The 57,671-nt window shown below is 66.6% G+C and carries 25 protein-coding genes (2 of these 25 running past the window's edge); 14 read left to right on the top strand and 11 right to left on the bottom strand.

The genetic code is table 11. From position 1 onward, the window contains the following. The 9 genes from PQQ95_RS19665 to PQQ95_RS19705 form a co-directional block, all read right to left on the bottom strand. A protein-coding gene (locus PQQ95_RS19665) for an EpsG family protein (protein ID WP_408439481.1) crosses the window boundary here: on the bottom strand, positions 1-568 show its 5' portion. Its footprint begins 473 nt before the window's first position; only the first 568 of its 1,041 coding nucleotides appear in the window; it begins with the start codon at positions 566-568; its stop codon lies beyond the left edge, outside the window. A 64-nt stretch (positions 569-632) separates the two neighbouring features. Further along, positions 633-2,786, bottom strand: coding sequence for a glycosyltransferase (locus tag PQQ95_RS19670; RefSeq protein ID WP_408439483.1), 2,154 nt, complete (start codon positions 2,784-2,786; stop codon positions 633-635). After that, positions 2,783-5,047 carry a polysaccharide biosynthesis tyrosine autokinase gene (locus PQQ95_RS19675; RefSeq protein WP_408439485.1) on the bottom strand — a complete coding sequence of 755 codons (2,265 nt, stop codon included), beginning with the start codon at positions 5,045-5,047 and terminating at the stop codon, positions 2,783-2,785. The genes PQQ95_RS19670 and PQQ95_RS19675 overlap by 4 nt, the downstream gene beginning before the upstream one ends. After that, on the bottom strand, positions 5,044-5,538 hold the full coding sequence (locus PQQ95_RS19680) for an arsenate reductase/protein-tyrosine-phosphatase family protein (RefSeq protein WP_408439487.1): 495 nt from the start codon (positions 5,536-5,538) through the stop codon (positions 5,044-5,046). Before PQQ95_RS19680 ends, PQQ95_RS19675 begins: the two co-directional genes overlap by 4 nt. 62 nt (positions 5,539-5,600) lie before the next feature. Continuing rightward, positions 5,601-7,292: a hypothetical protein gene (locus PQQ95_RS19685; RefSeq protein ID WP_408439490.1), complete on the bottom strand. Its 1,692-nt coding sequence runs from the start codon at positions 7,290-7,292 to the stop codon at positions 5,601-5,603. 46 nt (positions 7,293-7,338) lie between these two features. Then, complete coding sequence (locus PQQ95_RS19690) at positions 7,339-8,463, bottom strand: polysaccharide biosynthesis/export family protein (RefSeq protein ID WP_408439585.1); 1,125 nt, start codon at positions 8,461-8,463, stop codon at positions 7,339-7,341. A 112-nt stretch (positions 8,464-8,575) separates the two neighbouring features. Beyond that, positions 8,576-9,958: an undecaprenyl-phosphate glucose phosphotransferase gene (locus tag PQQ95_RS19695; RefSeq protein ID WP_408439492.1), complete on the bottom strand. Its 1,383-nt coding sequence runs from the start codon at positions 9,956-9,958 to the stop codon at positions 8,576-8,578. Between the two features lie 51 nt (positions 9,959-10,009). Next, positions 10,010-10,972: a GlxA family transcriptional regulator gene (locus PQQ95_RS19700; protein ID WP_408439588.1), complete on the bottom strand. Its 963-nt coding sequence runs from the start codon at positions 10,970-10,972 to the stop codon at positions 10,010-10,012. 865 nt (positions 10,973-11,837) lie between these two features. After that, the gene (locus PQQ95_RS19705) at positions 11,838-12,833 is read right to left on the bottom strand and encodes a GlxA family transcriptional regulator (RefSeq protein ID WP_408439495.1); all 996 of its coding nucleotides are present in this window, start codon (positions 12,831-12,833) and stop codon (positions 11,838-11,840) included. 941 nt (positions 12,834-13,774) lie between these two features. Here PQQ95_RS19705 and PQQ95_RS19710 point away from each other — a divergent pair. Beyond that, positions 13,775-13,960, top strand: a complete 186-nt coding sequence (locus PQQ95_RS19710; protein WP_408439498.1) for a hypothetical protein — start codon at positions 13,775-13,777, stop codon at positions 13,958-13,960. A 67-nt stretch (positions 13,961-14,027) separates the two neighbouring features. Here PQQ95_RS19710 and PQQ95_RS19715 read toward each other — a convergent pair whose 3' ends face one another. Both PQQ95_RS19715 and PQQ95_RS19720 read right to left on the bottom strand, forming a co-directional pair. Then, positions 14,028-14,225: a hypothetical protein gene (locus tag PQQ95_RS19715; RefSeq protein ID WP_408439501.1), complete on the bottom strand. Its 198-nt coding sequence runs from the start codon at positions 14,223-14,225 to the stop codon at positions 14,028-14,030. 106 nt (positions 14,226-14,331) lie between these two features. Continuing rightward, positions 14,332-14,586: a hypothetical protein gene (locus PQQ95_RS19720; RefSeq protein ID WP_408439502.1), complete on the bottom strand. Its 255-nt coding sequence runs from the start codon at positions 14,584-14,586 to the stop codon at positions 14,332-14,334. Positions 14,587-15,080: 494 nt separating this feature from the next. On the opposite strand from PQQ95_RS19720, the gene PQQ95_RS19725 reads away from it, so the two are divergent. The 13 genes from PQQ95_RS19725 to PQQ95_RS19785 all read left to right on the top strand — a co-directional run. Continuing rightward, complete coding sequence (locus PQQ95_RS19725; protein ID WP_408439505.1) at positions 15,081-15,326, top strand: MbtH family protein; 246 nt, start codon at positions 15,081-15,083, stop codon at positions 15,324-15,326. 3 nt (positions 15,327-15,329) lie between these two features. Further along, positions 15,330-16,169, top strand: a complete 840-nt coding sequence (locus tag PQQ95_RS19730) for a thioesterase II family protein (protein ID WP_408439508.1) — start codon at positions 15,330-15,332, stop codon at positions 16,167-16,169. After that, positions 16,157-17,140 carry a TauD/TfdA family dioxygenase gene (locus PQQ95_RS19735; protein WP_408439511.1) on the top strand — a complete coding sequence of 328 codons (984 nt, stop codon included), beginning with the start codon at positions 16,157-16,159 and terminating at the stop codon, positions 17,138-17,140. The genes PQQ95_RS19730 and PQQ95_RS19735 overlap by 13 nt, the downstream gene beginning before the upstream one ends. 35 nt (positions 17,141-17,175) lie before the next feature. Continuing rightward, positions 17,176-28,389 (top strand): non-ribosomal peptide synthetase, encoded by an 11,214-nt coding sequence (locus tag PQQ95_RS19740; protein WP_408439514.1) that lies wholly within the window; start codon positions 17,176-17,178, stop codon positions 28,387-28,389. Between the two features lie 81 nt (positions 28,390-28,470). Continuing rightward, positions 28,471-34,440 carry a non-ribosomal peptide synthetase gene (locus tag PQQ95_RS19745; RefSeq protein ID WP_408439516.1) on the top strand — a complete coding sequence of 1,990 codons (5,970 nt, stop codon included), beginning with the start codon at positions 28,471-28,473 and terminating at the stop codon, positions 34,438-34,440. 123 nt (positions 34,441-34,563) lie between these two features. After that, on the top strand, positions 34,564-35,355 hold the full coding sequence (locus PQQ95_RS19750) for an ATP-binding cassette domain-containing protein (RefSeq protein WP_408439519.1): 792 nt from the start codon (positions 34,564-34,566) through the stop codon (positions 35,353-35,355). Then, a complete protein-coding gene (locus PQQ95_RS19755) occupies positions 35,352-36,395 on the top strand; it encodes an ABC transporter substrate-binding protein (protein ID WP_408439522.1) in 1,044 nt (347 codons plus the stop codon). Before PQQ95_RS19750 ends, PQQ95_RS19755 begins: the two co-directional genes overlap by 4 nt. 4 nt (positions 36,396-36,399) lie before the next feature. Then, a complete protein-coding gene (fhuB, locus tag PQQ95_RS19760; RefSeq protein ID WP_408439524.1) occupies positions 36,400-38,412 on the top strand; it encodes a Fe(3+)-hydroxamate ABC transporter permease FhuB in 2,013 nt (670 codons plus the stop codon). 360 nt (positions 38,413-38,772) lie between these two features. Continuing rightward, positions 38,773-40,983, top strand: coding sequence for a TonB-dependent siderophore receptor (locus tag PQQ95_RS19765; RefSeq protein WP_408439525.1), 2,211 nt, complete (start codon positions 38,773-38,775; stop codon positions 40,981-40,983). Between the two features lie 223 nt (positions 40,984-41,206). Continuing rightward, positions 41,207-42,637 (top strand): cupin domain-containing protein, encoded by a 1,431-nt coding sequence (locus tag PQQ95_RS19770; protein WP_408439527.1) that lies wholly within the window; start codon positions 41,207-41,209, stop codon positions 42,635-42,637. Between the two features lie 248 nt (positions 42,638-42,885). Continuing rightward, positions 42,886-43,950, top strand: coding sequence for a YqcI/YcgG family protein (locus PQQ95_RS19775; RefSeq protein ID WP_408439591.1), 1,065 nt, complete (start codon positions 42,886-42,888; stop codon positions 43,948-43,950). Positions 43,951-44,087: 137 nt separating this feature from the next. Continuing rightward, a complete protein-coding gene (locus PQQ95_RS19780) occupies positions 44,088-52,676 on the top strand; it encodes a non-ribosomal peptide synthetase (RefSeq protein ID WP_408439529.1) in 8,589 nt (2,862 codons plus the stop codon). Positions 52,677-52,684: 8 nt separating this feature from the next. Then, a protein-coding gene (locus PQQ95_RS19785) for a non-ribosomal peptide synthetase (protein WP_408439532.1) crosses the window boundary here: on the top strand, positions 52,685-57,671 show its 5' portion. The gene runs 3,338 nt beyond the window's last position; the window shows 4,987 of its 8,325 coding nt (coding positions 1-4,987); it begins with the start codon at positions 52,685-52,687; its stop codon lies off the right edge, out of view.

Here is a 57,671-nt window from a genome sequence, read left to right on the forward strand (position 1 = left end):
CAAACATCAGCGTGTGGCCGCGCCGGGTGGTCGCAATGAAAAGCAGGAACAGCAGCGCCGAAGAAAAATGCACACAGGTGCCGATCACCGCGTAAATGAAGTAGCGAAGTGGTTTCTGCTGGGGCGAAACGCGCGTCGCGAGCAGGAAGATCGCCGATGCGAGACCGAATCGCATCACGTTCATGGTCAGCTCGTAGAACATGCCCGGCACGAGCACGAGTCCACCGAACCAGATGCCGAAGCGGCTGCGGGAAATGGACCATAGCAACAGCAGCGCGGTGGTCATGGAAATGCTGTTGACGACGAAGCGCGGGTCGGGGTCGATAGCCCAGAGAAACTGCGCATACGCATTGAACAGCGGCTCGGCGCCATAGCCGTTGCCCTGGCCGAGGTCCGTGAATGCCTGGTAGTACGCCGCCGTGTCGGTGCCGCTATGGCCGCGCAACACGGCCAGCGCGACCATCGGCAACGCACACGTGAGAACGACGGCAGGATTGGTCCCGCCATAGGCGATGCACAGCGCCACGCCGAAGTAAAAGATCAGCAGGGGAATGAGGTAGTAAGTCATATCGCACGCCCGGCCAGTTGGTGCGTTGCGGCGATTGTGGGTACGTTGATGGTGGGAGCGTTCCTCATGTGAATCTCCGCGACACCACGCAGCGCCGAAAATACTTGACCGCGCTCAGCAGGGAGAAACACACCCATTCGACATTGCTGATGACTCTGCGTCGACGGAAGCGGAGGTAGTTGTCCTGTTCGCCTTTCTGGATTTTCCAGAGTTGAGCGCTCAGGCCGGTTCGCGCGCCGAACTGCGCCTTGTAGATGTACGAAAGCGGGCTCGAAAACAGGTAGGCCTCGCCGCCATCCACCAGAACGACTTCGAGCAGCATGAAATAGTCTTCGGCATGCCGTTTCGTCTCATCGAACCGTGCGCCGACATCCGCGCGCATCAGAATGCTCGATGGTGTGAAGCGGTTCGAGAACAGGACCCGCTGACGCGACACGCGGTGGGGCGCGCCGACGGACGGCCGTGGCTGCGACTCGGGCCGCTCGCCGGTGTCGAGAAACGCCACGGGATGGCCGGTGATCGTCGCCATGGGATGAGCACGCATCCATCCGTACTGGATCTCCATCTTTGCCGGGTGCCAGCTGTCATCCGAATCGAGAAACGCAATATAGGGCTGCGTCGCCACCGCCCATGCCGCATTACGTGCGGCGCCCGGTCCGGCATTGCGAGGCTGCAGAAGAACGCGAATCCAGTGGGCCGGATACCGCTGCGCCAGTTCGCCGAGCCGCTCACGTGTGCCATCCGTGCTGCAATCGTCGACGAGGATCAACTCCTGTGGGCGGCACGTCTGCAGGAATACTGACTGGATGGCGCGTTCGAGCGTATCGCGGCAGTTGAAACAGGGAATGATGACGCTGACCGGAATCTGTTCGGATAGCGGGGGAGGCGCATCATTGGCGTTCTGCTGAAGCTCCGCGACCGGCACTGGCTTGTGCCGTCCACGCACCAGGAAGTGACGGGCGCACAGCACGGACAACACAGCCCACACCACTTCGCCCGCGATCGATGCAATCGCCGCGCCGACAATGCCCGCGAGCAATACGCCAATAACGCCGGCAATCACGCTGAAGAGCAGCGCAGCAAACGCGCAACGGTTGCGCACGCGAATCAGATTGCGGGTCGTCATCACGGAGGAAGCGCTGACCGTCAGAAATCTGAATGGGGTGCTCAACGTCATGAGCACGACCACATTGACCGATTGCTCGTATTGCCGGCCGAATACCAGCGGAATCACGAACGGCGCGAGCCATGCCGCGATGCCGGCCAATGCGACGCCCGAGGCGAACATCCACTTGTTGCCGTCGCGGTACATCCGTTCGAGACGCTCGTCGCCCGACGCGGCCCACCGATGAAGGCGCGGCATCAGAAGCTTCTGGAACAGAACGGTGGGCAACAGATAAAGGGCAGTCAGGATCGTCACGGCGACGCTGTAGACGCCGACGTCCTGCGGTGCGCCGAGGTGCGAGACGATCACGAGCCCGCTTTGCCCATAGGCATAAAAAAGCAGGCTGGCCATGCCGAAAGGCATGGCGTTAAACCAGAGTTCATGAATCGACGGCGCCGGCAAACGCCCGCTCGCGCTTCGCGCCGCGGATTCCGGCCCGTGTCCGATCAGTTCCACCGCGCCACGGCGCAGCGCGGTGACCGAGCGCCAGGCGCCGAGCGTCACGAGTGCGCCAATGCAGCCAAAGCCGAATGCAATCGCCTCGCTGCTTGCCCCCAGCTGCCAGCAAGCCAGCACCAGCGCGAGACGTCCGGCATGCTGCAATGCCTGCCACATGGCAACCCGCCCGAACTTCTCTTCGAGCTGGAGTTTGGCCGAAGCCATTTCGATGGCGCCCTGGGCCAGCACTACGGGAAGCATCCACAGCAGCAGTTGTCTGGTGCGTGCGTCGGCCGTGCCGATCCATGCCCAGAGCACGGCGGCGGCAAGGCACACGAGCGCGCTGCGCGTGATGAAACGAACCGATGCTTCCATCCAGCGCTTTGCCGCCCAGCCTTCGGTGCCGTAGGCCTTCAGCCAGAAGGACGGCACTCCGAAGCCGACCGCCGGAGCAATGATCGTCACCACGGCGAGCGCGGCGGCGAACTGCCCGTACGCCGAAGGCGACAGGGATCGCGCGAGCGTCGCCTGAACGGCGAACGCCAGCCCGGCCGAGCCGAGCGCGCTGACGGACAGCAACGATGCCGCCCAGGCGTCGCGGCTTCGCTGCGTCATTGCGCCACCTCGTCCATCACAGGGCGTGCATCTTCGCCACGCGAGCGCCCATAGCGATAGCTTCCATAGGTGGTGCCGTAGCGGAAACGTCCTGCATGACGGTCGATTCCGTTGAGTACCACGCCCTTCACGTCGACGCCGACTTGCCGCAGGCGTCGTGCGCATTCTTCGAGTTCCGCCGGTTTCGTGATGGAGGCGCGCGCCACCAGGAACACGTTGCCGCTGGAATAGGGCGCGAGAATGGCCGCGTCAGGGACCGGCAGGAGCGGGGCGGTGTCGACGATCACCACGTCGTAACGCTCGGAAAGCGTCCGGAAAAGCCCGGGCACGCTCGGCTCGCTCAAATGGTCGGCCGCATTGGGCGGCATCGACCCGCTCGGGAGAAAGTCGAGCGTCGAGCGTTCGACCGGGCGGATGGACGTGTCGAGCTTGCGGACATCGGCGATCACGTCGGATAGCCCGACCGCCGAGTGGCAGCCATAGGCGCGGCTCAGTCCGCAACGTCTAAGGTCACCGTCGATCAATAGAACACGTTTGCCGGTGCGCGCGAGGACCGCGGCCACGTTCGACGCGATAAACGATTTGCCGATGTTGGGTGACGGCCCGGTGAACATCACGATCTTGTTGCCCGAATCGGACAGCGAAAACTGCAACGCCGTGCGAAGACTGCGCAAACTCTCGATCGCCGGGTCGGCCGGATCGACGAACGCCAGCGGGCGCCGCGCGGGCGTTTTGCGACGCAGGTAGCCCGCCACCCGGAAGCCGCGGCGGTTCGCCATCGGCACCACCGAGAACACGCTGAGATCGGTCTGTTCTTCGATCTCGTGCGAATCGGAAATCCCACGGAACAGCAGGTCGCGAATGAAAGCGGCGGCGGCCGCTGCAAACATGGCGAGCACGATCACGACGAGGCACAACACGGGGCGCCACAAGCGAATCGGCTGGTCGGGCAACAAGGCGTTATCGAGAACGCGGACGTTGCCGATCCGTCCCACCTCCAGAATCTGCAACTGTTCGATGTTGTTCAGCAAGCCGACGTAAAGGTCGTTGCTGATCTTGACGTCGCGTTGCGCCTTCACCACCTGACGTTGGGTCTCCGGCAGGCGGTCGATGCGCTGGCTAAAGCCGGCCGATTGCGACTGAAGCACCTTGATCTGGTGATCGATTGCGACCACCGTCGGATTCGTGGGCTCAAAGCGGGTCAGTGCATCCGCGCGTTTTTGCAGGAGGGTGCTGATCTGGGTTTCGTTGTCGGCCGATTGCTGCAGGATGGCACGTGCCTCACCGTCGAGATCCACCGATCCCAGCTTGCTCCGCACCACGGCATAGGCACTTTCCGCCGTATCGAGTTTCTGACGCAAGTCCGGAACCTGGCTGCGCAGGAACGACAGCGAACGCGCGGCCTGTTCCGCTTTGCGATCCTCGTTCTGGCCGACATAGTGGCGCGCGATATCGTTCAGGATCGCTGTGATCAGCACCGGATCGCTGCCACGCAGTTTCACTTGCAGAACATTGGAATCCTTGCCTAATTCAGTGATGGAAAGACTGCGTTGCAGCGTGTCGATCGTTTCCAGACGCGATTGCCGCGTGAGCTTGAAGCGGGCACCGGGCGCCGCGCGGATCGCACTCACCTGCAAGGTGATCGGGCCATCGTCGGTGACGAAGGTCTCGGTCCTGCCGATCCGGCCGACCACGTCCTGGTCGAGACCGGTCCCCGAAAGCCGGTAGGTGCCGGCATCCAGCACCGTCAAGCGGTAGCGTTCTCCCTCGAAAACCGTGGGCACGTCGAAGCGCGTGACGCTCGCGCTCTCGTCGCCCCACGTGTAGCCGCCCATGCCCAGAAAGCCCGGGTGGGACAACCCCTTGTTGGAGCGCGCGATGGCGCGGCCGATGAGCGGAAAACGGGCCGGCTCCGCCTCGATATCCAGGCGCAGGTTGTCGACCGCCGAGGCCACCACCAGCCGCGACTGAAGCACCTGCATTTCCGTATCGGCCGACGACTTGACGTCGAGCATCGACGAAAGATCCTGACCCAGCAGCGACGACGCGGTGGTTGCGGCCGAGCCTTCATCGACCTGCGTGATGATGTTGACCTGATATTGCGGATCCGACAGCAGTACCGCTGCGACGCCGAGAATCGATACGGCTCCGAAAATCCACAGCATCATGTGGCGATAGAGCATGAAGACATCGAGCATCGCCGCCAGGTTGAACTCTTTCTCGGCGGCGGCGACTTCCTGCGGTGCATACGGCGGGTTCACTGTGCACCTCCGTCCACGCAGACCGCATCCGGAACCATGCGCTCACCTGACGGTGCATTCAGGTTTTTCAGCCGACGTACCCAATAGTCGATCCCGTGGGTCAGCGCCTCGCGACACGCACGGAATGCGGAAATGGGCATGCCCATCGGGTCGTCGATATCCGCGTCGTCGAAGCCGCGGATCGAGAAGATGCGGCCGCGCATCAGCGGATAGAGCGACTGCAGGCTCCGTGTCTGCGCCGCGGTCATCGTCAGGATGAGCTCGGCGTCGTTCGCGAGCTGCCGGGTCAACTGCGTGGCGCGGTGCGCCTGAATGTCGATGCCCATTTCGGACAGCACCGCGACGGCCTCGGTCGCCGCCGGTTGTCCCACTTCGGCCGCCAGACCGGCGGAACCGACGCGCAGACCCTCGACGCGTTGCTGAAGAAGCGCCGCGGCCATCGGGCTGCGGCAAAGGTTTCCGTGGCAAACCATTAGAACGTTGGAAATCATCTGGTTTTTCTATCTAGGTGTTGAGACGTTGCTGACTCGGATGGGTGTTTGCGCACCCCACGTCATGACGAGCGCCATACCGCCAGTTCGCTGATCTCGAGCTTCCCCGTCCAGCCGATGAAGGTCGCCTTGAGGACAGCCTGAACGGCTCCGGCCGGAACGGCTGCCTGTGCGGACGGAAGTTCATTCGCCGGGCTCTGCGATTCACTGACGCTTAGCGGGACGCCCCCCGCGACGTAGAACTGGAACGTGAATGTCGTGCGGCCTGTTGTGCCATTCGTGCCATTCGTGCCCGCCGTGTTCACCGTGTTCACCGTGCAGGCGGCCAGGACGGTATCGCCCGGGTTCACCGGGAACGGTGTTCGCGTGGTCACGGAGAAGGGCGCGTTGTCCTGATCCGGCGAGGCCAGCCGCAACGCTTGCCTCGATCTGGGCGTTGCGCTGTTTCCCGAGCGCGCATCCGTATCCGTAGCGACGATTTCGCCGGCACTCCGCCCGGTTGCGGCGGATGACATGCTCCAATGCGTGAGTGCGCCCATGGGTGTTCCGGGGCTATCCAGCGTGAAGAGACTGTCGGCATTGATCACGCTTCCTCGCCACGGCAGCGCCTGAATTTTCTGGAAGCTCATTGCGCTCATTGACTCGACCGGCACCTCGTCGCCGATCAGCGCCGTCAACGCACCCTGTGGCGGAGACTCGAAACGCCACTCGACGCCGGACGCGGAGAACTTCGCCGTACCCGCTACCAGTTGGCGCGGCGCGTTGTCGAGATCCTTGCGCTTCCAGCGTCTCGGCAACACGATCGAGTCGCGAAATACAGTGCGAAGATGCTTGCCCGCGGCCGTCGCATTGACGAGCAGTCCGTCGATGCCCTCGATGTGGCAGTGATTGAACGCCACCGTGCCGAAACGCGCCTGCCGGCCGAAATACACCACGTCGCCATTGAAATCGAACGAGCAGGCGTCGAAGACGAAATCCATGCTGTCCGAGTTGATGTCGATGGCGCGCGCGGAGCCGGCAAACGTGCAATCGGAAAAGGTCATCCGTTCGCCGCTATTCACGCTTCTGCCCACACCCGGCGCTACGTAAATGCCGTCCTCACGGTTCTGTTCGAAGCGCGACGAAAACCACGCTGTCAGGTAGGTATTGATCGGATCGATCCGCAGCGCGCCGCGCCAGCCGGTGACCACGACATTGCGGCCGCCCGCGTCTCTCACGGCGCCCGAAAATCCCGCTTGCCGGTTACCCATCACGATGCCCCATCCTTCGGACTCCGCCTTGCCTGGGCCGAGTATCGAGATCGTGCCGCCGGTGCCGTCGAGAAACGGCGAACGGTTGCCCGGGAAACGCAAGTCGGTCGCGGGAAGGGTGGTTTCGTTTCTGCAGGTCAACCCGTTCCAGCCCACAGGCAACAGGGAGAAGTCGAGCAGGACGCCGCCCACCGAGCACAACTTGATCCAGGGCGCGGTGTCGATCGTCTCCGTGAGAACGTAGCGGCCGGCCGGAATCAGCAAGGAGGGCAAACAGGACGTATCGCGCGTACGCAGTGCGATATTGCGGACGTAGTCGATCGCGCGCTGGAACGTACCGGTGTCGTCGCTCGCGCCCTTGCCTTTGGCGGCGAAATCGCTGAGCCAGCGAAATCCGTTCGGAGGTTGATTCCCGCTGGATTCGCCCCATCCACGCGTGACCGCAGTGGCGCCCAGTATTGCCGCACCGGCCGAGAGGCCCATGGCGGAACGGCGATTCACCATGACGTCACCCGTGTGCGCCGGCTGCGGAGAAATCGCAATGTCATACTCATTTCGTCACCAAGCCGGCGGTAAGGCCCGCGTTGATGCCTGGAAGCAGAAGGCTCAACACACGGCTGAAACGAACCAGCCCGTTTCCGTCGACATAGACGATGTCCTTCGGTTGCAGCTCGAACCGGTTGGCGAGGATCATCGAGACGGGTGAGGCCGCGTCGAGGTGGAAGACGCGCGCGTCTTTGCCGAGTCCGCGGATCACATACAGCTGCGCCGCGTCCGCCGTCGCCGAATTGATGCTGCCCGCCTGGGAAAGCGCGTCGCTCAACGTCAACTGGCCGTTGCGTAACGGCAGCGCGGTAACCGGTTTGGTCACTTCACCCAGCACGAACACGCCGTTTTCTTCGCGGGCGGAAACGCGAATCAGATCGCCGGGGCGCAGCATGATGTTCGAAGGATTCAAACCGCGCTGCAGCATCCCCGTGAAGTTGATGTCGTATGAACGGCCGTTGCGAGTCAGCGTAATGCGGCTCTGATCCGCAGCCGGGCTGAAGCCGCCGGCATGACTGATCGCGTCGTACAGCGTGGTGGGGATATCGTTGATGGATTGCGCGCCCGCCGTACGGACTTCGCCGTCGACATACACCTGCTTCGCGCGAAACGACGCAATGCGCACCGTCACCTGAGGATCGTGGAATGATTTGCCCAGTTCCGCTGCTAGCTTGCGCTGGACTTCGTCGACTTTCATGCCCTCGACGCGAATATTCCCGACAAAGGGAAACCGCAGATAACCGGTGTCATCGACGATGAATCCCGGCGGCGGGTCGTAGGCGCGCGCGTTTGCCGGCGGCTGCGAGCCCAATGCCGCGGCCAGTTCCGGATGGTCCCAGACCGTGATCTGAAGCACGTCGCCGACACCGATCGTGTAAGCCTGGCCGCGGCCGAGCAGGGCGCTCGCGCTCTCGTCGTTACGGCGCTCGGCTTCGCCTCTGATCTCGTCGATTGACGACAAGGTCACCTCGGTCATCGGCACGGGCAGCTGCTCGGCCGGCGCCTGCTCACTCGCGCTGGTGAGCGGCAACGTCGCCGTCTTTTGCATTTTCATGCCGGGCGCAATCGAACAGGCTGACAGAGCGAGCTGGAGCGCCGCAATCCATGCAAGCCGATTCATCGAGAACATGTTGACACCGCCGCGACGCAGCGCGTTGGACCTGACTTTCAATTGCTTCACTCCGATTCCTTTTATTGGGTTCGCCGACCTCCATCTCGCGGTCCGCGGCTCCCCATGGTGATTAGTACGCCTGCTTGCTGACGAACCCGCGAACTACCGTGCGCAGCACGATCTTGATATCCATCCAGAACGATCGATGGCGCAGGTAATACAGGTCGTACTCGACGCGGCCCGCCATCTTTTCCAGCGCATCCGTTTCACCTCGATAGCCGTTGATCTGCGCCCAGCCGGTAATGCCCGGTTTGATGCGATAGCGGTCGAGGTAGCCCGAGATCAACGGCTCATACAGATCGTCGTGCTCGAGCGCGTGGGGACGCGGACCCACGATCGACATTTCGCCGCGCAGGACATTGATGAACTGCGGAATCTCGTCGAGACTCGTGCGACGCAGAAAACGCCCCACCGGCGTGATCCGGTTGTCGTTGCGCGTGGCCTGACGCACGACACCGCGCTCTTCCGAATGAACCCGCATCGAACGAAATTTGTAGATCGAGAACGGGCGTCCTTTCAGACCCTTGCGACGCTGCCGGAAAAAAACCGGGCCTGGCGAAGAGAGCTTGATGGCAATGGCGATCGCCACGAATAGCGGCGCCAGCCCGATCAGCGCGACGAGTGCGAAAGCCCGGTCGAAGATCTCCTTGCCGGTCATCGCTTCGCCGGAAATGGCCGATGGAGAGAGGCTGAGCGAAGGGATCTCGAGTGTGTCGAACGACGCTACCCCGGCGTATAGCCCGAGCGGCATGAAGTCCGGCATGAGCCGTATTTCCACCAGCGTGCTCTTGAGCGCTTCGATGCAATGGGCCGCCACTGCGTGCGCGGAGAACGGCAACGCGAGCCAGACTTCGTGAATGCCGCCGGACTCCGCGAGCTGGGCGAGGCGCGCAAGTTCCGTCTTGCCGTGCTCGCCCATTCCGGCGCCGAGGCGTCCGTCGGCGGTGTGCAACTCGACGACATCCGCGACACGAAAACGCTGGTGATGGCTGGAATCGACCTTTGCAACGATTTGCCTGAAGTACTCGCCATTGCCCACAACCACGACATTGCGCGCGCGCAACGCGAAAATACGCAGGGACGAACGCGTCGCGCAGACAGCCAGCCGCCATGACGCGAGCAGCACGACGCCAAGACAGGTCCACCATGCGATCCAGGACACAAGCGCGGCGTCCTCGCGGTGAATCGAAAGCAGCAGCACGAGGCCGGCGAACTGCAAGGCCAGCCATGCCGGCAGAAGCCGGGTGCAGAGGCGGTATATCGAGCGCATCGGCGGCACGGCGTACGCGCGAACAGCCGGCAACAGCGCTGCCGCCGACAGCATGATCACGATGGCGAACAGCAACTGAAGCGGACCGGTTTCCCGGCCCTGGACAGGCACGATGTGAGCTGCGATGACAGCCGCGAGCGCAAGGCACCCGCTATCGATCAGGCGTGCGACAGCTTGTTTCATGTGAATCTCCGTGGAGCCGGGTGATGAACGATCCAGCTTTCTCCCGCCGCGTTACGAAACGGGGCGGCGTACCCGCGCGAGGACGTCCGGTTCGGACGACCCGTTATCGGCCAGGCGGTTTCGCTCAAGCGTCCGGTACTCCGTCGGCGACATCGAGAGATGCTGGCGGAACAGCTTGGCGAGCCGGTCGCCACTACCCAGGCCGGTACGGCGGGCGATCTTGTCGGCGGGCAGGTCGGTATCGACCAGCATGTGGCAGGCTTTTTCGAGGCGGACTCGCAGCACGAACTCCGTCGGCGTGACGCCGATCTCCTGCTTGAAACGGCGCAGAAAATTACGTTCGCTCATCGCCACGGCCTGGGCGGCATCCGCAATCGATACACGGTTCTCGCTGCTGGCCCGCAACTGATACGCGGACGTGCGAATCAGGTCGCTGGCGCGCGCCTCGCGGGAATTGAATACCGAGTGGGTGAACTGCTTCGGCGTGACGGGCAGCAGGTCATGGGCGACCTGGCTGGCCGTCTCGTAGCCACAATCACGTTTGACGACGGACAGCGCGCTGGTTAGCGCGACGCCCGCGTCAGCGTCGATGCCGGCTGTTCTGGTTGCAGACAACGTACCCGTCGTCATCGCGCCGCCCGCCACCTCCGCCGCCACGTCCTTGGGCTCGAGTCCGGCCAATTCGAGAACGCCATGCCCACCGCCGATGCCCTGTACCACCTGCGCATGCGGATAGGTGTGGCGCAGCCACGAGAGCAGCCGTTCGTCGCTTTCGACGGGCATGCTCGCGGCGCCGAGTGCAAACAGCGCGTGAACGTCTTTGGCATAGTGCGAGTCGACCGCGTCGGTCCAGATCAGCACACCGGATGACGAGCGTATGGCCCCGCCGCTTGCGGACACGAGGCGCAGGTCATAATAGTTATGCAGCGCGTTGTCCGGATGACGCAAACGGTTAGCAAGACTGAACGTCTCCGCCAGACGCCCCATGTGAATAAGTGAAAAGCCCTCGAACAGGAGAATCACCACCTGTCTGTGGCGGCGTGCTAATCCAACGCTTCCGCCCACCATGAGGTGAATTGTTTTCCTCGTTATATCAGTCGCACATTCCATACCGCTGGCCCTCGGCACTATTAGCGAAATTAGGTTTTCTGCAGCGCATCATATTCGCGAGGGCTCGCCGATCAGACTGAGGCGTCCGATTCAACCATGCTCTTGGCGGAATTGATCAAGAGTATCGAGACTGGTAATTTCTATGCACCAGATGTGACGCTTTGCCACCTGAAAATGCCCCAAAAAATCCTATTCGCCATGCATTCATCAATTGAATGATTTCTGCGCGTTTCGGGTTCATGGAAGGCTATGGAATGGCCATTTACTGGGACTACGGCCTGATTGACAGTTGATTCGAATGTGTACGATTCGTGGCGAAATTCTGATATATCTGAATTTTTCCGCTTGTGCGACTGAATAGCACGCTTATACGCAATGCATCATTTCGGTCGTCATAGCGGAATCATCCGGATCATTCCTCGATTCGGAAGAAATTCGTGCCACAAAAAATAGTGGGTATTTCACATGCGCACGGCGCTGACTGGATTGGGCTATTCAGACTCAAACTGAAAAATAGAAATAAAAAAATTTCATAAATTACGGACTATGTCATGCGTAATTTATTGGGCGAGTGTTCCTGGCGGCTGTCACCGACATGCCAGACCACAGCGTCCCACGGTTGCCGTAGCGTGTGTGGCTTATGGCAGCGTGTATGACGAAGACGAAGTGTCGAGCCGTGTCGATGTGTGGGCAGCACGAGCGGCTTCTCCGCCAGGCAGGACTGCCGCGCGCAGATAATCTGCTGTAAGGGGAGAGCCGGGCCGCGCGCTCAGATGAGACTGCCCGGCGAGACTTTTTTGCTCAGCCGATAGTCGGTGGGGGTGGTCGCCAGATGTTTTCTGAACAGCTTGGCCAATTGGCCGCCGCTGCCAATCCCGCAGTGCCGCGCAATCTTGTCGATGGGCAAACGCGACTCGACAAGCATCTGACAACTCAGGTTAAGACGCGCGCGCAGCAGAAAGTCGGAGGGCGTCATGCCGATCTCGTTCTTGAAGCGCCGCAGGAAGTTGCGCTCGCTCATGGCTGCGAGACGCGCCGCGTCGTCGATTGAAATGGGACGATCGACGTTTGCTTCCAGCCAGCGAGCCGACGCCATGATTTTCTCGCTAACCTGCGACGCCCCGCTGCGGGTGACGGAAGAATTGAAGGGGGAACTGTGCTGCGGCGCGACCGATTCGGCGACCTGACGCGCCAGTTCAGGCCCGAGGTCTTCTTCAATGATGTGCAATGCCGTCCGTTCGGCTGCCGACGCATCGCCTGGCGAGCGCGCCGGACGGCGTTCGCCTGCTTCAGTGCTGTTGCGGGGTAGCGGGCAGTCGCGGCCTGGAAGCCCAGCCGATTCCAGAAGCAACCGGCCCTCCGCGATTGGATGCACGATTTCGCTGAGCGGATGCCGGTGGCGCAGCCAGTTGCGCAGGCGCTCATCGCTGCGTGCCTGCTGCGCGCCCGCGCCGCCTGCGACGAATATCAGGTGCGGGTCGTTCGTGCCTTTGTGGGTATCGACGCTTTCCGTCCAGACGAACACCGAGGACGAGCTCGCGATGCGACCACCAGCAGCCGAAAGCAACGAGACGTCGTAGCGTGCGCGGCCCGATCGTTGCGACGCGGCAAGCGCGTTGGCCTTATGGAATATTTCGATGAGCGCCGCGACCTTAGGCAGCGCAAAGCCATTGAACAGCGCTATGTCGACGCGAGTCATTGCGCTCGCTCGCGTCGGCACGGCACTGTGCCGCGAACTGAGCGGCGCAGTATGTACCTGCTGCATGGGTGTTTCCCCGGAATGTTATGGCCTGCAAAGCCTCTCTCAAGACTCTGTGATTTTTTAGTTGACGTATGTTATGCAAATGATCGTGGCGCCATTATTATGTGGCCGAATAAGCCAGGACATTGTCAGTTGGAGACATTGAGCGGGTAAGTGGTAGTGAAGTGGGCTGCGCATTTTAAACGACAAATTCGAATGCACCGAGGCAATATTCCAAAAAGACTGAGACGGGCTGTATAGAGAGCTTTATAAAATCGTTTATACCAGAGATGGGGAAAAACATATCTGAGGCAACGACACTAATGCGACGCGCATACATCGGGTAAGGCAGGGTAAGGATTCCGTCGCTCAGCAATGTCGTACGCAATCCCGTGCGATAACAGAATGAGAAAGCCGGTTCGCCCGTCTGTGGCATCGGTAAGCCGCACCAGAATTGTGAAAGAAAGCGTTGTCATAGTGCGACAGGCTTTGAATTAGACAAAGTGTGCATTCGTCATCCTCATTTGAAATATTGGGCAGAATGCCACAGAAGCCAGGGAATGGGGGCTTAAATAAATTCGTTAAGCGGCGCAGTGATGACGGGGTGTCCTCGGACAGAATCTTTCCCATAGCCGCCATAAGATGGCATGTCAAACCTGGACGGATAGAATCGCATCAGCTATCAGCACGTGGCTTCATTCCGATTCCGGTTTGCTGCTACGCAGCGCTTTTGCGTTGCCGTTTGTGCGTGTCCGATTGATCCGGGATGTTCGGGGCGGACTTGTCCTGGGTCATTTTTGAAAGAGGACAGCCATCATGTAGGCGCGCCACGCGCGGTACGCTCACCTTACGGGGCCGGTTGCTGCAGCCAGATTCAGACAGGAGTGTGTCGAGGTTAGTCACACTGCCAGCAAACGATTGCGCGAAGGCCTAAATAAGCCGGCCGCGCAGCCGATAACCCGTTCATGCACAAACAACACATTAAGACAATCGTTGATGCCGCGAACGAAACTGCCGACACCATTGTCGGTGCGCGGCAGTGGAGGACGGCCGAAGATGCCAGTGCGATGCATGACGTGATCTTTTGGGACATGATCGCCAAACAGTTGCCCAATGTGAGCATCACCGATCTGCTTTCGATCCTGAACTAGACGCGTGATACGGCGCTTCAATGCGAGCCGGGGTAGCTAGCCCTATGGAGCCGCCGACATCGCGCGATTACCCATCATTGAGCCCGATCACTGAAAAGATTTTGACGACCGCGCCTTGCCGCGGTTGACGCCCGCCTTGCTGTTGAATAAAGACCTGCACGGCGCGCATCATCTCTTCGCGCGAAAGTTCGCGATAGGCACAAATGTTGTACGTGATGCCGTATTGCCCGTCTTTGACGAAATTATCAACGCTCGGTAGCTGCATGATTTCCTCGAATGCGGCACGCGATTTTCCAGTTGGAGCGGCTATCTTTCGACCGCAGCGGGGACTGGCCGATCCGCTGCAAGATCATGTCCGCGAAGGCCTCTCATCAAGGCGCAAGCGGTGGTTCTCCGAGATCCTGAATCGCGAGCGATGCAGACAGAAATACGTCTTCAATCGTGGCGGCGTACTCGCCCGCTGAAGCGCGATTCTGTTCGTCCATTGGATGGAAGGTGGCGCTGCGCCGGATTGCCCGCCGCATACGTTCTAGTTCGGTGAGGGTGGGGGATGTTCTCGCGAGCAGCGCTGCAATTAACGTCTGGTAGGCGAGAAGTTGCATCCGCATCTGTTGAATGTCTTCCATGAGTGGCTCTTTCATATTTTGTCCGTTCCGTCCAGCAAATGCCGTGGAGATTCTACGAAAAAGAACCTGCCGCCCGAGGGAGCGGCAGGTTGAAAGATCGAGGGGTGGGGTTGCTTGAGAGAAGCCCCCTCGAAAGACCAGATCGGAGTCTAGTCGGTCGAAGGGGGACAGCGGAGCCGGGCGGCGGATTGGGTCAAGTTGTTGACCGAACAGAATGTGAAAAGAGAGGGCGGCTGGTTAAATCGTTTTGACTGTCCGCACGATGAGGCCGCTTGACAAAGAAGGGCGTAACGCTCAGAGTGGCGCTTCTAAACAGCAATGATTCTCATTTGCATAGAACCGCAGTTCGATGCGGCGCGGCCCGTTGTACCTGCAGTCTTCGGCATGGCCGAGGCGCGTCGTTCTGTCAGGCCGCATGGTCTGCCGATTCAAGAATGAGTCTCATTTGCACCATTTCATCTATCGCAGCCGGTCGGGCTGCAGCGGAGCGTTCAATGAGCTGGGGCGACGAAGATACGAATTTCCACGTGGTGATCAACGACGAGCAGCAGTACTCGATCTGGCCGGACTACAAGGCGATTCCCGCCGGCTGGCGCGAAGCGGGCAAGTCGGGCAAGAAAGCCGACTGCCTCGCGTGGATCGACGAAGTCTGGACCGACATGCGCCCGCTGAGCCTGCGCGAGGCAATGGCCGCCGACGCCGCGCGCGGCGCCGATGGGCAAGCAGGTCCGGCGGCCTGACCGATGACAGGTGCTGTTGCGGCATCCCTGTCGTTGCCGTCGACGTTGCCGCCCGTGCAGCTGTTCTGTCTCGCCCACGCCGGCGGCACTGCGGCGTTGTATCGGCGTTGGACGCAGCATCTGCCGCGCAACGTGCAGGTCGTGCCGCTCGAATTGCCGGGACATGGCGCGCGCCGCGCGCTGCCGGCGCACACGGAATGGCCGTCACTGATCGATGCGTTATGCGGCGAGTGGCGCGCGCGGCGCGACCCGGCCGTGCCGTTTGCCTTGTTCGGGCACAGCATGGGCGCACTGGTCGGACTTGAGTTGATGCACGCGTTGCGCGCGCAAGGTGCGGGCTCGGCGGTGTGGTTTGGAGCGTCGGCCTCGGTGGCGCCGCCGTTCCGCATTCGCGAGACGCACTGGCTCGGCTGCACGCATGAGCAGATGGTCGACAGGCTGCGCTCGCTCGGCGGTACGCCCGACGCATTGCTCGACGACCGCGATTTCATCGATTTCCTGATGCCCATGTTGCGCGCCGACTTCCATCTGTGCGGCACCTATCCGCATCACGCGGATGATGCCGATGGCGCCGCCACCGCCCGCGCGCCGCTCGACTGCCCGATCGCCGTGTTCACCGGTCGTGACGATCCCGCCACCGCCCGCGCGGAGGTGGTCGCGCGCTGGCGCGACGAAACCCGCGACACGTGCGCGTTCCACAGTTTCGACGGCGCTCATTTCTATCTCGACAATGCACCCGGCCCCGTGCTGGCGTGCGTCGTCAGTTTTCTTGCGGGCGTGCTCGCGCAGCCGCGGCGCGGCGTGCCGGCGCGTCTGCCGAAAGGCGAAGCATGGACGCAATGATCAGCAGTACAGACGCGACGCTCCTCAAGCACGTCATCGAGCAGAACGGCACCCGCGTGCTGGTGGTAAGCCCCGCGAACGCGGACGGCACGCTCGCGCCATCCGCCTGTCTGGCGCAGTTGCGCGAGCTCGCCGAGTCCGCCAAAGCGCAGTTCGGCGGCATGCTGCTGCGCGGTTTTGCGCCGTTGGGCGCCACGGGCTTCAACGCGTTCGCGACGAGCTTCGGCAAGCCTTTGCTCACGTACGAGTTCGGCTCGACGCCGCGCAGCCGCATCGAAAAAGGCGTCTACTCGTCGACCGAATATCCGGCGGATCAGTGGATCGACCAGCACAACGAACAGTCGTACACGCTGAAATGGCCGGGCTCGATCTGGTTCTACTGCGACATCGCCGCGGAGCAGGGCGGCGCCACGCCGATTGCCGACAGCCGGCTCGTCTACCAGCGGCTGGACCCGGCGTTGCGGCGGCGCTTCGCCGAACACGGGGTGATGTACGTGCGCAATTACGGCAACGGTCTCGACCTGCCGTGGGAGCAGGTGTTCGGCACCGACGATCGTCACGAGGTCGAGCAGTACTGCCGCGCGAACCAGATCGACTATGAATGGCTCGACGACGGCGAGGCGCTGCGCACGCGTCAGGTCTGCCAGTCGGAATTGCGCCATCCGCTGACGGGCGACCCCGTCTGGTTCAACCAGGCGCATCTGTTTCATGTATCGAATCTGCCGCTGGCGGTGCAGGAGGCGTTGCTGGACGTCGTCGACGAAGACCGCCTGCCGCGTAACACATTCTTTGGCGACGGCACGCCGATCGACGCGTCGATGCTCGACGAAATCCGCGCGGTCTATCGCGACACGATGCTGTCGTTTCCGTGGCAGCCCGCCGACGCGCTCGTGCTCGACAACCTGCTGATGTCGCACGGGCGCGCGCCGTTCTCCGGCCCGCGGCGGGTACTCGTCGCGATGAGCGCCTGAGCGCCGCGCAGCCATCCTCCAGATCGGGATCATCCATGAGTGAAAGAGTGAGCGAAGTGCCGATGGACCTGCGGTCCATCTCGGCGGCCTATGTTGCGTTGCCGGTGGACAAGCGCCGCGCGTTTCGCGACCGTCTGCGGGCGCGCGGGATCGACGCGGCGCGTCTGCCGATCGTGCCGTTTCCCGATGCCGGCCGGCGGTTCCCGCTGTCGTACGCGCAGGAGCGGCTGTGGTTCCTGTGGCGCCTCGATCCCGCGAGCGCGGCCTACAACGTGACGGGCGCCGTGCGGCTGCGCGGCCGGCTCGACGTCGCGGCGCTGCGCGCGGCGCTCGATCGCGTCGTCGACGCGCACGAGAGCTTGCGCCAGCGCTTCGAGGAGATCGAAGGCGTGCCGTATCAGCGCCCCGGTCCGCGCGATTACGGCTGGCAAACGCATGCACTCGACGCCAGCGCCAGTGATACAGCGCCCGACGTATCCGACGCACTCGAAGCGCTGCTCGCGCGCAGCACCGCCGAGCCGTTCGACCTCGAACACGGCCCGCTCCTGCGCGTCGTCCTGATCGCGCTCGCACCGGACGACTACGTGCTGCACGTTGCGCTGCATCACATCGTTTCCGACGGACTGTCGGTCGAGGTGTTCGTCGCCGAACTCGCCGACGCCTATCGCGCGCACGTCGAGCCGAGCACGGCGCCCGACGCGCCGGCCCGTGAGCTTCAATACGGCGACTACGCGCAATGGCAGCGCGAATGGCTCGACGACGGCACGCTCGGCCGTCAACTCGACTACTGGCGCAACCGTCTGGGCACCGAGCATCCGGTGCTCGAACTGCCGCGCACGCAGGCTCGCGCGGGGATGCGCAGCGGCGCCGGCGCGCGCCTCGTGCGGGTGGTGCCCGAGACGCTGCGCGCGGCGCTCGCGCGCGTTTCGCTTGCCGCCGACGCGACGCCGTTCGTCACGTTGCTCGCCGCCTATGACCTGCTGCTCGCGCGCTATAGCGGCCAGCAGGATATCCGCGTCGGGGTGCCGGTGGCGGGCCGCGAGCGCCCGGAAGTCGCACGCACGATCGGCTTTTTCGTCAATACGCTGGTGATTCGCACGGAACTGGCCGGTGTGCCGACCTTCGCGGCGCTGCTCGCGCAGGTGCGCGAACGCGTGCTCGAAGCGCACGCGCACGCGGACCTGCCGTTTACCAAGCTCGTCGACGCGTTGCAGCCGCAGCGCAGCTTCGGCGAAACGCCGCTGTTCCAGGCGATGTTCAATTATCTCGGCGTGGATCGCGACGCGATTCAGTTGCCCGGCCTCGACGTGTCCAACCACGAACTCGACACGCGCACCGCGCGCTTCGATCTCGTGCTCGACGCGCGCGAACGCCCGCATGGGCTCGAAGTCGCGCTGACCTACGCAGAGGACCGCTTCGACGCCGCCACAATCGCGCAGATGCTCGATCACTACGTGCGGCTGCTCGAACAGATCGCCGCCGATGCCGCGCAGCCGCTCGGCGCGTTCGCGTTGAGCGACGAAGTGTCGGGGGTGCCCGCGCCTGTGCTCAAACCTTACGTGTCGGTGCCCGCGCGCTTCGCGGCGAGCGTCGCGCGTCAGCCGCAAGCGCTGGCCGTGCACTGCGAAGGCGAAGCCACGACCTACGCGGCGCTGGACGCTCAGGCGGCGCGCGTCGCGCACGCCCTCGCGCGCGCCGGTGTGCGGCCCGACGAACGGGTTGGCCTGTGCATGACGCGTTCGATCGGGATGGTCGCTGCGCTCCTCGGCACGCTACGCTCGCCCGGCGCGTTCGTGCCGCTCGATCCGACCTATCCGGCCGAACGCCTCGCGATGATGATGGAAGACGCCGGCGTGCGCGTCGTGCTGACCGATGCGGCCGCCGCCGCGCAATGCGGCGCGCTGTTCGCGGACCGCATCGCAATCGCGGTCGACGCGCTCGACGATGTTGCCAACGCCAACGCCAACGCTGCCGCGCCGCGCGCGGTGGATCCGCATCCGGACCAGCTCGCCTACGTGATCTACACGTCGGGCTCGACGGGCCGCCCGAAGGGTGTCGCAATTGCGCACGGCGCGTTCGCCGCGCACCTCGACGACTTCATCGCGACGCACGGCATCGACGCGACCGATACCCAACTGCAATCGTCGACGATCAACTTCGACGTCGCGCTGCACGAGTTGCTGCCCGCGCTGCTGTGCGGCGGCAAGGTCGAGATGCGCGGCCCGCAGCCGTGGGACATCGAAACGACGAGCTGTCATCTGATCGACGCGCGCGTGACGTTCTCACGGCTGCCGACCGCGTACTGGCAGCAATGGCTGCGCTCGCCGCCGCCGGCCGCGTCGCTCGCGCTGCGGCAGATCACGGTCGGCGGCGAAGGGCTGCCCGGCGATGCGCTCGCGCAATGGCGTGCCGGTCCGCTCGGCCACATCGGCGTCGCGAATCTGTACGGCCCGACCGAAACGACCGTCGCGTGCATGTTCCGCGCGACCACCGCCGACGACACGGCGCAGCCGATCGTGTCGATCGGCGCACCGTACGCGTCGCGCAGCGCACGCGTGCTGGACCACGACGGCAATGACGCGCCGGTCGGCGCGCTCGGCGAGTTGTGCATTGGCGGCCATACGCTGGCGCGCGGCTATCTCGACCGGCCGTCGCTGACGGCCGAGCGCTTCGTGCCCGATCCGGCCGGCTTGCCCGGCGCGCGTCTTTACCGTACGGGCGACCTGTGCCGGCGCCGCGCCGACGGCGCGATCGACTTCCTCGGCCGTCTCGATCAGCAGATCAAGCTGCGCGGCTTCCGGATCGAGCCCGGCGAGGTCGAAGCGGCGTTACGCCGCCAGCCAGGTGTCGCCGACGCGGTCGCGATGCTCGCAACGACGCGCGGCGTCGCGCGGCTCGTCGCTTATGCCGTGCCGCGCGCGGACGCCGCGCCGCTCGACGGCGCCACGCTGCAGCAGGCTCTCGCGCAGGCGCTGCCCGCGCATATGGTGCCGGCCGCGATCGCCGTGCTCGAACGCCTGCCGCTGATGCCAAACGGCAAGGTGGACCGCGCCGCGCTCCCCGCCATTGAAGAGGCGCGCAGCGACACGCCGCGCGCCGCACCGCGCAACGACGCGGAGCGCACGTTGCTTGCGCTATGGTGCGCGGTGCTCGGCCGCGACGACCTCGGTATCGACGACGACTTCTTCGCCGCAGGCGGCGATTCGATCCTGAGCTTGCAACTGATCGCGAAGGCGCGCGCGCAGGGCTGGCTGCTGACGCCGCGTCAGGTATTCGAGCAGCCGAGCGTCGCGCGGCTCGCGGCCGTGATGCGGCCGTTGGAGCTCACCGGCCCGGCCGATGAAATCCGCGAGCCGTTGCCGCTGACACCGATCCAGGCGTGGTTCTTCTCGCGTTATCCGGACGGCGAACGTCATTGGAATCAGTCGGTGTTGCTGCGCGTGCGCGGCGAACTCGACGTCGCCGCGTTCGAGCGCGCGCTCGGCGCAGTGATCGCGCGTCACGATGCGCTGCGGTTGTGCTTCGAACGGGATGAAGATGGCGTGACCGGCGAATCCACCGCCACCGCAGCCATCGGCGCTCACGCCGCAAATGCAAACACAAATGCGACCGCAGCCACTGCGGCCCGTTCCCCCGGCTGGCGCCAGCGCGTGCTCGCCGACGCACCGGCCGGCATTGTCTCGTCGGTCGATCTGCGCGAAGCAGGCGAGGGCTGGCAGGCCGCGCTCGCGGAAGTGGGCGAACGCGCGCAGCGCGCGCTAGACCCTGCTGCGGGCCGGCTCGTGAACGCTGTGTCGCTGCGCACGCCCAACCTCGCCGACGGTACGCCGGATGGCCGTCTGCTGCTGGTGATCCATCACCTCGCGGTCGACGGCGTGTCATGGCGAATCCTGCTCACCGACTTGCAGGCTGCGTACGCAGTGGCGCGCGAAGGCCGCGCGCCGTCTCTCGAGCCGGCGCTGCCGTGGAGCGCATGGGTGATCGCCCAGCGCGATGCGGCGACCGAAGCGCGGATCGCCCACGCGCTGCCCGCGTGGCAGGCGGCGCTGCGCGAGGCGCAAAGCGGCCTCGACGCGCCCGTCGGCACCGCCGCCTCGAGCGACGTCATTGACTGGAAGCTCGATCGCGAGGCAACCGACGCACTGCGCCGTGCCGCGCCACGCGCCTACCGGCTCGGCGTCGACGAACTGCTGCTCGCCGCGCTCGCACGTGCAGCCGCCGCGACGTTCGGCGGCGACGGCGCGCTCGTCGCGCTCGAAGGCCATGGCCGCGACGTGCCGGTGCAGGGCGACGCCGACCCGAGCCGCACCGTCGGCTGGTTCACGACCCGCTACCCGGCGTGGTTGCCCGCGCCCGCCGCTGACGCGGCCGCGCTGCTCGGCACGAAATCGCGCCTGCGCGCGTTGCCGGACGGCGGCGCGTCGTGGGGCTGGCTGCACACTTACGGCGATACCGCCACGCGCGACACGCTCGCGGCGCTCCCCGCGCCGCGGCTCAGCTTCAACTATCTCGGCCAGTTCGACGGCAGTCTCGCCGCCGACGGCCCGTTCGGCTTCGCGACCGAGGCGTCGGGCAATCCGCAACCCGCCGACGAACCGCTGGTGTATCCGGTCGACGTGAACGGGATGATCGTCGACGGCCAGTTGTCGTTCTCATGGCGCTTCGATCCCGCCGTCGTGTCGCCACAGCGGCAGCACGCGCTCGTCGCCGCGTTCAGCCGCGAGGTCGCGCGCTTCGTCGCGCACTGCGAGCACGCCACGCCGCGCGCGAGTGCCGCCGACTTCCCGCGCGCGAGGCTCGACGACATGGCTTTCGACGCGCTAGGCCTCGCAAACGAGGCGCTCGACGATCTGTACCCGGCGACGCCATTGCAGCAGGGTCTGCTGTTCCACAGCCTGCTTGAAAACGGCGCCTACTTGAATCGCAAGCGGCTGACGCTGTCCGGCGACGTTGATATCGACGCGCTGCGCACTGCATGGAGCACGGTGATCGCGCGGCATCCGGTGCTGCGCACGCGCTTCGTCCGCGGGCATGGCGGGGCGATGTTGCAGGCCGTGCTCTCCGCTGTGCCCGTGCCGTTCGAGGTGCACGACTGGCGCACCCGCGCGGACTACGACGCCGCCTTCGCGCGCTGGTTCGACGACGAGGCGCCGCGTCGCGTCGATCTCGATCGCGCGCCGCTGATGCATGTCGCGATGTTCCGTCGGCCGGACGGCGCGCACGATCTCGCGTGGCTTAACCACCACGCGCTGTCCGACGGCTGGAGCCAGTCACAACTGCTGGGCGAACTGACGCGCGCGTACGTCGCCGCGCGCCAGGGCGTCGTGCCCGCGCTCGATCCCGTCGTGCCGTTCGGCGCCTACGTCGACTGGCTCGACGCACAGCCGGATACGGGCGACTGGTGGCGCGCGCAGCTTGCGCGCGTCGACCGGCCCGCGCTGCTGCTCGACAGCGTCGCGTTGCTGCCCGCGCGCGCTGCGCACGCGGCCCACGAGCCGCAGGCATTCCGGCATCGCGCGACGACGCTCGACGCCGGCCTGTCCGCCGCGCTCGCGGACGCGGCGCGGCGCCACGGCGTCACGCTGAACACGTTGATTCAGGCCGCGTGGGCGATCGTGCTCGCGCGCCACGGCAACCGCCGGCAGGCGGCGTTCGGCGTGACCGTCGCCGGGCGGCCCTCGGATCTGCCGGGCGCCGCCGCGATCCAGGGTGTGTTCATCAACAGCCTGCCGCTATGGGTCGACGTGCCGGCCGACCGGCCGCTCGGCGACTGGCTGCACGCGTTGCAACACCAGAACGTCGAACTGCGGCAGGTGGAACACACGCCGCTCACGTCGATCCAGCAATGGGCGGGCGCGGGTTTCGGCGTGCTGTTCGATTCGCTGCTCGTGTTCGAAAACTACCCGATCGATCCGGCGCTGAAGGACGGCTCGCTCGGGCTGACCGTCGAGGCGTCCGCATCGTTCGAACGGACGCACTATCCGCTGACGCTCGGCGTGCTGCCGGGCGAGCGGATCGGCCTGGAATGGAGTTGGGACAGCGGGCGGCTGCCCGACGCGTCGTTCGGGATCGTCGCGGATGCCTATGAGGCGGTGCTCGCGCAACTCGCGCACGGCAGCGCCACGACGCTCGCCGCGCTGCGCGTGCCGGGCCGGATCGGCGAGGAGGGCGCCGCGATGGCGCCCGGTGCCGCGCATCCGTACCGGTCTGTCGTCGCGCGAATCGATGCGGTGGTCCGTGCGCGTCCCGACGCACTCGCGATCCGCTGCGACGACATGGAAATGACGTATGGCGAGCTCGATGCGCTCGCGACCCGGATCGCGCGGCGGCTCGTCGCGTCGGGTGTCGGCTGCGACATGACGGTGGGCGTGTGTATCGAGCGCTCGCCCGCGCTGCTCGCCGCGCTCGTCGGCGTGCTGAAGGCGGGCGGCGCGTATGTGCCGCTCGATCCGTCCTATCCGCGCGAGCGGCTGCGCGACATGTGCGAGGACGCGCGCTTCTCGACGATCCTGACCGACGCGGCGACGGACGCCGCGCACGCCGACTGGATCGGCGCGGCCGGCTGCGAGGCGATCCGTGTCGATGGGCCGCTCGATCGTTCGCGCCATGGCCAGCGCATTGGCACGGACGCTGCGCTGCCCGGCGAACCGTGGCCGAACCAGCTCGCGTACGTGATCTATACGTCAGGCTCGACCGGCCGGCCGAAGGGCGTCGCGTTGACGCACGGCGCGCTGAGCCTGCATCTGGACGACTTCATTGCGGATAACGAACTGACGCCCGACGACCACGTGCTGCAGTTCACCACCGTGAACTTCGACACGTCGATCGAGGAAATTTTCGGCTCGCTCGCGGCGGGGACGTCGCTCGAAATGCGCGGCCCGGCGATCTGGAGCGGTGCCGAACTGAGCCGCGTGCTGGTGGAGCGCCGCGTGACGGTTGCGGATTTTCCGACCGGTTACTGGAAGCAGTGGATGCGCCAGGCAACCGAGCCGCTGCCCGGCCTCGCGCTGCGCCGCGTGACGGTGATCGGCGAGGCGCTGCCCGGCACCGCGGTCGCGCAATGGTTCGCGGGCCCGCTCGCGGACGTGCCGTTCATCAACAACTATGGGCCGACCGAGACGGCGATCACGTCGTCAGATCAGCGCGTCGAGCCCGCGCATGTGGACTGTGTCGCGGTGCCGATCGGCCGGCCGCGCGCATCACGCGTGTACCGGATTCTCGATCTCGACGGAATGCCCGCGCCGGAAGGCGGGATCGGCGAGTTGTGCATCGGCGGCGACACGCTCGCGCGCGGTTATTTGCGCCGGCCGTCGCTGAGCGCCGAGCGCTTCGCACCGGACCCGTTCGGGCCGCCGGGCTCGCGCGTGTACCGCACGGGCGACCTGTGCCGCTGGCTGCCGGACGGCAGCGTCGCGTACGTGGGCCGGCTCGACGACCAGGTGAAAGTACGCGGCTACCGGATCGAACTCGGCGAAATCGAGAACGTGCTGGTCACGCAGCCGGGCGTCGCCGAGGCCGTCGCGATCGTGCGCGGCGAGCAGGACGCGAAGCGGCTGTTTGCGTACGTGGTCGCGGCGCCGCACGGCCCCGTGCCGGACGGTGACGCGCTGCGCGATGCGCTGTCGCAAACGCTGCCGTCGTATATGGTGCCCGCGGCAATCGCGGTGCTCGACGCGCTGCCGACGCTGCCGAACGGCAAGCTCGACCGCAAGTCGCTGCCCTCGCTCGAGGCGGTGGCGGCTGCGTATGTCGCCCCCGCGACGCCGCTCGAAGCCATCGTCGCCGAGGTCTGGCAGGCGGTGCTCGGACTCGAACGGGTCGGCGCGAGCGACGATTTCTTCGCACTCGGCGGCCACTCGCTGCTCGCGCTGCAAGTGGCGGCGCGGCTGCAGCGCGCGCTCGGCCGCGATGTGCCGTTGCGCGCGCTGCTCGATCATCCGGTGCTCGCGGCGCTTGCCGCATGGCTCCACGTCTCCGCGTCGCCTGCCGCGCGCAGCCTGCCGCCGGTACGCCGGCTCGGGCGCCGCGACGTGCGGCCGACACACGGCCAGGAGCGGCTGTGGTTCCTGTGGCGGCTCGCACCTGAGTCCGCCGCCTATCACCTGTCGCTCGCGGTGCAGCTCGACGGCGTGCTCGACGAGCAGGCGCTGCGCGCGGCGCTGGATGGCGTCGTCGCGCGGCACGAGATGTTGCACGCGCGCTTCGACGAACGCGATGGCGAACCGTGGCTCGTCGTCGACGACAATCTGCGCGCCGGGTGGGAAACCGCCTCGTTCGCCTCGGCGGACGAGGCGGCGCTCACGGACTGGCTGCGCGACGGCGCGAACCGGCCGTTCGATCTGGCGCGCGGCCCGTTGCTGCGCGCGCGGCTCGCGCGAACGGGCGACGCCGCGCACGTGTTTTCGCTCGCGCTGCATCACATCGCCGCCGACGGCTGGTCGCTGAATGTGCTGATCGACGAGCTGATCGCCGCGTATGACGCGCTTGTCAGCGGCAAATCCGCCACGCTCGCGCCGCTGCCGGTCCAGTACACCGACTACGCGGTCTGGCAGCGCGAGACGCTCGACGCCGCGGCGCTCGGCGCGCAACTCGACTACTGGCGCACCACGCTCGGCGACGAGCAGCCGGTGCTCGAACTGCCGGCCGACCGGCCGCGTCCCGCCCAGCGCGACGCGCGCGGCGGCCAACTGGAAAGCACGCTCGCGCGGCCGCTTGCCGATGCGTTGCAGGCGTACGCGCGGCGTCACGACGCGACGCTGTTCATGACGCTGCTCGCCGCATTCCACGCGCTGCTGTACCGCTACGGCGGCCAGCGCGACATCCGGGTCGGGATTCCGCTCGCGGGCCGCGAACGGCTCGAGGTCGAGCCGCTCATCGGGTTTTTCGTGAACACTGCGGTGATTCGCGCGGAGCTGTCGGGCGCGCTGCCGTTCGACGCGCTGCTCGCCCAGGTGAAGCAGCGCGTGCTCGACGCGCAGGCCAACCAGGACGTGCCGTTCGCGCAGATCGTCGACGCATTGCAACCGGTTCGCGCAGCGAATCACACGCCGCTGTTCCAGGCGCTGTTCAATCTGGAAGTGAAGGGCGGTTCGGCCGAGCGTGAGACGAGCGGCGGGTTGCGGCTGCGGCCGTTCGGCGGCGAGCGCACGGCCGCGCAGTTCGACCTGTCGCTCGGCGTATCGGTCGGCGAGCAGATCGGCCTGACGTTCAGCTATGCGGCCGACCTGTTCGATGCGACCACGGTCGAACGGTTGTCGCGCGACTATCTGGCGCTGCTCGAACAGCTCGTGCGCGACGCCGATAGGAATGCCGATCAAAGCGCCGATACGTCCGCGCTGCGGCTTCGCGATTTCACGCTGGACGCACGGCCCGTCGCGCAGCGCGGCGACGCGCCGGTACTGCCGTTCGTGCCCGTCGACGCGCGCATCGCGGCAACCGCGCGCCGGCAGCCGGACGCACTCGCGGTGCGTTGCGACGGCGCGGCGCTCAGCTATCGCGAACTCGACGCGCGGGTCGACGCGCTCGCTGCGCGCCTCACGCAAGTTGGGCTCGTGCACGAGGCGCGGATCGGCGTGTGCGTGACGCGCTCGCTCTCGATGATCGTCGCGGTGCTCGCGGTGATGCGCGCGGGCGGCGCTTATGTGCCGCTTGATCCCGCCTATCCGGACGCCCACCTCGCGGGGATGATCGACGACGCGGGGCTCCTCTGCACCGTCGTCGATGAAGTGGGCCATGAACGGCTCGCGGGACTGGGCGGCGCGCCTCGCTGCATCGACGTTGATGTTGGCGGCAATCTCGATGTCGGCGCCGCTCTGTCCGCTGTGTCCGCTGTGTCCGCAGGGCTGATCGAACCGGCGAAGCGCGCAGCAATCGTGCCGGACCAACTCGCCTACGTGATCTACACCTCGGGCTCGACCGGGCGACCAAAGGGCGTCGGCGTGACGCATGGCGCGCTCACGCGATTCCTGGACAGCATGCAGGCGCGGCTTGCCCCGACGCGCGACGACGTGTGGCTCGCGGTCACGACGCTGTCGTTCGACATCGCCGGGCTCGAAATGTATCTGCCGCTGATCGCCGGCGCGACCATCGAACTTGCGACGCGTGAGACCGTGGTCGACGGACGCCGGCTCGCGGCACTCGCCGACGCCTCCGGCGCGACGCTGATGCAGGCGACGCCGATGGGCTGGCGCATGCTGCTCGACGGCGGCTGGCTGCCGCGCGCGCCGTTCGTCGCGCTGTCGGGCGGCGAGGCGCTGCCGCCGGATCTCGCCGACGCGCTGCAGGTCAACGGCGCGCGCCTCTGGAATCTGTACGGACCGACCGAGACGACCATCTGGTCGAGCGCGGCGCGGCTCGACGAACGGGGCGCACCGATCACGCTCGGCGCGCCGCTCGAACACACCACGCTGCTGGTGCTCGATGCGGACGGCAATCCGGTGCCGGAGAACGGGATCGGCGAGTTGTGCATCGGCGGGGCGAATCTCGCGCGCGGCTATCTCGGCCGTCCGGGCCAGAGCGCCGAACGCTTCGTGCCGGACCCGTCCGGGCCGCCGGGCGCGCGCGTGTACCGGACGGGCGACCTGTGCCGCGTGGGCGCGGGCGGCCGCCTCGAATCGCTCGGCCGGGCGGACCAGCAGGTCAAGCTGCGCGGTTTCCGGATCGAACTCGGTGCGACCGAGGTCGCGCTGCGCACGCTCGACGGCGTGACCGACGCCGCCTGCCAGATCCAGGGCGAGGGCACCGCACGCCGGCTCGTCGCGTTCGTGACGGGTGAGGTTGAGGCGGCTGCACTGCGCGCGCGGCTCGCCGACAGTCTGCCCGCGCAGCAGGTGCCCGCGCAGATCGTGCGGCTGGACACGTTACCGAGGACTTCGAACGGCAAGCTGAACCGCGCCGCGCTGCCGGCCGTCGCGGCGGGTGACGCCGACGCCTACGCGGCGCCCGGAACCGCGACTGAGGCGCTCGTCTGCCAGATCTGGGCGGACGTGCTCGGTGTCGAGCGAGTGGGTATCGACGACGATTTCTTCGCGCTCGGCGGCCATTCGCTCGTCGCGGTGCGCGGTGCCGCACGGCTTGGCGATGCGCTCGGCCTCAAGGTCGAGATCGCGCTCGTGTTCGCTCATCCGAAGGTCGCCGATCTCGCCGCGCAGCTCGACGGCGCGGCACCTGATGAGGGCATGACGAACGGCTCGACAAGTGGCACACAGAACGCGCTCGACGGCCTGCAGGATCTGCTCGATTCGCTTTGACCCGCGGCGCCGGGCGCGGATCGCCTGGCGCCATCCCGTTGTCGCGCGCCGCGCGGCAATGGACAACTGGAACGATAGAACGTGACGGACAACACTCAAGCCGCGCAGCGTGGCGACGCCCGGCGTAGCGACGCCCGACATGGCGACGCCCGGCGCATTGCAACGCAGTACGCGGCGCTTCCCGAGGACAAGCGCGCGCTGTTTCGGGCCCGCGCCCGCGCGCAGGGGTTCGATACGTCCGCGCTGCCCGCGCTGCCGCTCGCGCCCCGCCCCGAGCGCTTTCCGCTGCTGCCCGCGCAGGAGCGCCTGTGGTTTCTGTGGTGCCTCGATCCCGCGCATGCGGGCTATCACATCACGCATGCGCTGCGGCTCACTGGCCCGTTCGACGTCGACGCGCTGCAACGCGCGTTGCAAAAATTGGTAGAGCGGCACGAGGCGCTGCGGTTGCGCTTCGATGCGGGTGACGGACTGCCGGTTCAATACCCGGCGCCAGCGTCGGCAGCCGGCTATGGATTCGAGCAGCGCACGGTCGAAGGCGACGCCGCGCTCGCCGACGCCCTGCGCGATACCGCGCGGCGGCCGTTCGATCTGATCGGCGGCCCGGTGTTCCGGGTCGGCGTATTCGACACCGGGCCCGACACGCGCGTGCTGCAATTTGTCGTGCATCACATCGTTGCCGACGCGTGGTCGATGGAGGTGCTGTTCCGCGATCTGCTCGCGCTCTATCAGGGCGCGGTGCTGCCGCCGCTGCCCGTGCAGTTTGCGGACATCGCGCAATGGCAGCGCGAGTGGCTCGCCGCCGACCATCTCGATCAACAGCTCGATCACTGGCGCGCGACGCTCGATGGCGCGCCGGGCTCGATCACGCTGCCACGCGACCTGCCGCCGCGCCCGCAACGTTCGCATGAGGGCGGCGTGGCGCGCCGCACGCTCGACGGCAGGCTCGCGGACCGGCTGCGTGCGATCGCGCGCGAGGGCCACACGACGCTCTTCACGCTGCTGCTTGCCGCATACGGCGTGCTGCTCGGCCGCTACGCCGCACAGCGCACGGTTGTTATCGGCGTGCCGTCGGCGGGGCGCGAGCGGCCTGAGACCGAGTCGCTCGTCGGCTTCTTCGTCAACACGCTGATCGTGCGCGCGGATCTCGACGGCGCGCAGCCGTTCGACGCGCTGCTGCGCGCGCTGCATGCACGTGTGCTCGACGCGCAGGCGCATCGTGACGTGCCGTTCGCGCGGCTCGTGGACGCGCTCGCGGTCGAACGCGATCTCGACAGCTCGCCGCTGTTCCAGGTGATGTTCGATCTCGCGGTCGATTCGGTCCACGCGGCTAATACGGCTAATACGGCTAATACGGCTAATACGGCTAATACGGCGGGCGCGCTCGCGCCGCTGCCGGACGGCCTTGTCGCCGCGCCCGTTGTCGCCACGGCGGCCACCGCGCGCTTTGATCTCGCATTGAATACGCGCGACCGGGGCGCGAACGGTGCGCTGGAACTCGCGCTTACGTATGCGCGCGATCGCTTCGTCGATGCGACCGCGGAGCGGCTGCTCGACGATTACGTCGCGCTGGTGAGCCAGATCGCCGCCGATCCGTCGCGTCGCGTCGCGGATCTGGCGGCCTCGCGCGCGCAAGCTGTTGCATGCGACGCTATCCCGCGTGGTCCGTTCGTGCCTGCACACCACCGTGTTGCCGAACGCGCACGGCAATGCCCGTCGCGCGTCGCGTTGCGTTGCGAAGAAGCGGCGCTGACTTATGGGGAACTCGACGGCTGGGCTGCGGGGATCGCCGCCGCGCTGCGCGAGGACGGCATCGTGCCCGGCGAGCGTGTTGGCCTATTGCTCGAACGCTCGCTTGCACTGCCGGCTGCGCTGCTCGGCGTATGGCAGGCCGGCGGTGCGTTCGTGCCGCTCGATCCGGACTACCCGGAGGCACGTCTGCGCGAGATGATCGGCGATGCGCAGGTGATGCGTGTGATCGTCGATCCGGGCACGCGTGCGCGCTGGGCGGCACTGCTCGCGCCGTTGCGCGCGATTGATGCGCTGCGCGCGCGGGACGCTGCACTGGTCGGCACCAACATCAGCACCGGCACGAGCACAGGCACTCACGCCGCCAGTGCCAGCACTAATACCAATGCCAATGTCACCGCCAACTCCGACTCCGACTCCGACTCCGACTCCGACTCCGACTCCAACGACACTCTCTCCGCGCCTGCGTTCCCAGCGACGCACCCCGATGCGCTCGCTTACGTGATCTACACATCCGGTTCGACCGGCACGCCGAAGGGTGTCGCGATCTCGCACGGCGCGCTCGCGCTGCATCTGGAAGACTTCCTGCACGCTCACCGAATTGCGGCATCGGACGTCGTGCTCCAATCGTCGACGATCAACTTCGACGTGGCGCTGCACGAGTTGCTGCCCGCGCTGATCGCGGGCGGGCGCGTGGTGATGCGGGGTCCGCAGGCGTGGGAACTCGCGTCGCTCAATCGCACGCTGATCGACGAGCGCGTGACTTTCGCGCGGATTCCAACCGCGCTGTGGCAGCAATGGCGCATCGCGCTGCCCGCCGCAGCGGACCTGTCGCTGCGGCAGATCACCGTCGGCGGCGAGGCGCTGCCGGGCGACGCGCTCGCGAAGTGGCTCGCCGGCCCGCTCGCGCACGTCGCCATCGACAACCTGTACGGGCCGACCGAAACGACGGTCGCCGCGCTGCATCACCCGGTCGGCGCGGCTGACGCGGCGAGCGCGATCGTCGCGATCGGCCACTGCTATCCGTCGCGCCACGCGTACGTCGCGGACCTCGACGGCAATCGCGCGCCGGATGGCGCGCTCGGCGAACTGTGCATCGGCGGCCCGACGCTTGCGCACGGCTATCTCGGCCGTCCCTCGCTGACCGCCGAACGCTTCGTGCCCGATCCGACCGGTGCGCCCGGCTCGCGCGTCTATCGCAGCGGCGACCTGTGCCGCGCGCGCACGGACGGCACGATCGACTTCCTCGGCCGGCTCGACCAGCAGATCAAGCTGCGCGGTCATCGCATCGAACTCGGCGAGATCGAGGCGGCCTTGCGGCGCGCGGCCGGCGTGCGCGAAGGCGTCGTCGAGTTGCGCGGCGACGGCGAACGCAAGCGGCTCGTCGCGTACTACACCGGCGACGCCGCGCCGGACGCGGTGCGCGAAGCGCTCGCGGCGACGCTGCCGGCCTCGCATGTGCCCTCGGTGTGCGTCGCGCTCGCCGCACTGCCGACACTGCCGAACGGGAAGCTCGACCGTCGCGCGCTGCCCGAGCCGGACGATACAGTCGACACCGGTGCCGTACCGCCAGACGGACCGCTCGAAACCGCGCTGCTCGCGGTCTGGCAGACCGTGCTCGGCCGTACCGATTTCGGCGTGACCGATGCGTTCTTCGCGCTTGGCGGCGATTCGATTTCGAGCCTGCGCGTGATCGCGCAGGCGCGCGCGGCCGGCTGGATCGTCACCGCGCGGCAGGTGTTCGAACATCCGACGGTGCGCGCGCTCGCGCGCGTCGCAGTGCGATCGGACGACACACAGGACAACGCACGCGCACTGGCCGCCAATGCAACCCATGCAGCCGATCCTACCGATGCAGCCGATGGTCCGCTCGACGCGCCGCTCGCGCCGATGCAGCATTGGTTCTTCGAGCGCTTTGCGCACGCGCCGGCGCGCTGGAACCAGGCGGTGTTACTAAAGAGTGTGGAAACGCTCGACATGGACGCGTTACACGCCGCGCTCGCGGCCGTGATCGACGCCCATGACGCATTGCGCGCGCGGTTCACACGCGATCCGGCGACGCACGCGTGGACGCAGACAATCGTGCCGGCGTCCGCCGCGCTGGCGGAGGCAGCGCTTGAGCGAATCGATCTGCGTGAGGCGGCCGATCCCGCAACCGCGATCGCCGCGCACGCGGACCGTGTGCACGCCAGTCTCGACCTTGCGGCCGGCCCATTGATCCGGGCCGCCGCGATGACGACGGCGGATGGCGCGCGCCTGCTGGTCGTCGTCCACCATCTGGTTGTCGACGGCGTGTCGTGGCGAATCCTGCTCGACGATCTGCTGACCGCCTACGACGCCGCGCGTGAGAATGGTGCGCCGGTCGTTCTGCCGCGCCCGGCGACGAGCTGGCGCGACTGGACGCGGCGCCTCGCCGACTATGCGGCGCAACCCGAACTGCTCGCCGAAATTCCGTGGTGGCAGGCCCGCCTCGGAACACGCGCCGGGAGCGCGCCCGTTTCGCTCCCGGACGGCGGCACGCGACATCTCGCATGGACGCTCGATTCCGCCGCGACCGCGCGGCTGACCCATGCCGGCTGGCGAATCGACGACGTGCTGCTCGCGGCGCTCGCCCACGCGTGCGCGGACGTGCTGCCCGACTTGCCGGTTATCGTCGAACTGGAAGGGCACGGGCGCGGCGTTCGCGTGCCGGGTGTCGACCTGACCCGCACGGTCGGCTGGTTCACGACGCAGTATCCGCTGCACATCGATGCACGGGATGCACGGCGCGATCCGGACGCGACGCGCCGCGCGATCGGCGCCGCGCGTCACGCGCTGCCCGCCGAAGGGCTGCACTACAACTTGTTCCGTTATGCGGGCCTCGCGTCGTCGCGTGCGGCGCTCGCCGCGTTGCCGGCCACCACGGTCGGCTTCAATTATCTCGGCCGCTTCGACGAACGGCTGAGCGACGGACGCTTCACGTTCGCCGACGAAGACAGCGGCAGCGGCACGGATGACACGCGGAGCGGGCAGGGGCCCCGGCACGTGCTCGATCTGAACGGGCTGATTTCCAACGGCAGCCTGAAGCTCGACTGGAGCGCGGCCGAGGCGTTGTTCGATGCGGCGCGGCTCGAACGGCTCGTGGCCGCTTTTGACGCGCATATGCGTACGCTGGTTGATGGGGCTGATGTAGCGACGTCAATCACGTCTGGCCAGCACCGCGAGGTGACAGATGCAGCAACGGCGGTCGTATCCGGCGAGCACGCCGTGGTTGCAGGTGCAGCAACCACGACCACGTTCGGCCAGCACGGCGGACTGGCCGATGCAGCAACGGCGATCGCGTCCGCACAGCGCGCCGGGGTAGCAAATGCAGCGACGGCGATCACCTCCGACCAGCATGGCGGAGTAGGGGCGTCAGCGTCCGCCGCCGCGAGCCTGTTCGCGGCGATGCCGCCCGCGCCGGCATCCGCCGGCCACACCCCCGCGCACGCGGCCTACGACCTATGGCGGCAACGTTTTCGCGCAGAGGCCGAACTCTGCCCCTCGGACGATCCCTGTGTGCAGCCGCTCAATGCCAGCGGCGCGCCCGTCACGCTGTTCTGCCTGTATCCGGGGCTTGGCCTCGTCGGCGAATACCGGTATCTTGCGGCGGCGCTGCAAGGTGTCGCGTCGGTCGTCGCGTTGCGCTCGCCCGGCTTCGGCGATCCGGCGTTCGCGACGGACGCGCTGCCGGCGTCCTTCGCGACGCTCGCCGCGCGCTGTGTCGAGCAGGTGCTGCGCGTACAGCCGCACGGGCCGTACCGGCTGCTCGGCCGCTCCTTCGGCGGACGGCTCGCGGTGACGGTGGCCGCGCAACTGCGCGCGCTCGGACACGACGTCGATTTCGTTGGACTGCTTGATACCGCGACGCATGCGGAGAACACGCCGGACGCGACGGGTGCGCCTGACCACGATGCCAGCCTGCCGCCGGACGACGCGCGCGCGGGCCTCGACGCCTGGCTCGACACGCAGCCGGACGGTGCATGGCTGCAGCCGCTGTTCGAGCGGGCGGCGGCACTCGACGCGCTACATTACCGGCTGCGGATCCATCATGCGCTGCCGTATGTCGACCTGCCGCTGACGTTCTGGCGCGCGGCGCGCGAGCCGTCGACGATGCGCGAGTTCGACTGGAGCGCCCACACGAGCGGCGGATTCGAGGCACGCGACATCGATGCAACGCACAGCGGAATCGCGCTACACCCGACGCTGCACGACGACGTGTTGCGCCGGCTAGGCGCGCTCGCCGCGAGGACGCCGAACGAAACCGGCGGCCGCGTCATGACGTGAACCACTTCAACGGACCGCTCAAGCGGTCAACAACAGCTGATAACCGCTGACAACGACCGATAACGATAGCAGCGGGGCGCACGCGCTCCGCCTCCCACGATTCACGATGAACCTGCTCCTGACATGAACACCTCCGGCGACTCCTCGCTCTACCGCCTGTCGAACGTCGATTTCGCGATCGGCGACAAGGTCCTGCTGCACGACATCACGCTCGATCTGCCAGCTGGCGAAGTGATCGGCCTGATCGGCCACAACGGCTCCGGCAAGACCTCGCTGATCCGGCTCCTCGCGCGTCTGCACCCGCCGACGCGCGGCACCATCCTGTTCGACGGCGCACCGCTCGAGGGCTGGCCGCATCGCGGCTTCGCGCAACAGGTCGCGCATCTGCCGCAATACACGCCGCAGACGGACGGCCTGCTGGTCCGCGAACTTGTCGCGCTCGGCCGCTATCCGTGGCACGGTGTGCTCGGACGCTTCACGCGCGAGGATCACGAGCGGGTCGACGAAGCGATGGCGTCGACCGATGTCGCACACTACGCGAACCGGCCGGTCGACAGTCTGTCTGGGGGCGAGCGGCAACGCGTGTGGCTCGCCATGCTGATCGCGCAGAACAGCCGTTGCGTGCTGCTCGACGAGCCGACATCGGCACTCGACATCGGCCACCAGCTCGAAGTGCTCGGACTGATCCGCTCGTTGTGCGAGCAGCGCGGGATGACCGCGATCGTCGTGCTGCACGACGTGAACATGGCCACCCGCTTCTGCACGCAACTCGTGTCCTTACGCGGCGGCCGGCTGCTGATGCAGGCCGCGCCGGACGAGATCATGCGTCCGGACGCGCTCGAGGCGATCTATGGCGTGCCGATGGGCGTGATGACCGATCCGGTCGGCGGTCATCTGATCGGATTTCCGCAATGAGCGCGCGGAGGTCGTATTGCCGTGCGCCCGATGCGGCGCGCCGGCGTGCGCTTGCCCGGGTCGCGGCGTTCGGCGTCGCGGGCCTTGGCACGGTGCTCGGCATGCGGGGGGCGAACGCGGCGGCGGCCGCAGTGGCAAGCGGCGCTGCAAGCACCGCTGCGGGGACCACGGCAAGTGCGGCGAGCAAGGTACCGCACCGGATCGTCGTGATGAGCTGGGAGCTCGGCGAGATGCTGCTCTCGCTCGGCGTCGTGCCGGTCGGGATGTCGCTGCCCGACTGGTATCGCGAGACGATCATCGATCCGCCGCTGCCTGCCGGCGTCGCGGATCTCGGCCTGCTATACCAGCCGAACTTCGAGGTGCTGCTCGCGCTCGCGCCGGACCTGATCGTGATTACGGCCGGCCACGCGTCCGCGAAGCCCTGGTTCGAACGGATTGCGCCGACGCTCACGCTCGGCCTCTACCGCCACGCGCCGGACCCTTATCGTGCGTTGTGCGGCGAGACGTCAACGCTCGCGACACGGCTCGCGCGGCCCGAACGCGCGGCCGCGCTGATCGACGCAGCGGCGCGCACGACCGGCGAAGTTCGCGCGTCGCTCGCCGCGCAACCGGCGCGCCGCGCGCGGCCGGTGCTGGTCGCGGAACTGGTCGACGACCGCCATCTGCGCGTGTACGGACGCGGCAGCCTGTTCGACGAGATGCTCGGCCAGATCGGCGTCGTGAATGCGGCGAACGCCGCGCATCCGCGTGACGGCGGGCGTCCGTGGCCGACCGAAGGCGGGTACGCGCTCGTGCCGCTGCAACGGCTCGTCGACGCGCGCGAGGCGAGCCTGCTGCTCGTCGGCCCCGTCACGCCCGCGCTGCGCGACGGGCTCGAATCGAATGCGATCTGGCAGGCGGTGCCGGCGGTTCGCGAGCGCCGCGTCACGACGCTGCCCGTGATCGCGCCTTATGGAGGGTTGGTGTCGATGCAACGTTTCGTGCGCGCCGTGAATGCGGCGCTCACCCTGATCGAAGCGGGAGGCGGCGGTGTTGCGTAATCTCATGGCATCATCCCCGCTCGCGCCCGCGCGCGATTTCCGGCTCGCGCTGGTCGCCGGCTTCGGCGTCGTCGCGCTCGTGCTCGCCGGCTTCAGCATCCACGCGCAGCTCGACGGCGCGTCGTTCTGGACAACCCTGTTTGCGCCGGATCGCACGGATCTGCATCAGGTGCTGGTGCGCGACAGCCTGCTGCCGCGCATCGCGATGACGCTGCTCTGCGGCGGCGCGCTCGGGCTTGCCGGGACGCTCACACAGCAGGTGCTGCGCAACCCGCTCGCCGAGCCGCTGACGCTGGGGATTTTTCCGGGCGCCTATCTCGCGCTGATGATCGCCGGACTCTGGGCGCCGTCGTGGCTCGCGCTCGGGCGGCCCGTGATCGCCTTGGCGGGTGGCGCGCTCGCGATGCTCGTCGTGTTCGCGCTTGCCGCGCGGCAGCGGATGGCGTCGCTCGCGGTGATCCTGTCCGGGATGGTCGTCAACCTGTACTGCGGCGCAATCAGCCTCGCACTGTCGCTGTCGCATTTCGATCTGTTGCGCGGATTGATGATCTGGGGCGGCGGGGCGCTCGATCAAACCGGCTGGCAGGACACGCGCTTCCTGACGGTGGCCGTCGCCGTGTGCGGCCTCGCCACCTTGTTGCTGCGTCGCGCATTCGCGGTGTTCGAGGCGGGCGACTCGACTGTCAGCAGCCTGGGCGTCGGGCTGCAGCGGATGCGGTTTGCCGCGTTGCTGATTGCGCTCGTGCTGACCGCCTGTGTCGTGTCGACGGTCGGCGTGATCGCGTTCGTCGGGCTTGCCGCGCCGATGCTCGCGCGCCTCGCGGGTGCGCGCCGGCTCGGTGCCCGGCTCGCGTGGGCGCCGGCGATCGGCGCCGCGCTGTTGTGGGCGACCGACGAACTGGTGCGCGTCATGTCGTCGGTCGAACTGTTTTCCGCGCATCTCGTCCCGACAGGCACGGTGACCTCGCTCGTCGGCGTGCCGTTCCTGCTGCTGATGCTGCCGCGGCTGCGCAGCCAGCCCGATCTGCATGCGGCGGCCGCCGCGCCGGTGCCGCACGGGCGGCTCGCTCGCCGCCTGCCTCTGGCAATCGCCGGGCTCGTCCTGGTAATTGCGCTCGGCTTTTGCGTATCGCGTGGGGCCGACGGCTGGCGGCTCGCCAGCCTCGCGCAGATCGAAGCGCTCGCGTTCTGGCGGCTGCCGCATCTGGTCGCGGCGCTCGCGGCGGGTGTGCTGCTTGCCGTCGCCGGCACGCTGATCCAGCGCGTGACCACGAACCCGATGGCGAGTCCGGACCTGCTTGGCGTGAGTTCCGGCGGGGCGCTCGGCATTCTCGTCGTACTGTTGCTCGGGCTCGCGCCGACGTCCTTCGTGCTGTTTATCGGCTGCGGCGGCGGTGCGCTCGCGACGCTCGCGCTGGTCGTCTGGTTCGGCGCACGGGCATCGTTTGCGCCGGAGCGCATGCTGCTGGTCGGCGTCGCGATCAGTGCGCTGTTCCAGGCGGTCGTGAGCGCCTTGCTCGCGAGCGGCGATTCGCGCGGCGATCTGCTGCTCAACCTGATCATCGGCTCGACCTACGACGTGGAGCCTGGCGCCGCCTACGCGGCGGGTGCGATCGCGCTCCTCTCGCTCGTACTCGGCCCGCTGCTGGGCCGCTGGATCGATACGCTCGCGCTCGGCGCGACCACGGCGACGAGCCTCGGCGTGCCGGTGCCGCGCGCGCGAGCCGCGGTGCTGGTGCTCGCGGCGTTCCTGACCGCTGCGGCGACACTGCTGGTCGGTCCGCTGTCGTTTGTCGGGCTCGTCGCGCCGCATATCGCCCGCTATTCGGGCGCGCGTAAGGCGGGGGCGCAAATCGGCGTCGCCGCGCTCGTCGGTGCGCTGCTGATGGGACTCGCCGAATGGCTGGGCCGGCAGATCGCATTTCCTCAGGAAATGCCGGCGGGGCTCGTCGCGACGCTGATCGGTGGTCCTTATCTTGTCGTACTGATGCTGCGCCGCCGTGCCTCGGCGACATAACTACGTAATCACGTAACCGGCGCAGCATGCCGGTTATTTAAAAGCTTTCAATTACATAACATTTCCGATTATCTGCTTTCGATTCCAGGAATTAGGTTGGAAATGAGAATCATTATCGGTTAATATTTCGCTTCGAGAGAAATCACGGCCCGGTTTCGGATCGTGCAAGCTCGAGGAGACCGGACTCGGGAAGGCCGGCCTCCCGTCTCATCAGGGGATGAGGCGTGATTTCGGCGAGGACTCGATCCGCACCGGCAGCCTTCCTGTCAATCTATTTCGCATTCCTTATAACTACGGGATTTTCCGTTTTGCCTCGGATGGCGGCGGGTTAGTCACTACACCTGGAGCGTTACAACAACAATGGGCATCACTAACGAACTGTGGCGTCGCGGGAAACGCGCGAGAACGACGAATGTATCGCTGCCGATGCGGCTCACGCCGCTCGGTCTCGCGCTATGCGCGGTCTGGGCGGCGGGGCCCGTTCAGGCGCAGCAGGCGCCGTCCGGCGCGAGCGCGACGGCTGCCACGCTGCCGTCCATCGCCGTGAGCGCGGTGCCCGACGCAACGACCGAGGACAGCGGCTCGTACGTGGCGCGCAGCGCGACGATTGCAGGCAAGGTGCCGGTGCCGTTGAAGGAAACGCCCGCATCCGTGTCGGTGCTGACACGCGAGCGGATGAACGACCAGGACATGACGACGATCCAGGAAGCGCTGCGCTACGTGACGGGCGTGACCTCGGTGGACTACGGCGACGGTTCGGCATATTTCCGTGCGCGCGGCTCGCAGCTCGGCGTGGAGTTCGACGGCGTGCCGCTCGTGAGCGGCCTGCAGTATCAGCAGCAATTCGATCTGGCGATGTACGACCGCATCGAGGTGCTGCGCGGACCGGCCGGGGTGATGGCCGGCATGGGCGAACCGGGCGGCACGGTGAACCTCGTGCGCAAGCGTCCGCAGGATCAATTCCACGTGTCGACCGAAACGCAGATCGGCTCGTTCGGCAGCGTGCGGCAAATGATCGACGTGACGGGTCCGCTGAACAAGGACGGCACGGTGCGCGGCCGCGCGGTGCTGGTCGGCAGCGACGGCCTGCAGTCGACCCAGGGCACGCGCGACAAGGAAGTGATGGCGTACGGCGCGATCGACTGGGACATCACGCCGCGCACCACGCTGTCGCTGTCCGCCGCGTATCAGGTGAATCCGGTCAGCGGCCTCGACTACGGCGCACCGGGCGTGGAAGACAGCAATGGCAATTTCATCGGCCGGGTGCCGAGTTCGTATTCGCAGAACTTCAGCCCGAGCTGGAATAGTTCGTACACGTCGATGGAGGAGGTGAACGGTAACCTCGTCCACAAATTCGAGAACGGCTGGCAGTCGAATACGACGCTGTTCTACCGGCACGAATTGCTGAAGTCGACCTACGCCTATTCGGGTCCTGGCGCGACGTCGGACAATCTGGCGTATTTCGCCGATCAGCGTCAGCGCAATACGTATGACTGGTTCGGCGCGGACACCAACGTATCGGGTCCGATCCAGCTGTTTGGCCAAACCCATACGCTGACCGTCGGTGCGAACTACTCGGTGATGTCGGATACCGAGCGGACCGGCGCGATCTGGAGCGGTCAGTACTTCGATCTGCCGTACAACCTGTTCGATGCAAACTCGGTGCCGTCCGTCAACGTGCCGTTCTCGACCGACGCGGACATGGTCAGCGGCGCGAACAACCGCATCGTTCAGTACGGTTTCTACGCCCAGGCGCGCATCCATCTCGCGAAGCCGCTCACGCTCGTGCTCGGCGGCCGCGAGGCGTTCCTGCAGGAGCGCTCGCAGACGATTCTGCCGAGCGTGACCGACTGGACCACCGAGGCGCAGCTCAATCACCGTTTCCTGCCGTCGGCGGGCCTGGTCTGGGACGTCACGCCGTGGCTGACCGCCTACGCGAGCTACGCGAAATTCATTACCGCGCAGACGCAGACGACCTACCTCAACTCCGCGTTGCCGCCGCGCACCGGCGAGCAATATGAAGCCGGCGTGAAGACCAGTTTCCTCGGCGGACGGATGTCGGCGACGGCGGCCGTGTTCCGCATCAACGACAACAACCGGGCGATCACCGATCCGTTCCACGACACGGGCAGCATTCCGGGCGGCCGCGCACGCGACGAAGGCTTCGAGCTCGAGCTGGCGGGCCAGCCGCTGCCGAACTGGAACGTCTATGCAGGCTACACGTACCTGAACGAGCAGTTCGAGGACGATACGCCCGACCTGACCGACGGCACCGATCCGAAACATCTGTTCAAGCTGTGGACGAACTACAAGTTTTCGGAGGGACTGCTGAACAAATTCAGCATCGGCGGCGGAATGCTCGCGCAAACCCAGATCTCGCGCGGCGTCACGCAGGGCGGCTATGCGATCTTCAACGCGCAGATCGGCTATCAATTCAACAAGCACGTCGAGGCATCACTGCAGTTGAACAACATCTTCAACCGCGACTACTACATCCGTCCGCCGGGCAACTTCTTCAGCGTGTTCGGCGACAAGCGCAACGTGATGCTGACCGTCCGCTCGGACTTTTGACGGGCGAAGCAAGCGATGTGGCCGCCGTCCCGTCCTGTTCCGTTCCGCGCGTGGGCTCGCCCGCGCGCACTCCTGGTCGAGCGCGTGGCGGACGGGGCGGGCGCGTCCGCCGCGCGATCCACGCGCCGTCCGCATGCGGCCACTCCGCAGCCGGCGAGTCACGACGCACGTGTGCGTCGGGCGCGCCGCGCCTCATCGAGAACCCATCACAGGAATTTTCGTCATGACGCAAGCCACGTCTTTGCTATTTGATTTTTCGCCGTTCGCCGGCCATAGCGAACACCATGTCGAACTCATCAAGCAGTTCGCCGCCGCGCAACCGTTTCGCAGCGCGGTAGTCAGCGAACTGCTGCTCGAGGACGACTTTCACCGCCGCCCGCTGCGCCCTGAAGACTTCGAGTTCCTGAAGTTCGCGAAGCCGGTTCGCATGCATAACGTGAGCCGCCTGCCGTCGCTCGCGTCGAACCGCACGCTGCTGTCGATCTACGAACTGGGCGTCGCGCGTCTGCCGCGCACCGTCGAAGCAGACGAGTGGGCCCGCTTCACTGGTTTCTACAGCGACGAGGCGCAGATGCGTGGCGCGCAGATCGCGCCGTTCCTCGAAGCGTACGCTTTCGAATATCTCGCGCAGAATCAGGACCTGCCGGCCGATGCGAACGCGGCGGCCGCGCGGCTTGCACGCATCGTCGACGACGAATCGGCATTCTGGGATCAAACGTTTGCGCGTCTGATGCGCAACGACTACCTCGAGGAAGGCCTGCGTTTCATCATGGTGCAGCGCTGGGCGCTGGCGCCGTCGAAGCGCCGTGCACTGACGCGGGCGGCGGCGAGCGGCTTCTTCGAGATGCTGCCGGACGAACTGCGCCCGGCGCTCGAAGGCGACCTGCCGGATGCAGCGCTTTATCAGCGTGTCGCCGCGTCGTGCGGCGTGACGCGCCAGCAGCACGCGTACTGGCAGTTTTACCTGCCCACCAGCATGGCCAAGTGCAATCTGCTATACGCGCTCGCGCGCCGTCCGGATCGCGCCTTTGGTCTCGTCGGCGCGGCGTTTGCCGCGGAGGCGGAATGGCTCGCGTTCAGCGCGGCGCTGGAACGTGCGTGCGCGCATCTGAAGCCGGCGAATCGCCAGCCAGGCGACGCGCAACAGCGCAAGGCCGCACTGGTCGCGCGTTTTACGCAGGCGTTGCAGTCGATCGGTACGGCCTACGGCGCGAGCGCGTATGCGCAGACCGTGCAAGGCATGGCCGCCGCCGAACGTCTGTGCGAACGCGCGCGCTGGGATCTCGGCGAACAGTTGCTGTGGCTGTCGTCGATTCGCCGCTACGTTGCGTTCGCACATCGGATCAGCACGCGGATCGACGCCGAATGCCCGGACATCGACCGCGAAACCTTCGTCGAACCGCATGAAATGTGCTCGACGACGCACGTGCATAACGACCATCGGCTCGTGACGATCCAGGAAGGCGAGATGCTGTTCTGGGGCAACGTCGGCATGCAATTGAAGATGAACGAAGGCGACATGGTGCTGATTCCCGATGGACGCCTGCATGGCTCGACGGTGGTGTCGGGCGAATGCACCTATCACCAGCCGATCATTCCGGACGATTGGGTCCAGGCGCTCGTCGCCGAACTCGACGCGACGACGTCGGCCTGAACGTCGCGGCGGCGCAGCGCACCCCGCAGCGCCGCCACGGCCCGCAACACCAGAGCGTCCGGCACAGGACGCCTGCTTCCCCCCGCAAGCCGCTTTCACTGGTAAGCCGCGTTCACGCGCGGTCCGGCACGTTCGTGCGCATGACGCAAGCGAACGTGTGACGAACGAGGATATCGAAGATGCGAACCAACGAGGGAAGGGTGGACGACGAACTCAGCACCGCACGCGCGCAGGCAGCGGAGCCGGGCGTGCCGCACGACGCGAGCCAGCCGGCTGCCGCGGCTGATGCGAGTGAAGCCGGCGAAGCGGCGCCGCAGCACGATGGCTTCGATCCGGGCGACTGGAAAAGCCGCATCATCGCCGGCCGCGCGACTGGCGCCGCCGCCCAGCCGCCCGCGTGGCTCGATGCGTCGTATGAGACGCTGCGCACGCACGTGATGGACCCGGCGTATCCCTGCTTCTTCGGCACCATGGCCGAGAAGCGCGGCGAGATGTTCTACTCGTATGTGAACGGCAAGGACATCGGCGACCTCGCGGCGACCATGGAGACCTTCGCGGAACTGGTGTCGCTGCCGCAATACCGCAAGAACAACATCGCAGTGTTCTTCGAACCGGACGCCGAACCGCTCACGCACGACGCGTACCACGCGTTGTTCTGGCGCATTCTTCAGCATCTTCACGACGTCGATCCCGATCCGCATGCGGACGCCCAGCCCGAGCCGTCGAGCGAGGATTGGGAGTTTTCGTTTGCGGGCGTCGAGACGTTCGTCGTCTGCGCCTGCCCGTCGTTTCGCGCGCGCCACAGCCGCAACCTGGGCCCTGGCATGGTGTTGTTGTTCCAGCCGCGCAGCGTGTTCGTCGACACCATCACGAACAAGGTGATCGGCCGCGAAGCGCGCAATCAGGTGCGCAAACGCCTCGAAACATGGGACGAAATCTCCGCGCATCCGGACCTCGGCTTCTTTGGCGATCCGGGCAATCTCGAATGGAAGCAGTATTTCCTCGACGACGCGAACGTCCGCGCCGACGACCGCTGCCCGTTCCTGAAGCGGCAACGTGAAGCGCGGCAGGAAGCAGCGCACCAGCAGACTGTCCGGCCGGCCGTTCAACAGGACGCCGCGAAACCGCAACCGGCCACGCAGCCGGAACACGCCACGGCCGCCCACGGCGCACAGGACAGTCATACGTGGTGGCAAAGACATCCCGTCACGCCGACGGACAACCCGTTCACTCCGCATCCGGTGCGGCACGCCGTCGAACATCGTTTCGCGCAGCACGGCGGCCGCGAGCAGCGCGAGTATGAAGACGAGTAATGACTAGTGAGTAGCGAGTAAAGGGCAACCGGTAGCAAGTCACGATTAACGGGTCGCGACGTAACGAAGATCGAGCGGGCGACACGCAGGCAGTCCGGAAGCCGCGCGACGCGCGGCGGCGCATACGAGATGGTGAAATGGCTGAAAACATGATTGAGCAGTTGCGGTCGCTGGCCGCATCGCGTGCAGCGGATACGGCGTTGGTGACGGTCGACGCGCACGGCGACACCCGCTACGACTACGCGGAACTGGACCGCCGCGCGACGGCGCTGGCCACCCACCTGCGCCACGGCAGCGGCGGTGCGGTGCAAGGCGCGCGTGTGCTGCTGATGATGGATAGCGGCGTCGACTATGTGACCGCCTTCTTCGGCTGCCTGTATGCGGGCGCGATCGCCGTGCCGGCCTATCCGCCGGAGTCGTTGCGCGGACACCATCTCACGCGTCTGCAGGCGATCGCGGCCGACGCCGACGCCGCGTTCGTCGTGACCACGCGCGAGCTTGCCGGCAAGCTCGGCGACGCGTTCGCCGCGATCGCACCGCGCGCCGTGACCGTCACGATGGACACGCTCGACACCCGCTTCGATGCGCACGCGTTCGAGCCGTATCATGCCGCGCCCTCGGACGTCGCGTTCCTGCAATATACGTCGGGCTCGACGTCAACGCCCAAGGGCGTGATGGTCACGCACGGCAGCCTGTGGGCGAACGAAGCCGCGATCCGCGAAGGCCTCGGCGTCACCGGCCATGACGTGTTCGTCAGCTGGTTGCCGCTCTATCACGACATGGGACTGATCGGTACGTTGTCGCAACCGGTGTTCAGCGGCATTCCACTTGTGCTGATGTCGCCGCAGTATTTTCTGGAGCGTCCGGTCCGCTGGCTCGATGCGATTGCGCGGCATCGCGGCACGATTTCGGGTGGGCCTGATTTCGCGTATCGGTTGTGCGCGGACCGCGTCAGCGACGACCAGCGCGCAGCGCTCGATCTGTCGAGCTGGCGCGTTGCGTTCTCCGGTTCGGAGCCGGTGCGCAAGGCGACGCTCGATGCGTTCGTCGAACGATTCGCGCCCGCGCGCTTCGAGGCGAACGCGCTGTTTCCGTGCTACGGACTCGCGGAGGCGACGCTGTACGTAAGCGGCATGGCGTCGAATGCGGGCGTGCGTGCGCCGTGGTTCTCGACAAGCGAGCTGGAACGCGGCCGCGCCCATCTCGGTACTGGGGGCGACGCCCACGCGACGGCGCTCGTCTCGTGCGGCAAACCGGCCAGCGGACACGCGGTCGCGATCGTCGACGGGGTGAGCGGCGCGGTGCTCGAATCCGGGCGGATCGGTGAAATCTGCGTGAACGGTCCGAGCGTTGCCGCCGGCTACTGGCGACGCGCCGATGCGAGCGCGGCGACGTTCGTCCAACGCGATGGCGCGGTGTGGCTGCGCACCGGCGATCTCGGTTTCCTGCACGACGGCGAGTTGTACGTCGCGGGGCGCATCAAGGATCTGCTGATCGTGCGTGGCCGCAATCTGTATCCGCAGGATCTGGAGCTTGCCATCGAACGTGACGTCGAACTCGTGCGGCGTGGACGCGTTGCGGCGTTCGCGGTCGACATCGACGGGCAGGAAGGTATCGGCGTTGCAGCTGAAGTGTCGCGCAACGTGCGCAAGCTCGTCGCGCCCGAGGCGATTGCCGCGGCACTGACCGAGGCGGTCGCGCTCGGCTGCGGGGAGCCGGCGAGCGTGATCGTGCTGCTGAATCCGGCCGGTCTGCCGAAGACCTCGAGCGGCAAGGTGCAACGCGCCGCGTGCGCGCAAGGCTGGCGCCTGCGTTCGCTTGACGCGTATGCGTACTTCGCGCAAGGCCGGCGTATCGACGGCGATAGCGGCGTGGGCGCCGATAGCGACAACGCGCAAGACATCGATTCACATACCGCCGCGGACACCGCTTTTCGCACCACGTCGCACATCGCTTCACCCAGCACCACGTACACCGCAGAACCGCTGTCCGAAATCGAGCAGACGCTTGCCGCACTGTGGCGCGACGCCTTGCCGTCGCATGCCGCATTTGGCGCCGACGACAGCTTCTTCGCGCACGGCGGCAATTCGCTCGCGGCCGTGCAAGTCGCGTCCGCCGTTCGGGCGCGCTGGTCGATCGACTTCACGCCGCGCGATGTGTTCTCGGCACCTGTACTGCGCGATGCAGCGGCTTGCGTGCGCGAGCGGCTTGCGCAAGGCGCGGCTCATGCGCGACCTGAACTGGTCCGCTTGCCGGACGCGCAGCGCCTCAGCGCGCGTGCCTCGGACGTACAGCGCGGTTTGTGGCTGACGTGGCATCACGATCCGTCCAGCGCCGCGTACAACATGAGCGGCGAATTGAGCCTGAAGGGCGAACTCGACGCCGCCGCGCTGCAACGCGCCTTCGCCACGGTCGTACGGCATCACGAGATTCTGCGTGCGCGCTTCGTGCTCGACGACGAAGGCGAACCCTTGCAGGTGATCGACGACACACTGTCGATTCCGCTCGAATGGACACGTCTAGATTCGCTATCGCCCGAAGCATCTGAAGCGGCGCTCGATGCGCTGATCGCCCGCGTCGCGCATGAGCCCTTCGATCTCGAACGCGGCCCGCTGGTGCGCGCGCACCTGGTCAGCACGGACGCGCGCGAGCATCGGCTGCTGCTTGCGCTGCATCACATCGTTGCGGACGGCTGGTCCGTCAACGTATTGCTGGCGTCGTTGGCCGATGCGTATCACGCCCATCGCACGAGCACGACAGGGCATCCGCCGGCCTCGCCGGACGCCAGCAAACCACGCCCATTGCAGCACGCGGACCACGTCGCGTGGGAACGTGCGTTGCTCGACGACGCGGCGCTTGCGCGTCAGCTCGATTACTGGCGCACACAGCTCGCCGCCGACGGCGATCCCAGCACCGCCGCCCGTCTATTCCCGGTTGCCGATGCGCCGCGCGCAGGCCGTCAGCGCAGCGAGACGTTCGCTCTCGCGCCCACGGTTGCCGCGCAATTGCGGCGCTTCGCGGGCGAGCGCCGCGCGTCGCTGTTCATGGCCGTGCTCGCGGTCTTCAACGTCGCGCTGCATCGGTTGAGCGGCAAGGACGACATTCGCGTCGGCGCGCCGGTCTCGTTGCGCAAAGGCCCGGAAGCACAGGACATCGTCGGTTACTTCATCAATATGCAGGTGCTGCGCACGCGGATGACGCAGCATCGCGATTTCGCCGCCGTCGTCGATGCCGCGCGCGAAACGGTGCTCGCCGCGCAGGAGCATCAGGACGTGCCGTTCGACCGTCTCGTCAGCGCCTTGCTGCCAAAGCGCGCAAAAGCTGGCGACGCGCTGTTCCAGGTCAAGCTGACCGAGCAACGGCCATTCGCCGAACACCTGTTCGCGCCGCTCGACGCGTCGTTGCGCGTGCTGCTGAACGACGCGCCGCATTTCGACCTCGCTGTCGATTTCACCGACACAGGCAAGCACATCGATTTCCTGATCACTTACGATGACGCGGTGTTCGACGCCGCGTTCATCGAGCGTTTTGCAAGACTGTTCGCGGCGCTCGCCAAACAGCTGGTGGATGCGCCGGAATGGCCGCTCGAGCGCCACGCGCTGGACAACACGTTCGGCATCGCGCTCGATGCCGAAACCGCCGCGCCTGACAACGCGTCGTCTCACACCGCTCGCGACGTGCTGACATGGTGGAACGCCAGCGTGACCGGTCACGCGGCGCGCATCGCGTTGCACGACGGCGAGCGCAGCGCGACATTCGCCGAAGTCGACGCAGCGGCTGAGGCGCTTGCCGCGCAACTGATCGCGCATCACGCGACGCACGAAGCGCGCGTCGCCGTGCTCGCCGAACGGTCCATCGAACACGTGCTAGGCATGCTCGCCGCGCTGAAAGCGGGCGCGACATGGGTGCCGCTCGATCCGCAAGCGCCGGTGGCGCGACTCGGCGCGCAGCTTCGCGATTGCGGCGCGCGCGTGCTGTTGCATGCCACGACATTGCCCGCCGGACTGGAGACGGCGCGTGCGACGCCGCTCGCATTGCGCTACCCGCCTCCGGCCGTCGCCGAGGTTGCCGCTGCGTTGACCGCTGCGTTGACCGTTACTCCGCGCGCGACCCACACGCCGCATCCGGATCACGCGGCGTACATGATCTACACGTCCGGCTCGACCGGCGAACCGAAGGGCGTGATCGTCACGCACGGTGCGCTCGCGAACTACGTGCAAGGCATGCTGGCGACGCTGAACGTCGCCGCGGACGCATCGTTCGCGATGGTGTCGACGCCTGCCGCCGACCTCGGTCATACGGTGCTGTACGGCGCGCTGTGCTCGGCGCGCACGCTCCACCTGCTCGCGCCCGAACTGGCCTTCAACCCGGACGGTTTCGCGCATTACATGGCGGCGCACCAGGTCGGCGTGCTGAAGATCGTGCCGAGCCATCTCGCGGCGCTGCTGTCGGCGGCGAAGGCGCGCGACGTGTTGCCGGCGCAGGCGCTGATTGTCGGCGGCGAGGCGACGTCGGCCGCGCTGCTCGCGCGTCTGCGCGCGCTCGAACCGTCGTGCCGGATTTTCAATCACTACGGCCCGACCGAAACCACCGTCGGCGTCGCAATGTACGAGCTGACGGCGACGCTCGACGTCAACCGCGATCTGCCGCTCGGCGCGGCGTTGCCGAACACGCGTCTTCATCTGCTCGATGCGCGGATGGAGCCTGTTGCGGCTGGCGCCGTAGGCGAGTTGTATGTCGGCGGTCCGGGTGTGGCGCGCGGTTATCACGGTCGCGCGGGACTGAGTGCGGAGCGCTTCGTACCCGATCCGTTCACGCCAGGCGCGCGTCTCTATCGGACCGGCGATCGTGCGCGGCTCGGCGCGGACGGTCTGCTCGACTATCTGGGCCGCGTGGACGATCAGGTGAAAATACGCGGCTATCGCGTCGAACCCGCCGAGGTCGAGCGCGTGTTGCGACGTGTGGACGGCGTGCGCGACGCGGCCGTGCTAGCGCACGATGCGGCTTCAGGAACGCGGCTGGCGGCGTTCGTCGTTGGCGGTGTCGCGGCGGAACAGGTGAGGGCGCGCGCGTCGGCATGGCTGCCTGATTACATGGTGCCCGCCGACGTCATGGCGGTCGACGCGCTGCCGTTGAACGCGAACGGCAAGCTCGACCGTGCGGCGTTGCGCGTGGCGCTGGCGGCGCATCTGGCACGCGCCGTCGCAGATGCCATGGATGGCGCAAAGGACGATGCCGACGCGCCGCGCGGCGCAACGGAAATCGCGCTCGCACAGATCTGGGCCGACGTGATCGGCCTTCAGCTTCACGAAATCGGCCGCAGCCAGAATTTCTTCGAAGTGGGCGGCGATTCGATTCTCGGGCTCAGGGTGGTCGCGAAAGCGCGTAAGGCGGAGCTGTCGATTACGCCAAAGCAGCTGTTCCAGCGGCTCACGCTCGCGGAACTGGCGGAGCGGGCGGAAGGGGGCGACCGGGGGGCATCGGACACGGATGCGGCGAAGCGCCCGCATGCGGGCACACAGACACCGATCGTGCGGTTGCCGGAAGCAGTGCGTATGCGCACGCCGGCCTCGTATGCGCAGCAACGGCAGTGGTTCCTGTGGCAGCTGTCGCCGGAGAGCAGCGCGTATCACGTGGCGGGCGGCTTGTGGCTGACGGGTGATGTGAATGCGTCGGCATTGCGGACGAGCTTCGAGGCGATCGTCGCGCGTCATGAAGTGCTGCGCACGCGTTTCGTCGCGAACGATGCCGGTCAGGTCGAACAATGGATCGATGCGGCTGCGCAACTCGACTGGCGCGAAGCGACACTCCCCGCAGAACAGATCGACGACGCGGCGCGCGCGCTCGCCAGCGAGCCATTTGATCTTGCGACGGGTCCGTTGCTGCGCGCGGCGCTGTATCGCGGCGAGGCGGACCGCAGTCTGCTGGTGCTGGCGATGCATCACATCGTGTCGGATGGCTGGTCGGTGCAGGTGCTGCTGGAAGAACTGGTCGCGCATTATCGCGCGGCGGTGCTGAACGAACCGCTCAAGCTGGCGACGCTCGCGGTGCAGTACGCGGACTATGCGGCCTGGCAACGCGAATGGCTCGAAGCGGGCGAGAAGGAAAAGCAGCTCGCGTACTGGCGCGAAGCACTGGGCACGACGCATCCGGTGCTGGCGCTGCCCACCGATGCGCCTCGCCAGGCACACGCATCGTATCGCGCGGCGCGCTATCGGGTAACGCTGCCAGCAGCGCTGTCGCAGGCGGTGAAAGCGCGTGCACAAAGCAGTTCGGCGACGCCGTTCATGGTGCTGCTGGCGGCGTTCCAGGCATTGCTGCATCGCTATACAGGACAGGACGATATCCGGGTGGGCGTGCCGGTGGCGAACCGTCACCGTGTGGAGACGGAGCCGCTGATCGGCTTCTTCGTCAACACGCAGGTGCTGCGCGCGCGGATCGATGGCGACGATACGCTTGGCGAACTGCTGGAGCAGACGCGTCAGGCAACAGTCGGTGCGCAGGCGCATCAGGATCTGCCGTTCGATGCGCTCGTCGACGCGTTACGCCCCGAGCGCAGTCTCAGTCATACACCGCTATTCCAGGTGATGTTCAACCATCAGCGCAGTGACTGGCGCGTGCTGAATCAACTGCCGAATCTGTCGATCGAACCGTATCGGTTGCCCACACCGATGGCGCAATTCGAACTGCTGCTGGACACCCGCGATGAAGCAGACGGCGCGTTGTCGATCGAATTGACCTACGCACGCGAACTGTTCGGCGAAGCGGCCATCGTGCGTTTCGCGCAGCACTATCAGCGCATGCTCGCCGCGTTTGCGGGCGACGCGTCGGCCGGCGCCGTCTCGCTCGAACAACGGCTCGGTGCGGTCGCGCTCGTCGACGACGCAGAAGCGGCTGCATTGGCGCGCTGGAGCACGAACCCGACGCGCTACGCGGGCAGCGAACCGGTGTTCCGGGCATTCGAGCGTCACGCCGCGCAACACCCGAACGACGACGCGCTGCTGTTCGGCGACGCCACGATGAGCTACGCCGAACTCAACGCTCGCGCCAATCGTCTCGCGCACTGGTTGCGCGCGCAAGGCGTCGGCGTCGAAGCGCGTGTCGGTATCGCGGCAGAGCGTTCGTTCGATCTGGTGATCGCGCTCTACGCGATCGTCAAGGCGGGTGCGGCCTATGTGCCGCTCGATCCGTCGTATCCGGCCGAACGGCTCGCGTACATGATCGGCGACAGCGGCATCGACCTGCTGCTGTGTCAGCGCGACGTCACGTTGCCGGACGTGGCAGGCGTACGCCGCGTCGAACTGAACGCGATCGACACCACTGCGTATAGCCCGCAGAACCCGGACGTTACGCTGCATGGTGCGAATCTCGCCTACGTGATCTATACGTCGGGTTCGACCGGCCGCCCGAAGGGCGTGGGCAACCGGCACGATGCATTGTGGAACCGCCTCGAATGGATGCAGCGCGAATATGGTCTGCAACGTGGCGAGACCGTGCTGCAGAAAACACCGTTCAGCTTCGACGTGTCGGTGTGGGAGTTTTTCTGGCCGATGATGGTTGGCGCGCGGCTCGCCATCGCTGCGCCCGATGAGCATCGCGATCCGGTGCGGCTCGCCGCGACGATCCGGCGTCATCGGGTGAGCACGCTGCATTTCGTGCCGTCGATGCTGCAGGCGTTCGTTGCAAGCGGTGCGGCGTCCGGTTGCGGCGATGCGCTCGCGCGGATCGTGTGCAGCGGCGAAGCGTTGCCCGCCGATTTGCGCGAGCGGGTGGCCGAGGTGCTGCCGGCGGTCGCGCTTCACAACCTCTACGGCCCGACCGAAGCGGCCATCGACGTGACCGCGTGGACCTGTGTCGACGAACCGGGCCGTGCCGTGCCGATCGGCCGGCCGATTGCCGCGACGCAGACCTGGGTGCTCGACGCCCGCATGGCGCCGGTGCCGGCGGGCGTGCCGGGCGAACTGTATCTGGGCGGTGCGGGACTCGCGCGTGGCTATCTGGGGCGCCCGGGACTGACGGCCGAGCGCTTCGTGCCGGACCCGTTCGCGACCGAGGCCGGTGCGCGTCTCTATCGGACCGGCGATCTCGTGCGCTGGCGCGACGACGGTGCGCTCGATTATCTGGGGCGTCTCGACCATCAGGTGAAGCTGCGCGGATTCCGCATCGAACTGGGTGAAATCGAAGCGGCGCTGACGGCGCAAGCCGGCGTGCGGGAAGCGGTCGTGACCGCGCTCGATGCGCGGCTGGTCGCATACGTGACAGGCGACGGACTGGATGCCGCCGCGTTGCGCGCACGTCTTGCGCAACAGTTGCCCGACTACATGGTGCCGTGGCGCATTGTGCCGCTGGCGGCCTTGCCGCTGAACGCGAACGGCAAGGTCGATCGCCACGCGCTGCCGCAACCGGCCGCGGACGTGACCAGCGACGCGCCGTGGGAAGCGCCGCAAGACGGCATCGAGACGGAACTGGCGGCGATCTGGTCCGCGTTGCTGGGCGCCACGCGCGTCGGACGTCATGACGATTTCTTCGATCTGGGCGGCCATTCGCTGCTCGCCGTGCGGCTGAACGCGCGGATCGGCCTCGAACTGAACGCGAGCCTGCCGCTCGCGGCGCTGTTCAATGCTCCGACGCTCGCGGCGCAAGCCGCCGCCATCGCGCAGGCCCGCGACGCGCAGCCGGCAGACGACGCGCTGCGTAGCCTGGATCTCTTTATGGACACGCTTTGAGCTTAGCTATGAAAAAGGACGCGGCGCGGCGCATTGCCGAACGCTTCAGCGAGTTGACGCCGGATAAGCGTCGACTGTTCTGGCAGAAGATGACCGAGCAGGGCGTCAGTCCGGCGCAGTTACCGATTCTGGCACGCGCGCGGAATGGAGGGCAGGGCGTTGCGGCTTCGTATGCGCAGCAACGGCAGTGGTTCCTGTGGCAATTGTCTCCGGAAAGCAGCGCGTATCACGTGGCGGGCGGCTTGTGGCTGACGGGTGATGTGAATGCGTCGGCATTGCGGACGAGCTTCGAGGCGATCGTCGCGCGTCATGAAGTGCTGCGCACGCGTTTCGTCGCGAACGATGCCGGTCAGGTCGAACAATGGATCGATGCGGCTGCGCAACTCGACTGGCGCGAAGCGGCACTCCCCGCGGAGCAGATCGACGACGCGGCGCGCGCGCTCGCCAGCGAGCCATTTGATCTTGCGACGGGTCCGTTGCTGCGCGCGGCGCTGTATCGCGACGGGGCTGGCCGCAGTCTGCTGGTGCTGGCGATGCATCACATCGTGTCGGATGGCTGGTCGGTGCAGGTGCTGCTGGAGGAACTGGTCGCGCATTATCGCGCGGCGGTGCTGAATGAACCGCTGAAGTTGGCGACGCTCGCGGTGCAGTATGCAGACTATGCGGCCTGGCAACGCGAATGGCTCGAAGCAGGCGAGAAGGAAAAGCAGCTTGCGTACTGGCGCGAAGCGCTGGGCACTACACATCCGGTGCTGGCGCTCCCCACCGATGCACCTCGCCAGGCGCACGCGTCGTATCGCGCGGCGCGCTATCGGGTGACGCTGCCAGCGACGCTGTCGCAGGCGGTAAAAGCGCGTGCGCAAAGCAGTTCGGCGACGCCGTTCATGGTGCTGCTGGCGGCGTTCCAGGCATTGCTGCATCGCTATACCGGACAGGACGACATCCGGGTGGGCGTGCCGGTGGCGAACCGTCACCGTGTGGAGACGGAGCCGCTGATCGGCTTCTTCGTCAACACGCAGGTGCTGCGCGCGCGAGTCGACGGCGACGATACGCTTGGCGAACTGCTGGAGCAGACGCGTCAGGCAACAGTGGGTGCGCAGGCGCATCAGGATCTGCCATTCGATGTGCTCGTCGACGCGTTACGCCCTGAGCGCAGTCTCAGTCACACGCCGTTGTTCCAGGTGATGTTCAACCATCAGCGCAGCGACTGGCGGGTTGTGGATACGCTGCCTGGTGTCGCTGTCGAACGCTATGAGCTGCCGGACGAGGCCGCGTTGTTCGAACTGACGCTGAATATCGCCGAAAGTCCCGACGGCACGATGGACGCGGAACTGATCTACGCCGCCGAACTGTTCGACGCGGCGACGATCGCAGGTATCGGACGCCATTATCTGAATGTATTGCAGGCGCTGGCGGACGATCCGTCGCAGCGTACCGGCGACGTCGCATTGCTCGACGCTGCGCAATGGCAGCAGTTGCGCGCCTGGGGCAGTGCGGCGATCGAGGGCACGGCATCCGCCGAAGCGGTGAACGTTAACGCCGAACCCGGAGACGCTGATTCCGTCAGCGCCAACACCAAACCTGCAGACGCTGATTCCGCCAACGTCAACGCTAAACCCGCTAACGCCGATCCCGTCAACGCCAACGCTAAACCCGTCAACGCCGATTCCGCCAACGCCAAACCCGCCACCACTGACTCCACCAACCTCTTCGTTCACCAGCGCTTCGCAGCGTGCGCAGCCGCCACACCCGACGCCATTGCGGTCATCAGCGGCGAGCGACGGCTGACCTACGGCCAACTGAACGCGCAAGCGAACCGGCTCGCCGCGCGGCTGGCCCGCGAAGGCGTCCGTGCGGAAGTTCGCGTCGGGCTGGCCGCGTCGCGTTCGCTCGAGATGGTTGTCGCGTTGCTGGCGATCCTGAAGGCGGGCGGCGCCTACGTCCCGCTCGATCCCGCCTATCCGGCCGAGCGCCTCGCCTACATGACCGGCGACAGCGGCATCGGTCTGCTGCTTGCCGACGCGTCGTCCACGCAACGCCTGCACGCGACAGGCGCCACGCGCGTATTGAACCTGGACACGCTCGACCTGCATGCCGAATCATCGAGCGATCCGGCGCCCGCACTGCACGCGGACAATCTCGCGTATGTCGTCTACACCTCCGGATCGACGGGGCGGCCAAAGGGCGTCGCCGTCGCGCACGGTGCGCTCGCCGCGCATTGCCGGGCAATCGGCGCGTGCTACGGCATCGACGCATCCGACCGCTGCCTGCATTTCGCTTCGATCAGCTTCGATGCCGCTGCCGAACAGTTGCTGATGCCGCTAACACACGGCGCATCGATCCTGCTGCGCGACGACGACGTCTGGTCCGCACAACGCCTCGTCGACGAGATTCGCGCGCACGGCGTCACGGCGCTCGACCTGCCGCCCACCTATATCGACGCATTCGCGCGCGAGACGGCGGCGGGCACCGTCAGCGTGCGGACCTGCATCGTCGGCGGCGAAGCATGGTCGAAAGCGGGTTTCGATGCGGTACGCACCCACCTCGCGCCGCAACGGATGTTCAACGCGTACGGCCCCTCGGAAGCGGTCATTACGCCAACCGTCTGGCGCGCCGACGCCACTTTCAACGGCGCGTATGCGCCGATCGGCCGGCCGGTCGGCGAGCGGCGCGCATGGGTGCTCGACGCACGGATGAATCCGGTGCCGCCGGGCGTGCCGGGTGAACTGTATCTGGGCGGGATCGCGCTCGCGCGCGGCTATCTGGGCCAACCCGGTCTGAGCGCGTCGCGCTTCGTGCCCGATCCGTTTTCCAGCGAACCGGGCGCACGACTCTATCGCACCGGCGACCTCGTGCGTTGGCGCGCGGACGGCCAGCTCGACTATCTCGGGCGGCTCGATCATCAGGTGAAGGTACGCGGCTTCCGGATCGAACCCGGCGAAGTCGAAGCGCGCCTGCGCGCGCAGCCGGGCGTCGGCGACGCGGTGGTCGCGGCGCTCGACGGACCGGGCGGCATGCGCCTGGTCGGTTACGCGACTGCGTTGCCGGGCCAACGGATCGACGCGGCGTCATTGCGCGCGGGGCTGGCGCTTACGCTGCCCGACTACATGGTGCCGGGCGCGATGCTCGTGCTCGATGCATTGCCGCTGACGCCGAACGGCAAGGTGGATCATCTCGCGCTGCCCGCGCCGGATGCGCTCGCGCCGTCGTCGCTTGAAGCGCCGCGCGGCGAGGTCGAAGAAACACTCGCGGCGATCTGGGCGCAGTTGCTGCGGCGCGAACAAATCGGCCGTCATGAGAACTTCTTCGAACTCGGCGGCGATTCGATCATGGGCTTGCAGATCGTCGCGCGGGCGCGGCGGGCAGGGCTGGGTCTCACGGCGCGGCAAATCTTCGAGCAGCAAACGGTCGCCCAACTCGCGACGATCGCGGTGCCGCTCGACAGTGCGCCGCGCGAAGCCACGACGCCCGCCGACATCGATGTGGATGCGCCAGTCCCGTTGCTGCCGATCCAGGCATGGTTTTTCAGTGAACCGCTGCCGGTGCGTCATCACTGGAACCAGGCGGTGCTGCTGCATCTCGACCGTGCGCCGCAACTCGACGCGCTTGACCGCGCGTTGGCGGCGGTGGTCGCGCATCACGACGCGTTGCGCCTGCGCTTCGAGCCGTGCGATCCGACATCGTCCGACGCCGCGGCAAGCTGGCTGCAACGTTATGCACGCGACGAATGCGCGACGCTGCTGCAGAGCGCGACCGACGTACCGCACGCTGAGATCGACGCGCGCTGCGACTCCGTGCAGCGCAGCCTCGATCTCGCACGCGGTCCGCTGATCCGCGCGCTCGCGCTCGGGATCGACGACGGCAGTTGGCGCGTCTGCATCGCCATTCATCATCTCGCGGTCGATACCGTGTCGTGGCGCATCCTGCTCGACGACCTGCAACGCGTCTATGCGCAGCAGGTCGCGGGCGAACCGATTTCGTTGCCCGCGCCGACGACGTCGTATCAGGCGTTCGGCCGTCAGTTGCAGCGCGCGGCGCGGCAGCCGGACGTCGAGCGCGACGGCGCGTACTGGCAGGCATTGGCCGACGTTCCGGCGGCATTGCCCGTTGACGACGCTACGTCGAATGCGGCACAACACAATGCGCAACCAGTCTGCAAGGCGCTGGCCGACGTTCCGTCGGCGCTACCCGTTGATGCCACGTCGAATGCGGCACGACATAATGCGCAGCCTGTCAGCGCCTCCGTGCAGTTCGACCGCGTGACCACGCAGCGGCTGCAACAGGACGCATCCGCCGCCTACCGGACGCAGCTCGCCGATCTGCTGCTGCTCGCGACCGGCCGCGCGTTGTGCGGGTTCGCCGGTTACGACGCGCTGCGAATCGATCTCGAAGGCCATGGCCGCGAAACGCATTTCGGCGCGGCGGATTTGAGCCGCACGGTCGGCTGGTTCACCAGCGTCTATCCGTTTCGGCTCGCCCCGACGGGCGAGATCGGCGCTGCGTTAAAACGCGTGAAGGAAGCGCGCCGCACGGTGCCGCACGGCGGCATGAGCTTCGGCATGCTGAAGTATCTGGGCACGCCGTCGCAGCGCGCGGCACTGGTAGCTATCGGTCATGCGGACGTGCTGTTCAACTATCTCGGCCAGTTCGACAACGTGGTGGGCGGCACAGCGCGGGATGAACGCGGCGTTGTTGGCGCCGGCCATGGCGGCAATAGCGGCAATAGTGGCGACACCGGCGGCTGGCGGCTCGCGACAGAGCAGAGCGGCCGCACGTCCAGCGAACTCAACCCCAGCACGCATGCACTGGAGATTTCCGCGCAGGTCCGCGACGGCGAACTGTCGGTGACCTTGCTGCATCCGCATGGCGACCGCTACGACGCCGCGACGCTGGCTGCACTCGCCGACGCGTTGCGCGGCGAACTCCTCGCCGCGCTCGCGCACTGCGAAAGCGGCGTGTCGGGATTGACGCCCTCGGACGTGCCGCTCGCCGCCA

Origin of the sequence: Paraburkholderia caffeinilytica, assembly GCF_046030355.1 — a bacterium.
In the GTDB taxonomy this organism is placed as follows: Bacteria; Pseudomonadota; Gammaproteobacteria; order Burkholderiales; family Burkholderiaceae; genus Paraburkholderia; species Paraburkholderia caffeinilytica_B.

Coding starts and splice junctions, on each gene's coding strand:
- PQQ95_RS19670 (WP_408439483.1), bottom strand. CDS start 2,786: ATGACGCAGCGAAGCCGCGACGCCTGGGCGGCATCGTTGCTGTCCGTC.
- PQQ95_RS19680 (WP_408439487.1), bottom strand. CDS start 5,538: ATGATTTCCAACGTTCTAATGGTTTGCCACGGAAACCTTTGCCGCAGC.
- PQQ95_RS19685 (WP_408439490.1), bottom strand. CDS start 7,292: ATGGTGAATCGCCGTTCCGCCATGGGCCTCTCGGCCGGTGCGGCAATA.
- PQQ95_RS19690 (WP_408439585.1), bottom strand. CDS start 8,463: ATGTTCTCGATGAATCGGCTTGCATGGATTGCGGCGCTCCAGCTCGCT.
- PQQ95_RS19695 (WP_408439492.1), bottom strand. CDS start 9,958: ATGAAACAAGCTGTCGCACGCCTGATCGATAGCGGGTGCCTTGCGCTC.
- PQQ95_RS19705 (WP_408439495.1), bottom strand. CDS start 12,833: ATGCAGCAGGTACATACTGCGCCGCTCAGTTCGCGGCACAGTGCCGTG.
- PQQ95_RS19710 (WP_408439498.1), top strand. CDS start 13,775: ATGCACAAACAACACATTAAGACAATCGTTGATGCCGCGAACGAAACT.
- PQQ95_RS19715 (WP_408439501.1), bottom strand. CDS start 14,225: ATGCAGCTACCGAGCGTTGATAATTTCGTCAAAGACGGGCAATACGGC.
- PQQ95_RS19720 (WP_408439502.1), bottom strand. CDS start 14,586: ATGGAAGACATTCAACAGATGCGGATGCAACTTCTCGCCTACCAGACG.
- PQQ95_RS19725 (WP_408439505.1), top strand. CDS start 15,081: ATGAGCTGGGGCGACGAAGATACGAATTTCCACGTGGTGATCAACGAC.
- PQQ95_RS19730 (WP_408439508.1), top strand. CDS start 15,330: ATGACAGGTGCTGTTGCGGCATCCCTGTCGTTGCCGTCGACGTTGCCG.
- PQQ95_RS19735 (WP_408439511.1), top strand. CDS start 16,157: ATGGACGCAATGATCAGCAGTACAGACGCGACGCTCCTCAAGCACGTC.
- PQQ95_RS19740 (WP_408439514.1), top strand. CDS start 17,176: ATGAGTGAAAGAGTGAGCGAAGTGCCGATGGACCTGCGGTCCATCTCG.
- PQQ95_RS19750 (WP_408439519.1), top strand. CDS start 34,564: ATGAACACCTCCGGCGACTCCTCGCTCTACCGCCTGTCGAACGTCGAT.
- PQQ95_RS19755 (WP_408439522.1), top strand. CDS start 35,352: ATGAGCGCGCGGAGGTCGTATTGCCGTGCGCCCGATGCGGCGCGCCGG.
- fhuB (WP_408439524.1), top strand. CDS start 36,400: ATGGCATCATCCCCGCTCGCGCCCGCGCGCGATTTCCGGCTCGCGCTG.
- PQQ95_RS19765 (WP_408439525.1), top strand. CDS start 38,773: ATGGGCATCACTAACGAACTGTGGCGTCGCGGGAAACGCGCGAGAACG.
- PQQ95_RS19770 (WP_408439527.1), top strand. CDS start 41,207: ATGACGCAAGCCACGTCTTTGCTATTTGATTTTTCGCCGTTCGCCGGC.
- PQQ95_RS19780 (WP_408439529.1), top strand. CDS start 44,088: ATGGCTGAAAACATGATTGAGCAGTTGCGGTCGCTGGCCGCATCGCGT.